This is a genomic window from Micromonospora sp. URMC 105 (assembly GCF_051386295.1).
Classification (GTDB): Bacteria; Actinomycetota; Actinomycetes; order Mycobacteriales; family Micromonosporaceae; genus Micromonospora.
This window is the reverse complement of sequence record NZ_JBPQTL010000003.1, coordinates 1-56,716: the sequence shown is the minus strand read 5'-3', so window position 1 is coordinate 56,716 and position 56,716 is coordinate 1. Positions and strand designations below refer to the sequence as shown.

The 56,716-nt window shown below is 71.6% G+C and carries 51 protein-coding genes and 1 pseudogene (1 of these 52 cut by a window edge); 23 read left to right on the top strand and 29 right to left on the bottom strand.

Features of this window, described 5'->3' with window-relative positions; genetic code table 11:
* The 5 genes from ACSNN7_RS01605 to ACSNN7_RS01585 form a co-directional block, all read right to left on the bottom strand.
* A protein-coding gene (locus ACSNN7_RS01605; RefSeq protein ID WP_436678688.1) for a DUF5682 family protein crosses the window boundary here: on the bottom strand, positions 1–321 show its beginning. 3,126 nt of this gene lie to the left of the window's left edge; the window shows 321 of its 3,447 coding nt (coding positions 1–321); its start codon is at positions 319–321; its stop codon lies off the left edge, out of view.
* On the bottom strand, positions 314–1,429 hold the full coding sequence (locus tag ACSNN7_RS01600; protein ID WP_436678687.1) for an ATP-binding protein: 1,116 nt from the start codon (positions 1,427–1,429) through the stop codon (positions 314–316). The genes ACSNN7_RS01605 and ACSNN7_RS01600 overlap by 8 nt, the downstream gene beginning before the upstream one ends.
* Positions 1,426–6,156 (bottom strand): hypothetical protein, encoded by a 4,731-nt coding sequence (locus tag ACSNN7_RS01595; RefSeq protein ID WP_436678686.1) that lies wholly within the window; start codon positions 6,154–6,156, stop codon positions 1,426–1,428. The genes ACSNN7_RS01600 and ACSNN7_RS01595 overlap by 4 nt, the downstream gene beginning before the upstream one ends.
* Complete coding sequence (locus tag ACSNN7_RS01590; RefSeq protein WP_436678685.1) at positions 6,153–7,028, bottom strand: DUF4132 domain-containing protein; 876 nt, start codon at positions 7,026–7,028, stop codon at positions 6,153–6,155. The genes ACSNN7_RS01595 and ACSNN7_RS01590 overlap by 4 nt, the downstream gene beginning before the upstream one ends.
* 224 nt (positions 7,029–7,252) lie before the next feature.
* A complete protein-coding gene (locus ACSNN7_RS01585) occupies positions 7,253–8,710 on the bottom strand; it encodes a hypothetical protein (RefSeq protein WP_436678684.1) in 1,458 nt (485 codons plus the stop codon).
* A 169-nt stretch (positions 8,711–8,879) separates the two neighbouring features.
* On the opposite strand from ACSNN7_RS01585, the gene ACSNN7_RS01580 reads away from it, so the two are divergent.
* Entirely contained in the window at positions 8,880–9,086 is a 207-nt protein-coding gene (locus ACSNN7_RS01580; RefSeq protein ID WP_436678683.1) for a hypothetical protein, read from the top strand.
* Complete coding sequence (locus tag ACSNN7_RS01575) at positions 9,083–10,078, top strand: DUF1152 domain-containing protein (RefSeq protein WP_436678682.1); 996 nt, start codon at positions 9,083–9,085, stop codon at positions 10,076–10,078. The genes ACSNN7_RS01580 and ACSNN7_RS01575 overlap by 4 nt, the downstream gene beginning before the upstream one ends.
* 279 nt (positions 10,079–10,357) lie before the next feature.
* Here the strand turns inward: ACSNN7_RS01575 and ACSNN7_RS01570 are convergent, their stop codons facing one another.
* Positions 10,358–11,056, bottom strand: coding sequence for a TetR/AcrR family transcriptional regulator (locus tag ACSNN7_RS01570; protein ID WP_436678681.1), 699 nt, complete (start codon positions 11,054–11,056; stop codon positions 10,358–10,360).
* 184 nt (positions 11,057–11,240) lie between these two features.
* Between ACSNN7_RS01570 and ACSNN7_RS01565 the strand changes: the two genes are divergently transcribed.
* On the top strand, positions 11,241–11,894 hold the full coding sequence (locus ACSNN7_RS01565; RefSeq protein WP_436678805.1) for a DUF2306 domain-containing protein: 654 nt from the start codon (positions 11,241–11,243) through the stop codon (positions 11,892–11,894).
* A gap of 129 nt (positions 11,895–12,023) precedes the next feature.
* Here the strand turns inward: ACSNN7_RS01565 and ACSNN7_RS01560 are convergent, their stop codons facing one another.
* Entirely contained in the window at positions 12,024–13,058 is a 1,035-nt protein-coding gene (locus ACSNN7_RS01560) for an NAD(P)-binding domain-containing protein (protein ID WP_436678804.1), read from the bottom strand.
* A gap of 223 nt (positions 13,059–13,281) precedes the next feature.
* On the opposite strand from ACSNN7_RS01560, the gene ACSNN7_RS01555 reads away from it, so the two are divergent.
* Positions 13,282–14,487, top strand: a complete 1,206-nt coding sequence (locus ACSNN7_RS01555) for an esterase-like activity of phytase family protein (RefSeq protein ID WP_436678680.1) — start codon at positions 13,282–13,284, stop codon at positions 14,485–14,487.
* A 112-nt stretch (positions 14,488–14,599) separates the two neighbouring features.
* Here the strand turns inward: ACSNN7_RS01555 and ACSNN7_RS01550 are convergent, their stop codons facing one another.
* A complete protein-coding gene (locus tag ACSNN7_RS01550; protein ID WP_436678679.1) occupies positions 14,600–15,163 on the bottom strand; it encodes a PadR family transcriptional regulator in 564 nt (187 codons plus the stop codon).
* A 77-nt stretch (positions 15,164–15,240) separates the two neighbouring features.
* Here ACSNN7_RS01550 and ACSNN7_RS01545 point away from each other — a divergent pair, with 77 nt between their 5' ends.
* The 3 genes from ACSNN7_RS01545 to ACSNN7_RS01535 all read left to right on the top strand — a co-directional run bounded on the left by ACSNN7_RS01545 (position 15,241) and on the right by ACSNN7_RS01535 (position 18,305).
* Positions 15,241–15,657, top strand: coding sequence for a nuclear transport factor 2 family protein (locus ACSNN7_RS01545; RefSeq protein WP_436678678.1), 417 nt, complete (start codon positions 15,241–15,243; stop codon positions 15,655–15,657).
* A 16-nt stretch (positions 15,658–15,673) separates the two neighbouring features.
* Positions 15,674–16,699 (top strand): LLM class F420-dependent oxidoreductase, encoded by a 1,026-nt coding sequence (locus ACSNN7_RS01540; RefSeq protein WP_436678677.1) that lies wholly within the window; start codon positions 15,674–15,676, stop codon positions 16,697–16,699.
* A 139-nt stretch (positions 16,700–16,838) separates the two neighbouring features.
* On the top strand, positions 16,839–18,305 hold the full coding sequence (locus tag ACSNN7_RS01535; protein WP_436678676.1) for a carboxyl transferase domain-containing protein: 1,467 nt from the start codon (positions 16,839–16,841) through the stop codon (positions 18,303–18,305).
* Positions 18,306–18,352: 47 nt separating this feature from the next.
* On the opposite strand, the gene ACSNN7_RS01530 is transcribed toward ACSNN7_RS01535, so the two are convergent.
* A complete protein-coding gene (locus ACSNN7_RS01530) occupies positions 18,353–19,144 on the bottom strand; it encodes a TIGR03943 family putative permease subunit (RefSeq protein ID WP_436678675.1) in 792 nt (263 codons plus the stop codon).
* Positions 19,141–20,106, bottom strand: a complete 966-nt coding sequence (locus ACSNN7_RS01525) for a permease (RefSeq protein ID WP_436678803.1) — start codon at positions 20,104–20,106, stop codon at positions 19,141–19,143. Before ACSNN7_RS01525 ends, ACSNN7_RS01530 begins: the two co-directional genes overlap by 4 nt.
* 155 nt (positions 20,107–20,261) lie before the next feature.
* Between ACSNN7_RS01525 and ACSNN7_RS01520 the strand changes: the two are divergent.
* Positions 20,262–20,336 (top strand): annotated as a pseudogene (locus ACSNN7_RS01520) (transcriptional repressor); the annotation flags it as partial.
* A gap of 88 nt (positions 20,337–20,424) precedes the next feature.
* Here ACSNN7_RS01520 and ACSNN7_RS01515 read toward each other — a convergent pair.
* The 5 genes from ACSNN7_RS01515 to ACSNN7_RS01495 form a co-directional block, all read right to left on the bottom strand.
* Complete coding sequence (locus tag ACSNN7_RS01515) at positions 20,425–21,402, bottom strand: ATP-binding protein (protein WP_436678674.1); 978 nt, start codon at positions 21,400–21,402, stop codon at positions 20,425–20,427.
* Positions 21,403–21,559: 157 nt separating this feature from the next.
* Positions 21,560–22,600, bottom strand: coding sequence for an LLM class flavin-dependent oxidoreductase (locus ACSNN7_RS01510; RefSeq protein ID WP_436678673.1), 1,041 nt, complete (start codon positions 22,598–22,600; stop codon positions 21,560–21,562).
* Positions 22,590–22,982, bottom strand: coding sequence for an SCO5389 family protein (locus ACSNN7_RS01505; protein ID WP_436678672.1), 393 nt, complete (start codon positions 22,980–22,982; stop codon positions 22,590–22,592). Before ACSNN7_RS01505 ends, ACSNN7_RS01510 begins: the two co-directional genes overlap by 11 nt.
* 500 nt (positions 22,983–23,482) lie before the next feature.
* Complete coding sequence (locus ACSNN7_RS01500; RefSeq protein WP_436678671.1) at positions 23,483–24,163, bottom strand: hemerythrin domain-containing protein; 681 nt, start codon at positions 24,161–24,163, stop codon at positions 23,483–23,485.
* Positions 24,164–24,264: 101 nt separating this feature from the next.
* On the bottom strand, positions 24,265–24,945 hold the full coding sequence (locus ACSNN7_RS01495; protein ID WP_436678670.1) for a hemerythrin domain-containing protein: 681 nt from the start codon (positions 24,943–24,945) through the stop codon (positions 24,265–24,267).
* Positions 24,946–25,041: 96 nt separating this feature from the next.
* On the opposite strand from ACSNN7_RS01495, the gene ACSNN7_RS01490 reads away from it, so the two are divergent.
* The 7 genes from ACSNN7_RS01490 to ACSNN7_RS01460 all read left to right on the top strand — a co-directional run bounded on the left by ACSNN7_RS01490 (position 25,042) and on the right by ACSNN7_RS01460 (position 31,935).
* On the top strand, positions 25,042–25,677 hold the full coding sequence (locus ACSNN7_RS01490) for a TetR family transcriptional regulator (RefSeq protein WP_436678669.1): 636 nt from the start codon (positions 25,042–25,044) through the stop codon (positions 25,675–25,677).
* A gap of 372 nt (positions 25,678–26,049) precedes the next feature.
* Positions 26,050–27,435: an MFS transporter gene (locus tag ACSNN7_RS01485; protein WP_436678668.1), complete on the top strand. Its 1,386-nt coding sequence runs from the start codon at positions 26,050–26,052 to the stop codon at positions 27,433–27,435.
* Between the two features lie 174 nt (positions 27,436–27,609).
* The gene (locus ACSNN7_RS01480; RefSeq protein WP_436678667.1) at positions 27,610–28,539 is read left to right on the top strand and encodes a LysR family transcriptional regulator; all 930 of its coding nucleotides are present in this window, start codon (positions 27,610–27,612) and stop codon (positions 28,537–28,539) included.
* Positions 28,536–29,450: a serine hydrolase gene (locus ACSNN7_RS01475; protein WP_436678666.1), complete on the top strand. Its 915-nt coding sequence runs from the start codon at positions 28,536–28,538 to the stop codon at positions 29,448–29,450. The genes ACSNN7_RS01480 and ACSNN7_RS01475 overlap by 4 nt, the downstream gene beginning before the upstream one ends.
* 35 nt (positions 29,451–29,485) lie before the next feature.
* Complete coding sequence (locus ACSNN7_RS01470; RefSeq protein WP_436678665.1) at positions 29,486–30,100, top strand: DUF6518 family protein; 615 nt, start codon at positions 29,486–29,488, stop codon at positions 30,098–30,100.
* A 543-nt stretch (positions 30,101–30,643) separates the two neighbouring features.
* Positions 30,644–31,063, top strand: coding sequence for a hypothetical protein (locus ACSNN7_RS01465; RefSeq protein ID WP_436678664.1), 420 nt, complete (start codon positions 30,644–30,646; stop codon positions 31,061–31,063).
* Positions 31,021–31,935, top strand: a complete 915-nt coding sequence (locus tag ACSNN7_RS01460) for a cysteine hydrolase family protein (protein ID WP_436678663.1) — start codon at positions 31,021–31,023, stop codon at positions 31,933–31,935. The genes ACSNN7_RS01465 and ACSNN7_RS01460 overlap by 43 nt, the downstream gene beginning before the upstream one ends.
* Before the next feature lie 27 nt (positions 31,936–31,962).
* On the opposite strand, the gene ACSNN7_RS01455 is transcribed toward ACSNN7_RS01460, so the two are convergent.
* Positions 31,963–32,721 carry an Fpg/Nei family DNA glycosylase gene (locus ACSNN7_RS01455; RefSeq protein WP_436678662.1) on the bottom strand — a complete coding sequence of 253 codons (759 nt, stop codon included), beginning with the start codon at positions 32,719–32,721 and terminating at the stop codon, positions 31,963–31,965.
* 112 nt (positions 32,722–32,833) lie between these two features.
* A complete protein-coding gene (locus ACSNN7_RS01450) occupies positions 32,834–33,622 on the bottom strand; it encodes a maleylpyruvate isomerase family mycothiol-dependent enzyme (RefSeq protein WP_436678661.1) in 789 nt (262 codons plus the stop codon).
* A 272-nt stretch (positions 33,623–33,894) separates the two neighbouring features.
* Between ACSNN7_RS01450 and ACSNN7_RS01445 the strand changes: the two genes are divergently transcribed.
* The 3 genes from ACSNN7_RS01445 to ACSNN7_RS01435 all read left to right on the top strand — a co-directional run bounded on the left by ACSNN7_RS01445 (position 33,895) and on the right by ACSNN7_RS01435 (position 36,103).
* Positions 33,895–34,740 carry an aminopeptidase gene (locus ACSNN7_RS01445; RefSeq protein WP_436678660.1) on the top strand — a complete coding sequence of 282 codons (846 nt, stop codon included), beginning with the start codon at positions 33,895–33,897 and terminating at the stop codon, positions 34,738–34,740.
* A 175-nt stretch (positions 34,741–34,915) separates the two neighbouring features.
* A complete protein-coding gene (locus tag ACSNN7_RS01440) occupies positions 34,916–35,608 on the top strand; it encodes an AAA family ATPase (RefSeq protein ID WP_436678659.1) in 693 nt (230 codons plus the stop codon).
* A gap of 51 nt (positions 35,609–35,659) precedes the next feature.
* Positions 35,660–36,103, top strand: coding sequence for an OsmC family protein (locus ACSNN7_RS01435; protein ID WP_436678658.1), 444 nt, complete (start codon positions 35,660–35,662; stop codon positions 36,101–36,103).
* Here ACSNN7_RS01435 and ACSNN7_RS01430 read toward each other — a convergent pair.
* The 7 genes from ACSNN7_RS01430 to ACSNN7_RS01400 form a co-directional block, all read right to left on the bottom strand.
* Positions 36,090–36,764 carry a 3-oxoacid CoA-transferase subunit B gene (locus tag ACSNN7_RS01430; protein WP_436678657.1) on the bottom strand — a complete coding sequence of 225 codons (675 nt, stop codon included), beginning with the start codon at positions 36,762–36,764 and terminating at the stop codon, positions 36,090–36,092. The genes ACSNN7_RS01435 and ACSNN7_RS01430 overlap by 14 nt on opposite strands.
* Positions 36,761–37,447 (bottom strand): 3-oxoacid CoA-transferase subunit A, encoded by a 687-nt coding sequence (locus tag ACSNN7_RS01425; RefSeq protein ID WP_436678656.1) that lies wholly within the window; start codon positions 37,445–37,447, stop codon positions 36,761–36,763. The genes ACSNN7_RS01430 and ACSNN7_RS01425 overlap by 4 nt, the downstream gene beginning before the upstream one ends.
* Before the next feature lie 3 nt (positions 37,448–37,450).
* On the bottom strand, positions 37,451–38,641 hold the full coding sequence (locus ACSNN7_RS01420) for a thiolase family protein (RefSeq protein ID WP_436678655.1): 1,191 nt from the start codon (positions 38,639–38,641) through the stop codon (positions 37,451–37,453).
* A 3-nt stretch (positions 38,642–38,644) separates the two neighbouring features.
* Positions 38,645–39,538: a dioxygenase gene (locus ACSNN7_RS01415; protein WP_436678654.1), complete on the bottom strand. Its 894-nt coding sequence runs from the start codon at positions 39,536–39,538 to the stop codon at positions 38,645–38,647.
* Positions 39,535–40,596: a maleylacetate reductase gene (locus tag ACSNN7_RS01410; protein WP_436678653.1), complete on the bottom strand. Its 1,062-nt coding sequence runs from the start codon at positions 40,594–40,596 to the stop codon at positions 39,535–39,537. Before ACSNN7_RS01410 ends, ACSNN7_RS01415 begins: the two co-directional genes overlap by 4 nt.
* Positions 40,593–42,395, bottom strand: coding sequence for an FAD-dependent oxidoreductase (locus tag ACSNN7_RS01405; protein WP_436678652.1), 1,803 nt, complete (start codon positions 42,393–42,395; stop codon positions 40,593–40,595). Before ACSNN7_RS01405 ends, ACSNN7_RS01410 begins: the two co-directional genes overlap by 4 nt.
* A gap of 134 nt (positions 42,396–42,529) precedes the next feature.
* Positions 42,530–43,486: a helix-turn-helix domain-containing protein gene (locus ACSNN7_RS01400; RefSeq protein WP_436678651.1), complete on the bottom strand. Its 957-nt coding sequence runs from the start codon at positions 43,484–43,486 to the stop codon at positions 42,530–42,532.
* 117 nt (positions 43,487–43,603) lie between these two features.
* Between ACSNN7_RS01400 and ACSNN7_RS01395 the strand changes: the two genes are divergently transcribed.
* From ACSNN7_RS01395 to ACSNN7_RS01385, 3 genes are read left to right on the top strand one after another with little or no spacing between them, the layout of a single operon-like run.
* Complete coding sequence (locus ACSNN7_RS01395) at positions 43,604–44,065, top strand: SRPBCC family protein (protein ID WP_436678650.1); 462 nt, start codon at positions 43,604–43,606, stop codon at positions 44,063–44,065.
* Complete coding sequence (locus ACSNN7_RS01390; protein WP_436678649.1) at positions 44,062–44,412, top strand: ArsR/SmtB family transcription factor; 351 nt, start codon at positions 44,062–44,064, stop codon at positions 44,410–44,412. The genes ACSNN7_RS01395 and ACSNN7_RS01390 overlap by 4 nt, the downstream gene beginning before the upstream one ends.
* Before the next feature lie 35 nt (positions 44,413–44,447).
* Positions 44,448–44,888: an SRPBCC family protein gene (locus ACSNN7_RS01385; protein WP_436678648.1), complete on the top strand. Its 441-nt coding sequence runs from the start codon at positions 44,448–44,450 to the stop codon at positions 44,886–44,888.
* Positions 44,889–45,008: 120 nt separating this feature from the next.
* Here the strand turns inward: ACSNN7_RS01385 and aceE are convergent, their stop codons facing one another.
* Positions 45,009–47,693 (bottom strand): pyruvate dehydrogenase (acetyl-transferring), homodimeric type, encoded by a 2,685-nt coding sequence (aceE, locus tag ACSNN7_RS01380; protein ID WP_436678647.1) that lies wholly within the window; start codon positions 47,691–47,693, stop codon positions 45,009–45,011.
* Between the two features lie 280 nt (positions 47,694–47,973).
* On the opposite strand from aceE, the gene ACSNN7_RS01375 reads away from it, so the two are divergent.
* On the top strand, positions 47,974–48,885 hold the full coding sequence (locus tag ACSNN7_RS01375) for an RNA polymerase sigma-70 factor (RefSeq protein ID WP_436678646.1): 912 nt from the start codon (positions 47,974–47,976) through the stop codon (positions 48,883–48,885).
* A gap of 62 nt (positions 48,886–48,947) precedes the next feature.
* Here ACSNN7_RS01375 and ACSNN7_RS01370 read toward each other — a convergent pair whose 3' ends face one another.
* Complete coding sequence (locus tag ACSNN7_RS01370; protein WP_436678645.1) at positions 48,948–49,967, bottom strand: aldo/keto reductase; 1,020 nt, start codon at positions 49,965–49,967, stop codon at positions 48,948–48,950.
* A 159-nt stretch (positions 49,968–50,126) separates the two neighbouring features.
* On the opposite strand from ACSNN7_RS01370, the gene ACSNN7_RS01365 reads away from it, so the two are divergent.
* Positions 50,127–50,714 carry a TetR/AcrR family transcriptional regulator gene (locus ACSNN7_RS01365; RefSeq protein ID WP_436678644.1) on the top strand — a complete coding sequence of 196 codons (588 nt, stop codon included), beginning with the start codon at positions 50,127–50,129 and terminating at the stop codon, positions 50,712–50,714.
* A gap of 24 nt (positions 50,715–50,738) precedes the next feature.
* Here the strand turns inward: ACSNN7_RS01365 and bla are convergent, their stop codons facing one another.
* The 3 genes from bla to ACSNN7_RS01350 all read right to left on the bottom strand — a co-directional run.
* Complete coding sequence (gene bla / locus ACSNN7_RS01360) at positions 50,739–51,650, bottom strand: class A beta-lactamase (RefSeq protein ID WP_436678643.1); 912 nt, start codon at positions 51,648–51,650, stop codon at positions 50,739–50,741.
* Positions 51,651–51,825: 175 nt separating this feature from the next.
* Positions 51,826–52,587, bottom strand: a complete 762-nt coding sequence (locus tag ACSNN7_RS01355) for a thioesterase II family protein (protein ID WP_436678642.1) — start codon at positions 52,585–52,587, stop codon at positions 51,826–51,828.
* A gap of 142 nt (positions 52,588–52,729) precedes the next feature.
* On the bottom strand, positions 52,730–56,716 hold a 3,987-nt coding region (locus ACSNN7_RS01350), incomplete at its 5' end, for a type I polyketide synthase (protein ID WP_436678641.1).

Here is a 56,716-nt window from a genome sequence, read left to right as displayed (position 1 = left end):
TTGCGCCCACCGCAGCGCGGCCAGCTCCGGGGAGAAGTCGGCGAACGGGTAGAAGGCGAGCGGACCCCCCTCGTCACCACCGGCGGCGGCGAGCGCGACCGGGGCCCGGGTGTCGGGGTGCGCCAGCCAGGTCAGCCACGGCTGCATGTCGGCGGGCAACTCGACCAGCACCGCCTCCGGGGCGGCCGCGTCCAGCAGCGCGGGGATCGCGGCGGCGAGTACCGGCGAGTGGTGCCGCACTCCGATCAGGGAGATGCGGCCGGTGTCGGTGAGACCCGCGACGGCGGCGCGCGGATCCTCCGCCGTGCTGTCGTCAGTCACGCAGGACATCGCGCTGTTCCCACAGCTGCCGCCACATCCGGCCGCCGGCTTCGGCCCGACGGCGCAGGGCGCCGTCCCAGTACGCCAGCAGTCGCGCGTGGTCGGCCGGGTCGTCCTTGCGCACGACGCCGACCAGATGCCCGGGCAGCAGCGACAGCGGGTCCGGGCCGGGCAGGTACGCGGTGGACAGGCCGATCGACGCGGCGACGGCGACCGCCTCGGCGGTGCTCATGACCGACGAGGGGCGTTCCACCTCCCAGCCCTCGACGGTCCTGCCGGTGCGCAGGTCCCGGAAGGCGGTCACCAGTGTCTCCAGCACCGCCTCGTCCACCGTGTACGCGGCGCCGACCCGTTCCACGGTGGCGCGGGCCTGGCGGGTCACCAGGGCGACCTCGGCGTCGAAGTCGCCGATCGGCGGCACCACCTCGAAGTTGAACCGACGTTTCAGCGCGGCGGACATCTCCGACACGCCCCGGTCGCGCAGGTTCGCCGTGGCGATGACGCAGAAGCCGGGCGCGGCGTAGGCGACGGGGTCGTCGGCGAGCTCGGGCAGGACCAACCGCCGGTCGGACAGGATCGACACCAGCGCGTCCTGCACCTCGGGCAGGCAGCGGGTGATCTCCTCGACCCGGGCCACGGCGCCGGTGGTCATCGCGGTGAGCACCGGGGAGGGCATCAGCGCCTCCCGGGACGGCCCCTTGGCCAGCAGGAGCGCGTAGTTCCAGCCGTAGCGCAGCTGTTCCTCGGTGGTGCCGGCGGTGCCCTGCACGGCCAGGGCGCTGGTGCCGCAGATCGCGGCGGCGAGAAGCTCGGACAGCATCGACTTGGCGGTGCCCGGTTCGCCGACGAGCAGCAGGCCCCGTTCACCGGCGAGGGTCACCACACAGCGCTCGACCAGTGCCCGCTCCCCCACGAACTTCGGGGCGATGGTGACCTGACGGTTGTCGGGACCCGGCACGGGGCGGCCGGCGGAGCCGGCGATGAAGGTGACCACGGCATGGGGGGTCAGCCGCCACCCGGGCGGGCGGGGACCGGGGTCGGCGGCGGCCAGGAACGCCAGTTCGTCGGCGTACAGGTGCTCCGGCGGGTCGATCTGACGGGCGTTCACGCCTTCTCCTGCAGGTCGAGGTAGCGGGGGTTGTCGCCGGCGGCCACGCGATCCCACGCGGCACGGAACAGCTGCGGCGTGGCGCGGTCGACGAGGGTAAGGCCGTCGAGGGACAGGTACAGCGGCTGCTTCCAGCTCTCCATGGGCGGGTTGGGGGTCTTCGCCGCGAGCCAGCCGCCGGGCAGGAAGACACCCCGGCCGGCACGTTCCCGCTTGCCCGCCACCACCAGCCCGGCGTCGAGGAGAGCCGCCTGGGCCCGCTTGAGGGTGACCGGCTTCCAGTCGTTCCAGGTCCGCACGTTGACGTCGGCGGGGTCGGGCAGGGCGAGCAGCTGCAGGTAGTAGCCGGCCGGATCCCGGTCGAGGCGGGTGTGGGCGGCGACGGCGTCGACCAGCTCGGGTGCGCTGACCCGCGGGTCGCGGTGATCACCGTGGGCGTCGTCGGGGGTGGACAGCACGGCATCGATGTCCGGTGCGAGGACGATCCGCAGCGCGTCCGCGACCGGCCCGGGGATGAACTTGATCGCCGGGTCGTGGGGTCCGGTGAGGCGGGCCGGGGCGAGGTGGTGCACGACCGTGTCCCGGAAGGCGTGCCCGGCCACCAGCGCCGGCCCCACCTGGGGCGGCTCGTCGATCTCGTGTCGCCCGGCGCCGATCAGCAGCCGCGGGTTGCGCAGCCGCTGCCGCAGCAGCTCCAGAGCCCGTGGCAGAGCGTCGCGCATCGGGTCGCCCCAGGGCAGCTGGTAGGCCAGCCACAGCAGCGCCACCGTGCATCCGTACAGGTGGTTGCCGTCGAACGAGGTTCCGCTGGTGGCGGTGGTGTCCAGGTGGCCCCAGTCGCCGGGGCGGCTTTCGCCGTCGGTGGTCAGCCAACCTCCCGGTACCGGGTCGGCGATTGTCTGCAGGATGTCGGCCGCCCGGTTGGTGGGCAGGATGCGGGTGGCGTCGGCGAGCAGTTGATCGCTGATGACGACGCGGGCGCCGCGCAGTGCCAGCCACGCGGTTGCGAGGCCGTCGACGTCCGGACCCCGCCGCCACAGATCGGCCGGGTCCTGCGGCATCGCCGCGTTCACCAGCGCGATGCGCTGCCCGTACGACAGGGACTTCAACGCGTCGCGGGCGGTGCGTGCCTGCGTGGTGTTGACCCCGAGGATGCGCCGCTGTTCGGCGGTGAGGAAGTTCGCCTGCCAGTCGTCGAGGCCGGGAAGACCGGCCAGCAGCAGGGCGGCCTCCGCCCGCGTCATGCCGGTGCGCTGCACCAGTTCGTCGACGCGTTCCGGGCGCCAGGGCGCCGGACCCTGCTCGGCGAGCAGCCGGCAGAACGCCTTGATGCGATCTGCGCCGCGCCAGCCCGCCGCGACGGTTTCCGCCTCGACGGTGGCGCCGGACGGCGGGGCGAACCGCCCGTCCGGGGACAGTTGCACGGCCGTGCGCCCCCACTGCTTGCGGTGCGCGCCGTACCAGGTGTGGCCGCGCTCCGGCAGCAGCACCGTGACCTGACCGGCGTCGCGCTGAACGGTCCGGTGGCCTTCCGGAGGTGCCTCGTCCCAGGTCACGTCGAGCACCCGTACGGACCGCGCCGGGTCGGACAGGACGGTGCCGGCCATGGTGGACAGCAACTGCGTCAGCGCGGACCGCTCGGGCTCACCGGTGACCGGTGCGGCGGCGCGCACGGCCAGGGCGCCGAGTCCGCCGAGGGCTTCCACCCACGTCGGGCTGACCTGCGGTACGTCCTCGACCGTGCCGGCCGTGAGGAGGTCGGCGACCGCGGTGACCTGCCGGAGGATCTCCCGCCGGGTGTGCGGGCTGCCGGAGTAGTAGGTGAACCTTTCCGCCGGCAGCAGCCCCGACCAGGCGATGGGCAGCTGCTCATCGGCGACGGTGTCGACGCTGGCCTCCTCGACCGGTTCGGTCGCCACCAGCTGTGGCAGCCCTTCCAGCCGCCGGCGCAGCCGTACCGCGCGCACCACCTTCTCCGCGACGGCGGTGCGCAGCACGGGGTCGGTCACCTCCGTCAGCACCTCGGTGACGATGGCCAGCGCGACCGCGTTGATCTCGGTGGACTTCGTGACGGAGTCGTCGATCGCCATCAGCCGGGACGCGTCGGCCAGGTCGAGCCGCCGCAACCGGGCCGAGCCCTGCCCGTCGCGCGGCTGCAGGGCGTGCCACCAGGCCAGCGGCGGAAGGTGCCGGGAGGCGCTGCACCGGTCCACCGGCTCGCGGCCGTCGGCGCTCCACACCGTGAGCTGCAGTTCAGAGCGGTGATGGGGCCGCCCGGTCACCGGAAGCACCACGTCGCTGCCCGGTAGCCGGAGACCGGCCATCAGCGCATCGCCGTGGAACGAGTTGCGGCTGGTCCGGACCGTGCGCGGATGCCAGGACACCCGCCGGCCGTCGATCCCCTCCCCCACCTGCGTGCCGTCCGGCAGGCGGCTCAACCGCCACCCGACCAGCCCGTCGCGCCAGCCCAGCGGTGACGAGGCGAACTGTGCCGGCGCCGGTCGCAACTCGCACAGGTGGGCGAGGAGGGTGGCGCCGGGCGGCAGGTCGGCGGCGAAAAAGGCGGGCAGGCTGCGGCGGCCGCCTTCGCCCGTCGCCGGGTCGTACTCGCGCCAGGGCCGCTCACGCGCCGTCGGATCGGTCGGCTGCTCGGACCGCCAGAACGACACGCCGTCACTGGCGATGGGGTAGGTCGCGCCCGGGCTGCGGGTGTCACCGGCGTGCCAGGGACGACCGCCCGTGGTCACCGCACCGTCAGGCAGTGGCAGCGGCAGCGAACGGCGGCCCCACAGCGCATGATCCGTCGGTTGTTCGGTCTCGACCAGCAGGTCCGGGTCGGCGGACCAGTAGCCGACCATCCGGCCGCTGGTGCCGTACCAGGTGACCAGGAGCTGCCCGCCGATCAACCGGCAGGTGGTGTCGGAGTAGGAGTTGCGTGCGTGCGGGCTGTCCGGTGGCGGATACCGGAAGACGTGCTCGGTCGTCGGGGCGCCGACGTCGACGACGTGCGCGGTCCGGTTGTCGTGCACCACCAGCTGCGGCCAGCCGACGCCGGATCGTCGGCCGAGTTTGTCCCCGGCGACCTGCTCGTACGCCGGCCAGGACAGCTCCGCGACCAGGCCGGCCCGCAACGACCGGGCGAGCACCGCCGGCACGTCGACCCTCGCCAGGGCGGTGAACGCCTCCGGTGCCAGCGCGACACCGGCGGGCGACCACACGGGCGTGAGCTGGGACAGCGCTTCGTCCAAGCCGAGCAGGGTGCCCTCCGGCACCCGGACGGCGCGTTCGGCGAGCAGTTCGGACAGCACCTCCCGCAGGCCGGCCGCACCCAGCGTCTCCGTGACCATCCGCGCCGGCAGCGGCCCCGATCCGTGCCTGTCGTGCAGCTCCGACAGAGCGTCGGCGGCCCCACGTGCCAGCAGCACCCGGCAGCTCGGGTCGGCGGCCACGGCACGGAGGTCACGCCGGCCGGGAGCGTCGTCCTGCACCCAGGGGGACACGTTGAACCTGCCGCTGTCGGTGTCGACCACCACCGGCACACCGCCGGCCAGGCACACGTCGAGCACGTCCAGGTCCGCCCGATGGGCGAAGTCGCTCCACAACCGCAGTGGGCGGCCCTCGGCCCGCAGCCGCGGGGTGAGCGTCTCCACCACGCGGAGGAGCCGCTCACAGCGGCGGCGGCTGCGTCGCTCCCGCAGCCTGATCAGCCGCTCCAGCCAACGCGCCGCCGACACCGAGGCCTCGCCGTCGCGTAGCAGGTCGAGTGCGCCGGCCGCGTCCAGCAGCTCCAGCCAGAAATCGGTGATCTCCGTGGACCAGCCCGGTGGCTCGGGGAGGATCTCCACCAGTCGCGCCCGCACCGCCGGATCCCGCTGGGCCAGCCGCACCAGGGGTTTGCGGTACGCCTTCCACACCGCCTCGTTCGAGCGGGTCATGGCGGGGAACGCCAGCAGCTGCCGGATCACCGCCTCGGCCTGCTCCTCGACATCCACATCGGCGGCCTTCGCCAGCCGGCGCAGGTCCTCCGCCATTCCCGCGTACGGGGGCAGCCCACCAGCGACGCGACGGACGGCAAGGGTCCGGACGAACTCGTACGCCTCGGACGCCGGCCGGCGAGCCGCTACCGCGCGGGAGTACTCGGTCAGCATCTTCGCCGTCAACGCACCGGCGAAGGCGAACTCCAGATGCACCTCCCGCAGCCGTTCCTCATCCACGACGAGCCCATGCACCTGTTCGGCGCGGCGGGCCTCGGTGAAGCATCCGCCGGCCATGCGCGGGTTGTCGGCGGCGAGGAACCCCCGCCCGGCCTGCTCCCAGAACGTCGGCAGGAAATGCGGCGCCGCCGCCCCGAGCCGGACGGCCAGTTGCTGGTAGCCCTCGCGGGCGTTGCCTGGTTTGGAGGCCGCGGTCCGGGCAAGGCGGGCCATGTCCTTGACCAGTGCCAGTGCGTGCCGGCCGTTCGCCGGGTCGTTCACCAGCGCCCAGGCCGGGAACCCGAGCGACCGCCGCCGGGCGGTGCCCACCGGGGTGGGCTCGGCGGTCCGGCTGAAACCGAGGAACTCCAGCGACAGGTCCTCGGCCTGGCCCAGGGTCGCCCCGGCCAGACGGACCACGGTACGGCCGGTGAGCGCCGGATGGGTGTAGTGGCGGGCGGTCACCACGTCGCGTCCCGCCTGCACCTCACTGCTCGGCAGGATCGCCCCCGCCTCCAGCAACGCCTCGCTCATGCCTGCCCACCGTCCTCGTCGACAACCCGGCCGGCGTACAGGGCCGCCGCCATCCGCATACCTTCCGACCACGCCACCGGCCCGACCGCCGTCAAGGCCACCGTCTCCCCGACCGGATCGGTGAAATACAGCGGTCCGGTCTCGGTCTCGTACAGCGGGTCGCCTTCGCCGATCCACACCGACGCGACGACCGGCGTGGCGTCCTCCCACACCCGCACCGACGCGGCGCCGCCCTGCACGCGGTAACCCGCCGACGTCGCCCGCGCCTGCACGTGCCGCAACTCCTTGAAGCGGCCCCCGGCGTACCGGGCGACCTCCCGCCGCCGTTCGTCCTCGGACTCCGGCCGCGCCCACACCTCCCGGAACAGCTGCAACGTCTCCTGCCGCACACCCAGGTCCGCGGCGAACTCCCGCAGATCCGCCAGATCAGGCAGGAGAACCGGGTGCGGCAGCACCACCTGCGCGGCGGTGAGCCGGCCGCTCTCGCCATCCAGGTCCACCACACCGAGGCCCTTCTCGGGGTCCGCGTCACGCAGCAACCCCGCGCGGTCGGTGTCCCACCGCCCGGCGTCGTCGACCGGCACCACGACCAGGTCACGCAAGGACGTCCGCCACGCCTCGTCGGCCCACACCTCGGAGATCACCGTGGTCGGCACCGGCAGCGAGCGGACCATCCACTGCTCGACCTCACGCCGGCAGGAGACCTCGTGCCGCTTCAACCACTCGGAGAGCTGCCGGAGGCCGACAACCACGTCAGCTTCACGCAATGCCTTCGGCAGGCTCTTGAGCAATCTGCCCTGACTGTTGCGCGCGATCACCTTGCCGCGCTCCAGGGTTACTTCGTAGTCGGCACCGGCCGCCAGCCAGCCCATGTTGATCTCCTCCCGCCGGGCAGTGAGCGGGATTGTGCCATCCGGCACCGACACTCGAAGATCACCGTCAGCGGGAGGTGCGGACCCAGCCGGGCGCAGAGCCTTCCCGGCGGCTGACGGTTCGTCCGCAGGCCGGCTCCGGCCGGCAGCTCAGGGCCGCCCGGCCCGCCTGCGCCGGCGGCGCGCCGCCGAGGTCTTCGACGGCTCACGTCCGGACGTACGCGTCACCGGGGCGGCAGGTACAGCGCCACACCGTGCGGGCTCGCCTGCTGCTGCACCGGGACGCGCTGCCAGTGCCGGGCCCACCCGGGTGGAGCGCCGTTCCTGCTCAGGTAGGCGAAGGACGTCGTGGCGGCGGTGCGCTGCAGCTCTTCGCTGGTGGCGTTGCGGTTGTTCCCCTGGTCCTCGAGGGCCCGGCAGCCGGCGTAGTAGGCGACGGGGATGGCCTCGTGTCCAGAGACGACGCAGGGCGGCCGCACTCCGTGGGAATGCAGCGTGCGGGCGACGCGGGCCCAGTGGTCGCGTCCGCGCGCCTGCTCGGACACCACGTGTCGAAGGATCACGACCTGGATGGCGACGTGACCGGCGAGTGCCACCACCACGGCGGCGGAGACCAGCACGCGTCGGTGAGCCGGTGCGGCCCGCAGGAGCACGAGCAGCCCGTACGCGGCGGGCACGACTGCGAGCGCGTAGCTGGGCAGCAGGAACCGGGGCGCCGAGTAGCCGATCAGGAACACATAGGGAAAGGCCATCGAGGCGCTCACCGCCAACACCAGCCACACCGCCGGTGCCGCACCCGCACGGCGCGCAGCCCGCAGGCCGATCACCACCAGCACGGCGACGGCCACCCACCACAGCGCCGCCGGCCACCGTAACGGGCTGTCGCAGGGCCGGCACAGGATGGGCCCGTCGAGCGTGCTCAGCACCTGCCAGAGGGCGAACCTGGGCGTCGTTCCACCCTGCACGGCGCTGGCCTGCCGGAGGCGTTCGGCGAGCCCACCGAAGCGCGATTCGGCCTCCACGATCCAGGGCACACCGCCGGCGGCGAGGCCCGCGACCGACGCCGCGGCGAGCGGCCACCGCCGGAACCGCCGTACCGCGAGGCTGGCCGCGAGGAGCGGGAGCCCGAGCCAGAAGGCGTCCGCCGGGCGCATCAGGGCGGCCGCCGCGAGGGACACCGCCAGCGCGAGGTACCCACCGGGTCCGGCGCGGCCGGAGGCGGCGATCAGGTACGACCCGACGGCCGCGACCGCCGCCATCGCCGTGTAGTGGTTGGGCATCGCCGCACTCGCGTAGAAGAGGGCTATCCACAGGCTCGCGTACAACCCTGCCGCCACCGAGGCGACGCCCGAGTGGGGCAGCAGGCGGTTCCACACCCAGAACGCCAGACCGAGCGACGCCGCTGCCGTCGTCAGGAGAAACAGCCGCAGTGCGACGATGGAATCCAGCCACGAGGCGACCGGCCACACCAGCAGGGTCACGCCGTCCGCGCGCGGGGCGCTCATGAACGCGGCCGGGCCGTGTGGCTCATGCTGGCTGACGTAGACCACCTCGTCCCAACCGAGACCGAGGGTCACCGGCACCATCACCGCCGAAGCGCCGGCGAACAGCACGCACGAGGCAACCACGCCCAGGTTGCCCGCACGACTGCTCACCACTCCCCCTTCGTCCGCCGTCGTCACTCGCCCATATCTGTCATCTTTCGAGTTGGGAATCCCCAATTGGACGTCGTATCGACATCCACTGATCGCGCGCTGCGCACGGAGCACCGGCCATCACGATCGGGTGCGGAGCCGGCATCGACGCTCATGCCCTGCGCTGACGGCGACAAACCTGACCGAGCGGGAACTCATGCTGGTCAACGAGCGTGGAAGCACCTCGTCGGTGACCTGTTCAGGCAAGCCGAAGAAATCCTGGTCCGGCGACGACAATGCCCACCACATTCGAAGCAGCTCGCTCGAAAGGCGAGGATCCACAACGACCACCGGAAATCCGGTAGCCGACTGCGGCCGCCACGGTGGCTTGGACGGCAGCGCGTGGCTGATCATGGAGCGGTGACGAACCGTGTTGCCCTGCCGGCCGAGCCCGGTGCGTTCTCGTTGGCCGTTCCGCCGCTGTTCGCCGCGCTGGCTCCGGCGCGGAGCATCCTCATCGCCGGAGCTGGCGGAGGTTTCGACCTGTACGCCGGCCTGCCCTTGGCGTTCGCCCTGTGGCGCGGCGGCGCACAGGTGCACCTGGCCAGCCTCTCCTTCTCCGAACTCGAACTGATCGACCAGGACGCGTGGGTGGCGGAGCACGTCGCGGCGGTGCAGCCGGACACCACCAGCCCGGACTGGTACTTCCCCGAACGGACACTCGCCCGGTGGCTGGCGGCTCAGGAGCTGCCGTCGACCGTGTACGCCTTTCCGCCGCTCGGCGTCCAGCCGTTACGGGCGGCGTACCGGCACCTGGTCGAACAACTGGACATCGACGCGGTGGTGCTGGTCGACGGCGGCACCGATGTCCTGCTGCGCGGCGACGAGAGCGATCTCGGCACCCCGGTGGAGGACATCACCAGCCTGGCCGCCGTGGCCGCGCTGGACGTGCCGGTCAAGCTGGTGACCAGTCTCGGCTTCGGCATCGACGCCTACGACGGCGTCAACCACGTCGAGGTGCTGGAGAACCTCGCCGCACTCGACCGCGACGGCGGCTACCTCGGCGCCCTGTCCATCCCCGGCTCCAGCCGGGAGGCGGCGCTGTACCGCGACGCCGTCGCCGACGCCCAGGCCGCCACCCCGGACCGGCCGAGCATCGTCCAGGGACAGATCGCCGCTGCCACCAGCGGCGCGTTCGGAGACGTCCGGTTCACCCGGCGCACCGGCGGCGGCGACCTGTTCGTCAACCCGCTGATGGCGATCTACTTCACCGTCGACCTCGACAAACTCGCCGCCCGCTGCCTGTACCTCGACCGCATCGAGAACACCATCGGCAGGCGACAGGTCATCACCCGCATCCAAGCGTTCCGCGACGAACTCCGCACCGCACGCATCCCCCGCGCGTATCCCCACTGAACTCCCGGACGGCGGCATGGGCGGCACTCAATGACGGGGGGTGTCCTTCGCCGAGAACAGGCCCACGAGCGCCACGTCGGTGCCCGCCAGCACGGAGGCCGGTGGCTCGGTCGGAGATCGCCGCACGGGGCCATGGTGCCAGATGCCATACGGGCAGCCGCTTGTCGGCACGACAGCGCAGTGGCCGGCCGGACCCAAGGCGCGGACAGCGGCATGCCCGGACGACTGTCCCCTGACCGTTGATCATTTGCAGTACAAAGACCAGGCGCTGTCGTCGCGTCAGGACCGGTTGGCGGATGTCCACCCCTGCTGGTGGAGCCTTTCGAACCCGTCGAGCAGCAGGTCGACCGCGAACTCGAACTCGAACTGGTCGTCGCAGCCGTGGCCGACGACCGACGCGTCGTCGTGGGCGGCGGCCATGGCTATCTCCGCGATGTGGGGATACCTGCCGGCCATCTCGTGGAACGCGGCTTTCTGCTTCTCCGGATCGGCGGGTAGCGGTGAGGCGGGAAAGAGTTCCTGGGTGAATCCCCACACGCGGCTTCCCAGAGCGTGCATCACATGGTGGGTGAGGTCGACGGAGAGACCGCCGGCCCGGAACATCCCGACGATCGAGTTCAGGTAGTCCAGCACGACCGGGGTGGGCTGGGGACGGGACTCGATGACGCGCGACGCCCAGGGGTGCTGCAGCAGAACTTTTCGGGCCGAGAGGATGCGCCGGCGGATCCCGGCCTTCCAGTCGGTGCCGGGGACCGGGGGATCGATCTCGCCGACGACGACATCGACCATCCCGTCCAGGAGCTGTTCCTTGTTGGCCACGTGCTTGTAGAGCGCCATCGGCACCACACCCAGCTCCTGAGCGAGGTTGCGCATGCTGAGCGACTCGATCCCGGCGGCGTCGGCGAGCGCGACGGCGGCGCGCAGCACGCGGTCCCGGTTGAGGGGGGCCCGGCGCGCCTCGTCCACCTGCTGGGTCATCTCGACCGCCTTCCTTTCGGACAGGCGCGGACCGACACCCTGCCCTTGACGGTGTACGACGTACACCCTACTCTAATCGCCAGGTGTACGCCGTACACCTGAATGTGGTGTCCAACCGGCCGACCTGTCGATGGCCGGAATGAAGAAGGGACTCGTGGTGACCCCCTCTGCCCGAAAGTGGCTGGTGCCCGTAGGGCTGATCATGCTCAGCGCCGTTCCGGTGGTCGCCGGCGCCGCCAGGTTCGCGGAGCTCACCGGTGGTGCGACGGTCACGCCGGACAACGCTCGCTTTGTCGCCTCGCCGGTACCCGTGCTGGTGCACATCGTCGGCGCCAGCCTCTACTGCCTGCTGGGCGCGCTCCAGTTCGCCCGCGGCTTCCGCCGGCGCAGACCCGGGTGGCACCGCATGGCCGGGCGGCTGCTGATCCCCCTCGGGCTCGCCGCGGCGCTGTCGGGCCTGTGGATGACGCTGTTCTATCCCCGCCCTGCCAGCGACATCGCGCTCCTGACCGGCTTCCGGCTCGTATTCGGCTCGGCCATGGTGGGCTGTATCGTCCTCGGCTTCGCCGCCGTCCGGCGTCGGGACATCGCTGGTCACCGCGCCTGGATGGCCCGCGGCTACGCGATCGGCCTCGGGGCGGGTACTCAGGTCCTGACCCATCTGCCCTGGATACTGCTGGTCGGTCAACCGGGTGGGCTCGGCCGGGCGCTGCTGATGCTCGCGGGCTGGGTGATCAACCTTGCCGTGGTCGAATGGGCGCTCCGTAGGCGCCCGGCCAAGCCGACCCGGACCGCGAAGGCTTCGCCGACTCGCGTGAGCGTTCCTGCCAACGCGTGAAGAAGAGCACCGACCCCGCATGGTCAGTCGGTAGACAGGTGCAAGCCGAGCAGGTCACGCCGCGGCGACCCTGCGGCGCCTCGGCGGATGCCGAACCTGACCACAGACGGATCCACCGTCGCCGCCCGGTCAGGCGGGGGCGGGCGCCGCCAGAAGCGCGCGCAGCTCGCGGACCGCTGCCCGCCCGGCTCGGTTCGCGCCGACCGTGCTCGCAGACGGCCCGTAGCCGACCAGGTGGATCCGGGGATCGGCGACCACCCGGGTGCCGTCCACGACGATACCGCCGCGGGGCCCGCGCAGCCGCAGCGGGGCCAAATGGTCGAGCGCCGGCCGGAAGCCGGTGCACCAGAGGATGACGTCGACGTGCTGTGACGTGCCGTCGCGCCATTGGACGCCGTCGGGGACGATCCGGTCGAACATCGGCTCGCGTCGCAGAAGGCCGCGTTCCCGAGCTTCGCGCAACTGTGGTGTCCACGCCAGCTCGGTCGCGCTGGCGATGCTTCCCGGGGGCAGGCCGGCGCGTACGCGTGCCTCCACCTTGGCGACCACCTCGCGTCCGTACGCCGGCGTGAACGGCCCGTCCCGAAACACCGGCGGGCGGCGGGTGACCCAGGTGGTCGTCGCCGCGACGTCGGCGATCTCGACCAGGAGCTGCACGGCCGACGTTCCGCCCCCGACGACGACCACCCGTTTCCCGGCGAATTCCGCCGGTCCCCGGTAGTGGGCGGTGTGCAGCTGCCGCCCGTGGAACGTTTCCTGTCCCGGGTAGTACGGCACGAAGGGCCTCGTCCACGTTCCCGTCGCGTTGATCAATGCCCGGGTGGCCCAGGTGCCCTTGTCGGTTTCGATGAGAAGTCCTCCGTCACCGGCGTTCCGCACGGCCGTGACGGCGACCGGCCGCTGCACGTCGATGCCGAATTCACTTTCGTAGGCCGCGAAATAGGCCGGCACCGCCTCGGCGGCCGGTTCATCCGGCGGCGGAGGCATGAAGCGCATTCCGGGCAGGTCGAAGATGCCGTGCACGGTCGCCATGCGCAGCGTGGGCCACCGGTGCTGCCACGCCCCGCCGGGCGCCGCGTCGGCGTCCAGGACAGCGAAGTCAAGACCGGAGGAGCGCAAGTGGTACGCACCGGCCAGCCCCGCCTGCCCGGCCCCGACAACCACCACATCCGTATCCGGCACGCCTCGGACAACATCTCGGGCTCGCCCGGGCCTTCCCACGGGCGATCGACCTCACACCGCCGCAGGTAACCCCCCGAACCAGGCCGTCACCGCACGATTTGGACGCGCATCCCCTGCCGGTTAATCCGAATTCACCGCGTCGCTCTACCTTGCCTTCGGATCACGACCGAGAAACACCTGGTCATACGCGAAGAAATGAGGATCGATGGCAAGAAGCAAGCGGGTGGGCCTGGGTGCGGCGGTGGCCGCCCTGACCCTGACGCTGCCGGGCGCCGCGTCCGCAGCCGAGCGGAGCACGTGGGACCGGGCCGAGTTGCTGAAGTTCGCCGCACTGCCGGCAACGACCTTCGTTCCCGGCAGTGAGCCGTCCGGCTCGGCGCTCGGCGCAGCCCCCGTCAACGGCATCACCCCGCCGTTCGCCGACCAACCGATCCAGGGGTTCAGCGGCATCCTCCGCAACCCGGACGGCACCTTCGACGTCCTGTCCGACAACGGCTTCGGCAACAGGGCCAACAGTGCCGATTTCCTGCTGCGTGTCCAGCGGGTCGCGCCCGACTTCGCCATCGGCGCCGTCGACGTGGTCGGTGGCATCAACCTGACCGACCCGTACGGCAAGGTGCCGTTCCCGCTCACCCGCGCCGACCGCGTGCTGACCGGCGCCGACTTCGACGTCGAGTCGATCACCCGGACGGCCGACGGCACGTACTGGATCGGTGATGAATTCGGCCCGTACCTGCTGCACTTCGACCGGGCGGGCCGGCTGCTGCAGGCGCCGGTGCCGCTGCCGGGGGTCTTCGCTCCCGAGAACCCGACCCGCGGTACGACCCCGGCCAACCTCGCCGGCAGCAAGGGCTTCGAGGGGATGGCCCAGTCGCCCGACGGTGGCACGCTCTACCCGCTGCTGGAGGGCACGGTCGTCGGCGACCCGGCGGGCACCCTGCGGCTCAACGAGTTCGACGTCGAGACGAACGCGTACACCGGTCGGCGCTGGACCTATGCGCTGGACGCTCCCGGGCACGCGATCGGTGACGCGATCATGGTCGACCGCGACCGTTTCCTGATCATCGAGCGGGACAACGGCCAGGGCCCCACGGCGAAGGTCAAGCGGATCTATCTCGCCGACAAGCGCGACCGGGATCGGGACGGCCGCCTCGACAAGACCCTGGTAGCCGACCTGATGAACATCGCCGACCCGCGGCATGTCGGCGGGTTCGGTGGCACCTTCACGTTCCCGTTCCAGACGATCGAGGACGTGGTGATTCTCGACGACCGCACGCTCGCTGTCGTCAACGACAACAACTTCCCGTTCTCCGCGGGCCGCACCGCTGGGCAGCCGGACAACAACGAGTTCATCGTGATCAGGCTGGACCGCGGCCTGGACGCGGACAAGCGCATTCTGCGTCGCTACTGACCCGGTGCCTGGGGTGGGCGGCCCGATCCGCCGCCCACCCCGTACCGGGCGCCGCCGTGGTCACCTTGTTCGTAGCGCCCCACCCTGCGCCGACAGCACTGACAGCCGGGGGTCAGCTCGGCAGCGGCGCCCGGGCGCGCAGCAGCGCCGCGACCTGCTCGCACCACTCGCGGTTCTCCTGCTCGAACCGGCGGCCGCGCAGACACGTCAGGTACGGCCCGATGCGGTCGCCCTCGCGCAGGAACGTCTCCTCGTCCAGGTCGCCACGCAGCCGCTGGAGCATCCGGTCGAAGATCTCCACCTTCGCCGCCGCCGTGACCGCACGCTCCTCGAGCTGAGCGATGACCGGGGCCGGGTCCAGCCGGTCGACGGCCTGGACCATGACGAGCAGATCCTCCCGGATGGCCGACGGCTTCGACGGCGTCGCGGCGAACGCGGCCAGCTCCGCGAGGCCGGCGTCGGTGACCGTGAACAGTCGCTTGTTGGGCCGGTCTCGCTGGATGACCTGCCGGCCGGCGATCAGCCCCTCGCGCTCCAGCTTGGCCAGCTCGGCGTAGAGCTGCTGCGGCACTGCGTACCAGAAGTTGGACAGCGACACATCGAAAGCCTTGGCCAGCTGGTACCCGCTGTACTCGCCGTCGAGCAGTGCCGCCAGCACCGCGTGGCGCAGCGCCATCGGCCGCACCTCCCACTTCCCTCGTTGCATAGTCAGTGATATGACTACTCCTATTGTTGACTATAAGGGAGGCCGCCGTGACGATCGTCGAGCGGTTCCGTGCCGCCGTCGAGGCCCGGGACCTGGACGCCTTCGACGGGATGTTCAGCCCGGACGTCCGCTTCTTCAGCCCGGTGAAGTTCACGCCGTTCGAGGGGGCGCCGGCCGTCCACGGGCTGCTCCGCGTGCTCCTCCGCACGTTCGAGGATTTCCGGTACGTCGGGCAGCTGGCCGGCGAGGCCGAGATCGGCCCGGCGGGCCGGCCGGTCGAGTCGCACATCCTCATCTTCCGCGCGACCGTGCGCGGCAAGCAGATCCACGGCCTCGACCTGCTCCAGCTCGGCGACGACGGTCTGATCGAGGAGTTCACGGTCATGGTCCGCCCCCTGTCCGCCGTCACCACCTTGAGCGAGGCGGTCGTCGCCGGTCTCGCCGCCGACGGCATCGCCCCGTGAGACGGAAGGTCCCGCGATGAAACTCGGATACACCACCGGCTACTGGTCCTCCGGCCCGCCCGCGGGCGTCGCGGAGGCCATCGCGGAGGCCGACCGCCTCGGCTTCGACTCGGTCTGGGCCGCCGAGGCGTACGGGTCGGACTGCCTGACCCCGCTCGCCTGGTGGGGCGCCGGCACCTCCCGCGTGCGGCTGGGCACCAACATCATGCAGATCTCGGCCCGCACGCCGACCGCCGCCGCGATGGCGGCGCTCACCCTCGACCACCTGTCCGGCGGTCGGTTCATCCTCGGGCTCGGCGCCTCCGGCCCGCAGGTCGTGGAGGGCTGGTACGGCCAGCCGTACCCCCGGCCGCTGGCCCGCACTCGGGAGTACATCGACATCATCCGCGCCGTCCTAGCCCGCAGCGGCCCGGTGGAGTACGACGGCGACTTCTACCAGCTGCCGCACCCCGGCGGCACCGGCCTGGGTAAGCCGCTGAAGTCCACCGTCCACCCGCTGCGCACCGACATCCCCATCTTCCTCGCCGCCGAGGGGCCGAAGAACGTGGCGCTGGCCGCCGAGATCGCCGACGGCTGGCTGCCGCTGTTCTTCTCCCCCAAGGCGGACGGCTTCTACCGGGCCGCACTGGCCGAGGGCTTCGCCCGACCGGGCTCCCGCCGCGGCCCGGACGAGTTCGAGATCGCCGCGACGGTGCCGATCGTCGTAGACGACGACGTGGAGCGCGCGGCCGACCGGATCCGGCCGTTCGTCGCGCTGTACGTCGGCGGCATGGGTGCCAAGTCGGCCAACTTCCACCGGGACGTCATCGCCCGCCTCGGATACGAGCGAGAGTGTGACCTCATCACCGAGGCGTACCTGGCGGGCAACAAGCAGGAGGCCATCGCCGCCGTGCCGACCGCGCTGGTGGAGGACATCGCGCTGATCGGGTCGGCCGCGAAGATCAAGGACGAGCTGCAGCGGTGGCGCGAGAGCGTGATCACCACCCTGCTGGTGTCGGGCGGCCCGCGGCAGCTGCGCCAGATCGCCGAGCTGGTCGGATGACGCGAGGGCTCCTGCTCTCTCCGTCGCCGGGGCCCCGCGACGGCTATGGTGTGATCATGGCTGGCGACCAGGTTGACGGCACCGCCTCACACGCACTCCGCGCGACGCTGCGCTGCCCGTACGGGAAGGTCGACCGGGTGTGAGGAGATCAGCTCAGGACCTGGTCGACCTGGTCATCGACTCCGGAAGCTGGATGTCCTGGGACGAGCCGGTTGCCGATCCGGCCCCGCTCGACGCCGACTATGCGGCTGCCCTGGCCGCCGCGCGCCGAACCACCGGCCTCGACGAGGCGGTCATCACCGGCGCGGGCCGGATCGGCGGACGGCGGGTCGCCGTCATCGCCGGCGAGTTCGCATTTCTCGGCGGCTCGATCGGCGTCGCGGCGGCCGAGCGGCTCACCCGGGCCGTCGAGCGGGCGACCACCGAGCGGATTCCGTTGCTCGCCGCGCCGGCGAGCGGCGGCACCCGGATGCAGGAGGGCTCGATCGCGTTCCTGCAGATGGTGAAGATCAGCCAGGCGATCACCGCGCACAAGGCCGCGGGACTGCCGTACCTCGTATATCTGCGGCACCCGACGACCGGCGGCGTGTACGCGTCGTGGGGGTCCCTCGGGCACCTGACCGTCGCCGAGCCGGGCGCGCTGATCGGCTTCCTCGGGCCGAAGGTGTACGAGGCGCTGACCGGCTCGCCGTTCCCGGCCGGCGTGCAGGTCGCCGAGAACCTCCACAAACACGGTCTGATCGACGCGGTCGTCGCGCCGGAGCAGGTGGCGCCGCTGGCCGAACGAGCGCTGTCCACTCTCAGCGCGCCGCGCCGTGTCCCCCGTACGCCGGTCCCGGTGGAAGACCCGCCCGGCGATCGCACCGCCTGGGACGCCGTCCGGCGATCCCGCCGGGCGGACCGTCCCGGAATCCGCCGGCTGCTCAGGCACGCCGGCCGCGACGTCGTGCCGTTGCACGGCACGCAGAGCGGCGAGACCGGAGCCGGCGTGATCGTGGCGCTGGCCCGCTTCGGGGATGCCCCCGCCGTGGTCGTCGGGCACGACCGGCGCGACGCCCCGCCCGATCCCGCCGGCCTGCGGGCCGTCCGGCGAGGATTCAAGCTCGCCGCCGAGTTGGGCCTGCCCGTCGTCACCGTCGTCGACACACCGGGCGCCGCGCTCTCCCCACAGGCCGAGGAGGGTGGCCTGGCCGGTGAGATCGCCAACTGCCTTGCCGATCTCGTCACCCTGCCGGTGCCGACCCTGTGCGTGTTGCTGGGTCAGGGCAGTGGCGGCGCCGCCCTGGCTCTGCTGCCGGCCGACCGCGTCATCGCCGCGGCGCACGGCTGGCTCTCGCCGCTGCCGCCGGAGGGCGCGTCGGCGATCCTCCATCGCACCGTCGAGCGGGCGCCGCAGGTCGCCGCCGCGCAGGGCATCCGCGCGCAGGACCTGCGGGCGAGGGGCATCGTGGACCGGATCGTGGCCGAGCAACCCGACGCCGCCGACGAGCCCGCGGCGTTCCTCGACCGGCTGGGGGCGGTGCTGGAGCACGAACTGGCCGCCCTGCTCGACGCCGACCCTGCGGACCGCCTCCAGACCCGCCGGGCCCGCTACCGTCACCTCTGACCGTCGCTCCAAGCCGGACGGGGCGGGCGCGTGTCGTTCCGGCCGGGCTACTCGTAGGGGTTGGCCGGGGCCGGGACCTGTTGCCACGACTCGACGTGGATGTACGGGATTTCCTCGTCGTTGACGGGGTCACGCCCGAGCCGGTCGGTGTATCGGCCGGTGACCTGCACCCACGTGTCGTTGCCGAGACCGGTGGGAACCTCGCCGGCCATTCCGAGTTTGACGGGCCGCCCGTCGGCGGCGCAGCACGACAGGATCATGCGGGCGAGGATGGGTTGTCCGTCGGGGCCGGGGGCGATGAAGCCGGTGAGCTGGACTCGACGATCGCCGATCGACCGACCGTTGTCGAACAGCGCCCGGGCCGCGTAGTCGAAGAGAGTGGTTGTCGCGGGATCTCCGTCGGGCAGCGGCGGGTAGTCGGATTCCTGCCGGGTGCTCAACGCGGTACCGGCCTGGCCGGCGGCGTACGCGCCGAGGGCGGGCGGGGTGACCAGCAGGAGCCCGAGGGCGGGAAGGATCAGCAGCCAGGCGACCCACGGCTCGTGGTGCCCGTGGTCGTGGTGCGGGCGTACGGTCGGCGTGCACGACCCGACCTGCCCGTCGTGCTGGGCGGTGCCGGCTCGACCCGATTCGGCCGGTGTGTCCGCCACTGCGGTAGCGGCAGGCCGCAGCTCGTACCAGAGGGTCATCACGGCGGTGATGATCAGTAGCAGGCTGGCGGCGATGAGGAAGGGCCGCAGTCCTTCCTTGACGTAACGCAGGTAGAGGTCGGTGACGCTGGCCCGCAGGACCGCGCCGCCGAAGAGGATCATGACGCAGGCCTGAGCTTGACGGTTCACAGCAGCACCATTCCGACGATGACGGCGAACACGACCGCGACCGCGAAGGTCGCCGGCGCGAAGCGGACGGCGAAGCGGCGGCCGAAGATCCCGGCCTGCATCGAGATGAGCTTGAGGTCCACCATGGGGCCCACCACCAGGAAGGCCAGTCGAGAGGTGAGGGAGAACTGCGACAGCGACGCGGCGACGAAGGCGTCGGCCTCGGAGCAGATGGACAGCAGCACGGCGAGGGCGGCCAGGGCGAGCACCGAGAGCACCGGCTGATCGGCGAGGGTCTGCAGCCACCGCTCCGGCACCAGGACGTTGATGCCGGCCGCGGCCATCGCGCCGACGACGAGGAAACCGCCGGCGTGGACCAGGTCGTGACGCACGGCGGACCAGAACGCCTGACCCCGCCGGAGTCCGTCCAGGTCGGGCCGGTGCGGGAGCCGGAGCCAGTCGGCGCGGCCCAGCCGCAGCCAGAGCCAGCCCATCACGACGGCGACGGCCAGGCCGGCCACGGCGCGCCCGAGGACCATCTCGGGGTTGCCGGGAAAGGCGACCGCGGTGGCGGTGAGCACGATCGGGTTGACCGCCGGCGCGGCGAGCAGGAACGCCAGCGCGGCGGCAGGGGTGACGCCCCGGCGGATCAGGGAACCGGCGATCGGTACGGCACCGCACTCGCAGCCGGGAAGCACGACGCCGGCGGCGCTCGCCACGGGCACGGCGAGGGCGGGGTGACGGGGCAGGGCGCGGGCCCAGAACGACGGGGGTACGTAGACGGCGATGACGGCCGAGAGCGTGACGCCGAAGACCAGGAAGGGCACGGCCTGCACCATCACGGAGACGAAGACCGTCGTCCAGGTCGCCAGGGCCGGCGCGGAGAGCAAGCCGGCCACCTGTTCGCGCAGCACGATCAGCAGGACCAGCAGCGCGGCCAGCACCTCGACGGATCCGATCCGCTCGGCGATCCCCGCCCGCATCTCGGGCGCCCGACCAGGAGGGGGCGGCGACGACGAGCCGAGCTGCGCCTCGACGGCCGACTGAGGCGGCCCGGCGGACTCGTCACCGGTCGTGGAGGTGCGCTCTGCTGCCGTCACAGCGGCTCCCTTCCTGTCCGTCGGTGCTGTCGTCAGGCCTCGGCTGCCGCAACTGCGGACGCACCGTGGAGGTGGCCGGAGCCGCCGTGCAGCGGTGGGCGGACCAGCTCGCCACGCATCTTTGGCACCTGCGCGAAGTGCACCCGCTGATCGGGCGCCGGTCGAGCGAGGTACGCCGAACGACCATCGCCCTTCGGCGGCTCATCCGAGCGCGCGCGCCGGGTGGGCCAGCGCCGCCGGTCCCATCCGGAAGTCCGGGTCGATCTGGGCGGTGAGGTCGGCTCCGACCCGTTCGTTGGCCCACGCCGCCGCGTTGCGCCGGTGGAACTCGTGTGCGTGCCGGGTGAACAGCTCCCAGTCCTGCACGCTGGCGTCGGCCGCGGCGGTGAGCTGCGCCAGCACGGCCCGGTTGGCGGCCTCGAGGTCGTCGAGAGGGCCGATGGCACCGCGTTCGGCCCGCCGCACGTACGGCGAGCGGCTCACCCAGGCGAGCAGGTCCGGGCCCGCGTGCTCGCGAAGGAAGTCCACGTCCGACGCGTCCTCGATCTTGTTGCCGACGACCGAGAGCGCCACGCCGTAGTCGCGGGCGTAGCCGGCGTACTGGCGGTAGACGCCGACGCTGCGTAGCGTCGGCTCGCAGACCAGGAAGGTTCGGTCGAAGCGGGTGAACAGTCCGGAGGCGAAAGAGTCCGCACCGGCGGTCATGTCGACCACGACGTACTCCTCGGGCCCGTCGACCAGGTGGTTGAGGAGCAGTTCCACCGCGCCGACCTTGGAGTGGTAGCAGGCCACCCCCAGGTCCTGCTCGCTGAACGCCCCGGTCACCGCGAGGCGCACGCCGCCGATCTCCCGCAGGCAGGCGGCGTAGACCGGGTTCTCCTCCACCACCCTGAGCAGACGCGAACCGGCGCCCGGCGGGGTGGTTTTGACCATCTCCGCAGCCGAGCGGATACGGGGGTTGTCGCCGCGCAGGTATTCCTTCATCTGCGGCAGGACGTCGCCCAGCGGTGGGAGGCGCGCCGCCGCCTCGGCCGTGGCGCCGAGCGCCACCGCGAGGTGCTGGTTGATGTCCGCGTCGACAGCCAGCACCGGCCGGCCGAGGCCGGCGAGGTGGCGGGTGAACAAGGCCGCCAGTGTGGTCTTGCCGCTGCCGCCCTTGCCGACGAACGCGATCTTCATGGGTTGCTCCATCAGCGCCTAATTGGAAACGGTTTCCACTGTCGTGAGTGTAGTGGTCGTACCGGCGGCGGCCGGTGCAAATGAGGGGAAGCGCGTGCCACGTGTCGGATCTGGCTCGACGGCCTGCGACCGGCCTGCCGGCTCGTCTGGGGCGGACTCACTCCGCCGGCGGCAGGCCGAGCACCTCGTCGGCGACCCTGGCGATGGTGGCCAGGGTCGCGGCCCGCCCACCGGCCCCTTCGACCATGAGGAGCAGGTGACCCACGCCGGGCAGTTCGGCCGCCCGGTCGAGCCGCTCCCGGCAGCGCGCCACGGCACCCACGGGCTGATGGGCCAGCAGATGCTCCACGTACTGATGATGGGAACGGTGGCCGCGGCTGCCGTCGTTACGGACGTAGTCGTCGGTACGAGCGAGGAGCCTGGGCAGGGCCGACCGGATCACCGCCTCGGCCGCGGCGTCGCTGTCCTCGACGTGGATCAGGTGGGTGCTGGCGTGCCGGACGGCCGCCGGATCGTGGCCGTGCTGGGCCGCGACAACGGCGTACCGGTCGAGCAGCTCTGCCTTCTCCGCCCACGTGGCCTGCATGCCGAGCAGCAGGGGCACACCACGGGCGGCGGCCAGGTCGACCGTCGCCGGTGACGTCGCCGCGATCCACACCGGAACGCGTCGGCGGGGGCGGGGCTTGACCTGCACCGGGCGAAACGGAAACCGGCCGCGCCCGGCGACGGTGTCGGCGCCGGACAGCCAGGCGTCGAGCAGGTCGACCGATTCGGCGAAGCCGGTCGCGAAGCGGTCCAGGCCGGTGCCGAAGACCTCGAGGTCCACCCATGGCCCGCCACGCGCCACGCCCAGGTGGAAGCGCCCGCCCGACAGCTCGTCGAGCAGAACGGCTTCTTCCGCCAGTGCGACGGGGTGCCGGTTGGAGAGAATGCAGGCAGCGGTGCCGACGGTGATCCGGCGAGTAGCCCCGAGCAGGTGACCGGCGAAGGCGATCGCCGACGGGCACAACCCGTAGGAGATGAAATGGTGCTCGGCCATCCACACCCCGCGGTAACCGGCCCGCTCGGCCGCCAATCCGTAGGCATGGGCGTCCGCCAGCACCCGGGCGTCAGGGACGCCCGGGTGCTGGGCGGCGAGCAGGAACAGATGGGCGTCGACGCCCATCAGCCGCCCCCGGGTGGACGAATCAGCAGTCACGCAGCTCGGGCGACTGGTTGAGCAGCTGGCCGCGTACCGAGATGAACCGGCGGTAGGAGTCCGAGTCCACCGCGGCCGGGCGGAAGGCGGCCACCCGGTGGCAGTTCTGGAACGCCAGCTTCACCCCGAAGTGCCGCTCAAGGCCGCCCCTGATGGCGTCGCTGGCCAGCGCCCGCAGCAGTTGCCCTCGCTCGGTCTCGGTCGGCGGCGGGACGACGTTGTCGGCGAAGTCCCCAGTGGAGGCGTCCAGGTCGTCGACGACGCGGCTGATGGTCTGCCAGGCGTAGGGCAGCGACTCGCGGATGCAGGAGACGAACTCGGCGTCATCCACAGGTCCGCGTTCGGCGGCTTCGAGCAGGGCGGGCGGGACGGTGAGGGACATGGTCCTCCTAACGAAAACGATGACGGTTGTCGTTTACGTACGGTGGTCAGCACATCACGAATCGTGCAGCCCGTCAATATCCGTCCGCGACGCCTCGCGGATCTGCCGCCTTCGCCGGCGACGTGCTGAAGACCGACCCGTAAGCCGGAGCCGACCTGCCGGCGGCGCAGCGGTTCCCACCCGGTGATGCCCGCGCACATCAGCGGCGCCACACCGGCCGGGTTGAGGTTCTCCAGCGCAAACGCTCACGACCGGCGGCTCGTCGGGGTCTACCGGGTCAGTGCGTACGCCCGGCCGGTTCTCCGGCGATCACCGTGACATCCGTCGGGGCGAAAAGCCCATCCACCAGGCCGGGGATCTGGAGTACGTCGGCGGCGCGAGCGCGGCGCAGCGACGGTGCCGCCCCCGTCGGCTCCGGGTCGGCGGGCGCCGTCCCGGAGCCGATCGTGGTCGCGCCGAAACGTTGCGGGCGGTGTGCGCCCCGTCCGGCGTCTGGTGATTCAGGCAGGCACGGCGCGGGCCGGGGCGGCAGTGCCATGGATGCGCTTCGCGTAACCGGCGTACGCGCGGGGACCGAGGATGGGCAGCAGCAGCCGGGGCACCAGTGGCACGTCGGCGAGGATCACCTTGATCACCTCCGGGTCGGCCTCGTACATCGACATCCCGAAGATCACCGGAAGCTTCTTCTTGTCGACGGTGCCGAGGGTGTGCTGACCCAGCAGCTGCCACTCCTGGGCGGTGACGTACTTCGCCGCGAGCGGCAGGATGTGTTCCTCCTCCATCGCGGTGTGCTCGACCAGCACCGGTAGGAGTCGGTCCAGGGCGTCGGCCAGGGCGTTTCGCTGGTCGTCGGCGGCGGTACGTCGCCACGTCGCCAGGTTGCTCGTCACCTGCTCGTTGATCTCGTCCAGCCGCTCGTGTTGGCCCTCCATGGCCCGCACGGCGGGAAGCACCTCCGTGGCGCCCCGCTCGAGCAGCTTCGGCCACAGCAGGTCGTCTTCGCCCTCGTGGTGAGCGTGCAGGAGGTCGGACATGAGCTGGATGTGCTCACCGAGCAGCTGGGACCGGGTGCGGTCGCCGTCGGCCACGCTGCGGACCAGTGGCGGCAGGAGCCGGAACTCTCGCCGCAGGAGTGTGTGGATGACGTACATGTCACGGACGTCGGCCATCTTGCCGGTCACGATCGGTGTCCTTCGAACTGAGGGGGAATGCGGGACGTTGCGGCGTTCGTACCGAAGCAAGCCGCTTCGGTGGAGGGTGCGGAGCCGTGCGGGCGGTCGCCTCATGCGGCGGCGGCTCGGGTCCGCCGTACGTGGCGGCGGTAGAGGCGGTGGCCGAGCAGGCCCCACATCAGCCGCGCCGGCGGAGGAAGTTCGTGCAGGAACCACCGCTGTTCGGCGGCGGTGGCGTCCTCCAGCACCACCCCGGCCAACAGCAGCCCCGCCTTCGGGTTCTTCGGCAGGTGCGTGGCGGCGTCCTGGACGGTGGCGTTCCACTCGGCGACCGTGAGATGTTCCTGGATCAGTGGCAGCACCTCGGCCTCCTCCAGATCCAGGTGCTCCTCGAGCGCGGGGTGCAACTCCTCGAGCAGGGCCACCACCCGCTGTCGCTCGGCCGGGTCGGCCGTCCGCGCCCAGGGCGGAAGTGCTGCCCGTAGCTGCGTGACGAGGCGATCCACGGTCTCGTGCTGGCGGTGCATGAGCTCGACCATCGAGGCGGTGGCGGCGCTGCGCCGGGTCAGGATCGGCCAGATCAGCCGGTCCTCGCTGTCGTGGTGCGCGTGCAGGAACAGCAACTGCAGGTCGGCGTGGGCCGCCACCTGCTGGGCGGCCCGGCGGTCCCCCGAGCCCACCGCGGCCACGGCGGCCGGCAGGAGGCGGAACTCCCGGCGCAGCGCCTTGTGGATGACCGTCATCTGCGCCACTTCGGGCTTGTCCCGGGGAGCGTTCTCGTCGATCTGCACCCTGTCGTCCTCCGCTCGGCGTCGCGACCATTCGGCGACATGCTACCTGCATTCAATTCTGGTTACCACCACTGAATTCGGAGTACGGTACGCGGCATGCCGGAACGACGTAGCTATGTCTCTCCCCACCGCGACAAGGCCGCGGCGGCCACCCGTGAGGCCGTGCTGCGGTGCGCGACCGTGCTCTTCGCCGAGCGCGGCTACGCGCACATCACGGTGGCCGACATCGCCGCCGCCGCGGGCGTCGCAGTCCGCACCGTGTACGCCAGCGTGGGGAACAAGGCGGAGATCCTCGACCGGATCGTCGACGACGCGGTGCAGTCGTCCGGGTACCGCGACTACGTGGACCTGATCCGGCAAGGTGACAGCCGGGACGCGATTCTGCGCACCCTCGCCCACGGCACGCGCGTCGGCAACCAGAGCCAGGCATCGGTCCTGACGGCGGTGCGCAAGGCCCTCCCGGTCCACGAGGCGGGCGAGCGGCTCTGGAGGCGGGCCACCGACGCCTACCGCACGGCACTGCACGAGACCGTCGAGCACCTTGCCGAGTTGGGGCAGCTGCCGAGCTCGCTGAGCACCCGGCAAGCCGCCGACCTGCTGTGGCTACTGTTCGGACCGGCGAGCTGGCACAGCCTCGTGACGGAGAGCGGCTGGGACTGGGAGACAGCCGAGCAGCACCTGTACCGCATCGCGACCGTGGCCCTCGCTCCGCCGGACACCAGCCCCTCCTGACGGCGTCCGACCGGGCGTTGCCGCAGTCACCAGCATGGCGCCCATGATCGAACCTGGGGCATTCAGCCGGCGGGCACACGGTTACGGGTCACGCTCGGCGTGATCGCCGCCGGTGTGAGCCTGGCGGCGGCAGTCGCCCTGCCCGAACTCCTGGACCGGTACCCGGTCGCCCGAGCCTGGGAGCAGGCGTGGGGAGACACCGGCTACCCGGATCAGAACCAGTCCGGTATGGCGACGGGGACACGCCCGCTCGGCTAGCCTCGCAACGGGGGGACGACACACCGAGTCGCCCTTTCGCACCCCGTGGCTGCCGCCGACACCGTGAGCCGGCTGCCGCGGCACCCGATTCCTCGGCTGGTGCGAAGGGCACAGATGACCACACCACGGCAGGACGGGCCCTGGCGGTCCGGGGACTTCCGGCTCCTGGTCGCCGGGCAGACGGTGACCCAACTGGGCACGGACGTCACCGCGCTCGCCTTCCCGCTGATCGCCGTACTGCTCCTGGACGCCACGCCGTGGCAGCTGGGCGTGCTCGTGGCCGTGCAGAACAGCGCGTTCCTGCTGCTCGGAGTGCCGGCCGGGGTGTGGCTGGACCGGCGACGGCTACGACCGGTCCTGATCGCCACCGACCTCGTCCGCTGCGCCACGCTGGTGACCGTCACCGTGGCGGCCGCGTTGTCCTGGCTCAGCCTGCCGCTGCTGACGGCGGCGGCCGCGGTCATGGCCGTCATGCGGGTGCTGTTCGACATCGGCCACCAGTCCTACCTGCCGACGGTGCTGGGCCGCCGGCACCTGCTGCGGGGCAACTCGGCCGTGGAGACGGTCCGCTCCTGCGGGCAGGTCGCCGGTCCCGGCCTCGGCGGATGGCTCACCCAACTGGTGGGCGCCACGAACACCCTGCTGGTCGACGCGGCCAGCTTCCTGCTCAGCGCCGCTTGCCTGGCGCGCATCAGAACCCGCGAGCCGACGCCACGGCGGACCGGACGCTCCGGACTGGTGCGGGACGCTCGCGAGGGGCTGCACTTCGTGCTGACCCGGCCCGTGCTGCGCGCGATCGCCGCCACCAGCGCACTGTCGAACATCTTCTTCACCGCCGCCACGGCGCTGCTCGTCCTCTTCCTGGTCGACACCGTGGGCTTCGCGCCCGGCACCACCGGCATGTTGCTCTCCGCCGCCCCGGCCGCCGCGCTGCTCGGCGCCGCCACGGCCACCCGGCTGGCCCGCCGCTTCGGGTCCGCCCGGATCATCTGGCTGTCCCTGGCGGTGACCAGCCCGGCGAACCTGCTGGTCCCGCTGACCGGCCCCGGCTGGGGCGCGGTCTTCCTCCTGGCCGGGCTGGCCGGCGGCGGGATCGGCCAGGTGGTGTACGGGATCACCCAGGTCACCTACCGGCAGACGATCGTGCCCGCCCGGCTCCTGTGCCGGGTCAACGCCAGCATGCGTTTCCTGGTCATGGGCGCGGTGCCGCTCGGGGGCCTGCTCGGCGGCGTACTCGGGGAGGCGCTCGGCGTCCGCGCCGCCCTCGTCGTCATCGGGGCCGGGCTCACCCTCGCGCCGGTTCCGCTGCTGCTGTCGCCCCTTCGTCACGCGCGTGAGCTGGAGGAACTGGCGGCTCGGCCGGTGGGCGACGAGGTTCCGGCGGCAACCATCCGGGCACACGCCGGACGTCGGCGGGCCGACTCCACCCGACCCGGCGGTCCCCGCCGTCGCGCACCAGTCAGCCGGCGCGCCATGCGGCGCATGTCGACGAGACATTGACGGTTCGGTACGCGGGATCCAGCCGGCACGAGGAGCAGGATCAGGGCGCGAGCATGGCTCCATGAGCCGGCACCAGGGCGATCGGTTGACCTTGGCGTCGCCCGAGCCGGCCCCGGCTATGCGCAGACCGGCGGGCACCGGCTGGTCCATCCGCTTTCGCCATAGGATGGGCCGGTGGACGTGGTGGCGGCCTGCCGGGCATTCGTGGCCGTCAGCGGGCACGGCAGCTTCACCGCCGGTGCTTCGGCGGCGGGTATCCCCCAGTCGGTCGCCAGCCGCCGCATCGCCGCTCTGGAGGAACACTTCGGCGCCCGCCTCTTCGACCGTTCGTCCCGGGCGGTCCGGTTGACCCCGTTCGGCCGGGACATGCTGCCGACGGCGCGGCGCCTGGTCGACCTCGCCGACGCCATGGCGCACGACGCCGAGCGGGCACAGCTACGTCCGCTGCGGATGGCCGTACCCGACATCTGCGCTCCCCGTCGGCTCGCCGCGCTGGTGGCGGCCGGCCGACGACAGCGGATCCACCTGGAGCTACGGCCGGCCGGCCCGGAGGAGCGGGCCCGGCTCTGTCGTACCCTCGAAGTCCGCGCCGGGATCGTGGCGGTGCCCGCGGCGACGGCGTCCTGGCGAGTGCCCCTGGGGCTGGCCGGGAAGAGCCCTTCTCCGGCGTCGACGGTGTTCCTCGAGACGCTGCGCACCGGCCGGTCCGGTGCGCGGACACGTCGCCGGGTTCTGATTCAGCCCGAGGACGACGTGCCACACCTGCGGGACCCGCTGGCCCGTTCCGGTCACTCAGTCGGGCTGCATCCGGCCCAGGTGGCCGTCACGCCGTCGCTGGTCGAAGCCGCCGCCGAGGCCCTCACCTCTGCCGATTTGCTGCTCTGCTCCCGTCACCAGGCCGAGGAGTTCGGACTGCACTGGTGCCCCCTCGCCGGGCCCGCCCTCGAGCGGGGGTACGACATCAGCGCGGGAGCGCGCGAGGACCTCGACCAGCTGGAGCCGCTCCACTCGGAGATCGGCCGGTCTCTCGGCGCTCCGGCCCGCGGCGCCCGGGCGACGAGCAGCGAAGCGGCCGATCTGCGGCGGACGGGCAGCGCGTCGTGACCGTGACGGCCGTGGTGCGCAGTGCGCGCGACCTGCTGGCCGAGGCAGGGCTGCAGGGATCCTTCCTGGTCCGGGACCTCGACTCCGGGGCGGAGATCGGCTTCGACGCGGATCTCGAGTACCCGGTCGCCTCGCTGGTGAAGGTACCGCTGGCGGTGGCCGTCCTGGAACGGGTCGTGCGCGGGGAACTCGATGCGGCGATGCAGGTCGACGTGGCGCCCGGCCGGATCAGCACACCGGGGCCGGCCGGGCTGAGCCGCTTCCGCCACCCGGCCCGGGTCGCCGTGGAGGACCTGCTCTACCTGAGCACCTCCATCAGCGACAACGTCGCCGCCGACGCGCTCTTCGACCTCACTCCGCCCGCCGCGGTCGCCACCGAACTGCGACGACTCGGCGTCAGCGGCATCGCGGTGCGGCACCGCATGCGGGAACTCACCGAGACGCCCGCGGAACGGCTTGGCCCCGGCGACGGGCACCTGGCACACTCCCTCGCCATCGGCGCCGCCACCCCGGGACAGGGCCACGCCGTGGCCCAGCTCGACGTCACGCGGGCCAACACCGGGTCGGCCGGCGCCTTCGTCGACCTGCTGCACGCGCTCTGGCGGCCCTCGGGGATCCACCCCGACACCGCCGCACGGGTACGCGCCCTGATGGGCGACAACCTGCTCCGGCACCGGCTCGCACCGGACTTCACCTCCGACGCCTCACGCTGGTCCTCGAAGACCGGCACCTTGCTGCACCTGCGGCACGAGGTCGGCGTCGTGGACCACGCCGACGGACAGTCGTACGCCGTCGCCGCACTCACCGCGTCCCGCGTACCCGCGGTCGCGCAACCCGCCAGCGAGGCGACGATGGCGCAGGTTGCCCGGATGCTGCACGACCACTTGAGGACGGGTCACCTGCCCTGGTGAGGGACGGCCACACATACTCAGTATGCTTCGGCGCCATGCGAACTCCCCTCGGGCGACTGGCTCGAACCGCATTGCCGGCCGGCGTCCTGCTCGGCTTCCTCGACTTCGTGTGGATCAAATACCTGCCACCCCTCCTCGGTGACCTGGGGAACTCCAGTGCCGTGTGGGCCGTGGCCGCCTTCCTCTACGCCTTCTGGCTTCGGGCCAGCTGGTGGTGGGCGGCGGCCGGCGCCGCCGCCGGTCTGGTCGTCGCGGTACCCAGCTACTACCTCGCCGCGACCCTCATCCAGCACGACGACCTGGCCGTGCTGTGGGCGCCGACGTCCATCCTCTGGATGTGCTTCGGCGTCCTGGCCGGAGTGGTCTTCGGCGTCGGCGGAACGTGGGCGCGAGAGCAGGGCCGGCGGCAGGTCGTCGGGGTCGCACTTCCAAGCGCGGTGCTGTTCGCCGAGGCGGCGCTCCTCGCCCGCCGGATCGGGCACCCGGACTACGGCTCCGAACCGCTGGCGCACGCCGCGATCCGGGTCGCGCTCGGCGTCCTGATCATCGTGCTGGCCGGCCGGACGAACCGCCATCGGCTCCTCGCCCTGGCCACGGCCCTGCCGCTGACCCTGGCCGGTTTCGGGGCGTTCCTGATCGGCTTCCGCTGAGCACCGGCCCGGACGCCCGCCGCCCTCCGGGGCAGCGACGGCTAGTGGTCGGCCTGAACAGGGTGGACGGAGGCGACGGCGCGCAGCTTGTCGGGGTTGGCGATGTTGTGGATCGCGGCGATCCGGCCACCCTCGTCCAGTTCGAGGGTAAGCGTGGCGATGACCCGGCCCGCGCCGCTGAAGACGATGCCCGGCCGTTGAGCTCGACCAGCTCGACCTGATCCAGACGGTCGCGGGTCTCGGACAGCCCACGGATCTGGGCCGCTGCGCGCTCCCGTTCGGCCACGAGCCGGGCGACCATGTCGGGGATCGCGACGCCGTTGCGTACGCACGGCAGCAGCCCGACGATCACCTTGCTGCTCAGCCCGGCCGAGTACAGCGCCTGGATCCACCGCACCCGCTCGACGGCGTCGGTGGTGCCGCTGACCGCCGGCGCTGCGTGCGGCATTGAGCAGACCCTGCTCCTCGTAGTACAGGCATCCGGCTGCGGCTGTAGCACCCGTCGCTTACCGACCTGGAGAGCTGGATCGCTAACCGCTCGCGGTGATCCGTAAACTCGCCGCTCTCTCGCTGCTACTCGTCTCCGCCTGCGCCCCCACCGAGCCGCCCGGCTCCCCTGAGGCCAGCCCGACCGCCCCCTCGGACCAGTACGCCGCCGGGGCCTGCACCATGGTCGCCCGAGCGATCGAGGAGCAGGACGTCCGCTTCACCTCTAACTCGGGGATCGCAAGGCGTGCCGTCGAGGCGGTGGACCCCGGCGTCCGGGAGGCGGGCCAGCGCCTGGCACTGGCTACGAAGGATGCCGGGGACCTGTTCGTGAAGAATGACCCGAGCGTTGACCCCGGTCCAACCAACGCGCGCATGGCCGAGGCACAGCGCGGCCTACTCACGGCATGTACCGAACTGTTTGGCGCCCAGCCGTGGCCATTCGCCAAGAAGCCGTCGCCGAAAACCACCACCTGATCTACTGCGCGCGTGCTGATCTTGTCCGGGATGGCTTGTCGGAGCGGCGGAAATGGCGAGCAATCGATCATCGGCGCGACCACATCGCCACCGCGACGTCATACCCGACGGCGGCCTCGATGGCGGCCGGCCAGGAGGCGGCCTGTGAAGCTGGACGCTCAGACCTGTCGAAAAAGGGCACCAGCAGGAAAGCCGCGGGCTACGTTGAGGTCGGTCACCAGCCCTTTCGGGGAGGAGTCGTCGTGTCCGCCAACGCGTACGAGACCGGGCGCATCGGCCTGCTTCTCATCGACACGGTCAACGAAATTTTCTCTGCGAACGGCAAGAGCTACCCGATCTTCAAGGACGAGTTCGACCGGATCGGCACGTTCGCCAACATCAAGCGCCTTCTCGCCGGAGTGCGGGCACACGGATTTCCCGTCTTCTTCTCCCCCATGGCCTACACCGAAAGCGACTACACCACCTGGAAGCATCTGTCCGGCATTCACCGGGAGATGTACGACAACCGGATGTTCGAGGCCGGAAGCTGGGGTGCGGAATTCCACCCGGAGCTGGCGCCCCAGCCGAATGAGGTGGTCATCGCACCGCACAAGAACATCGACGTCATGGCCAACACCGACCTGGACGTCCAGCTACGGCAGCACAACGTCGAGTACCTGGCGATCGGCGGCATGATCGGGACGATGTGCGTCGAGTCGACCGCGCGCAGCGCGATGGAACGCGGTTACCACGTCACGACGTTCACCGACGCCACCGCCGCTCAGGGCGGCAGAGCGGCCTACGACGAAATGATCGAACGGTACAAAATGATTTCGCACGCGACACTTTCGGTGGATGAATTCCTGGCAGCAACCAGCGCAGCCAAGAGATAGCCTCCGCGTTGGCGCTCATCTCGTGGCTCAGCGCTCGGCGACCGCCGGTTGGTCGACCGGGCAGGCGTACGCGGTGCGGCCACCGAGCTGCCAGGTCCGTATCGGGCTGCCGCACCGCCGGCAGCGCTCCCGCTTGTAGACCCACCGTTCGTCCGGCGCGGTCGGGTCGCTGACCACCTGGCCCGCGTCCCGCCCCAGCGCCAGATACTCAACGGCCAGCTGCCACAACCGCCTCGCCCTGGCATCCCCGACGCTGACAGCGTCGGGAGTGAGCTCCGCCAGGAAGAGCAGCTCGGCTCGCCAGGCGTTGCCGATCCCGGCCCAGATCCTCTGGTCCAGCAGCGCCGTCCCCACCGGTACGGCGGCCGCCGTGAGCCGGCGGACGGCCTCCACCGGATCGGCGTCGTCGCGCAACGGGTCCACCCCGAGCGAGGCCCGCAGGGCGCGTTCCGCGTCCGGTGGCAGCGGCTCGCAGCGAATCGGCGCTATCAGGTCGTACGCCACCTCCGGTCCGGCCAGCCGCAGCCGGGTCCCGCGCCGAGGCGGCACGGTCGGGTCGGCGAACCGCAGGAACAGCCCACGCATGCCGAGGTGCACGTGCAGCACCGGCGCGTCGATGAAGTGATAGAGCAGATGCTTGCCGTACGCCTCGACCGCCGTCAGAGACTTGTCGGCGTAGGGGCTCGGGTCGAACCGGCCCTGCGGGCTCGACAGCTGTACTGGCTGACCGGCGAGGGCGGCGTGCTGCTCGCGGGCGTGTCGGTGGATGAGGTGCCCCTCGGGCATGGCCGACACCTACCCGGCCTGCTGGTGCGAAAACCAGTCCGCCGGTCCCACCGGCACGTGTGCCGAGCCAGTCGTGCCCCTGTCGGCCTGGGGTGCAGCAGGTGGCGGGTCCTCACTCCGGTTCCCAGGCTATGAGCAGGTCGAAGAGACGTCGGTCGCCGTCGAGCTTCAGGGCGTCGACCGGAAGACGCCCGTAGAAGGCCAGGACCAGCTCACTGGCCGTGCCTCGGGCGGAGGCGTCGGCCGCGTCCGGCTCCGCACCGGCCGCGGTGGCGGGCACTGTGCCGGGCAGGCGGGCGGCCCGGGCGCCGGCTGCGGAGAGCCAGAGGCGCCAGGAGCGGCCCTCGGTGGCGTGGTAATCGACGACAGCCGGCTCATGCGGCCAGGTGGCCGTCGTTGCGCAGCAGGTGGAGAGGAAATCCTCGACACCGTCGAGTGCCACCTCGTCCGGCAGCGGCTGCGGGGTACCCAGGGTGACCTGAGCGTCGTAGGTGTGCACCGTGATCTCCTGGAGCTGGTGCCGGGCGACGGCACCGCAGGTCTGCGGCGACTGCGACCTACCCCACCACGTCCGGCAGCCGCGATCCGGTCCGGCCTCCCGCAGTGCGTCCAACAGCTGCTGGGTCGACTCGGCCGACCAGGCCAGCAGGGCCTCGCGCTCCCGAGGCGCAGCCGGGCCCACCGCCGCGGACTTGGCCGAGGCCGCAGGCCCTGCGGCGACGGTGGCGGCCCACGAGCGGCGCCCCTGACCCAGGTGCTGCACCAGGTCGAACAGCGTCCACTCGGGACAGGTCGGTACCTGCACGTCGAGGTTGGGCGCGGCGGCGACCGCGGCCCGGTACGCGGTCGACCGTTCGTCGATCAGCCGCAGCAGATCGGGGAACTCCAGAGTCTTTTCCACTCCGGCTGTCTAGCACCGCGCTCCGGCAACCGAACATCGAATTTCCACAGCCGATGCGGCGGGCGCGCAGCGGATCCAGAGCTGAAGCCGGCCATAGCCGCGCGATGACCTGGCTCGACGGTTCCGTCGCACTGTAGCCGGACACGCTCGCACTCCCCGGCTTGCGAAGATCAAGACGCCGGTCGGCCGGTGTCGGCTACCCAACTGACCCGGCGCCCGCGCCATATTTCGGCGCCACTCGCGCCTCCGCAGCCTGTGTAACGATCTTGCCCATGCGTCTCTCGCTCGGGCTGCTCGTTGCATCCGTCGCCGCCGGTCTGCTCTCGGTTGCGGCGGCACTGCTCGCCATGCCTGCCGCGTCGCTGCAGTTCGGCCTCGTCATGCTGCTCGCACTGCTCGGATACGTGCTGCCGGACCGGAGTGTGCGGCGCGTGAGGTGGGCCGTCGCCGCCGGTATCGGGTTCCTTGCCGTGGTGGCGGCGATGAGACTGCTCTGGTACCAGGAGCAGGTCGACGAGGCAGGCGGGCTGACATCCGGTCAAGGGGTAGCGAAGACGGCCATGTTGGCCGGTGTGCAGGAGGTGATCGACCGGGAGAGGGTCGCCGCGCTGGGTCTGACGCTCGGCGTCCTCTGTCTCGCGGCCGGTGTGTCGGCGTCACCGTCGCACGGCAGGCGGCGGGGTGTGGCGACGAGTATCCTCGCGCTGCTGCTAGTCGCCTGGTTGGGGCTGCGCCTCGCGGGGGACTTCGGCCGTCATCCGCTGCTCGACCTGCTCGGGACGGTGTGGCCGGCGCTGCTCGCTGCATTCGTGACCGTGGGAGCACTCGCGCTGTCAGGGTGGCAGGCCGACCGGCGTTGGCTGCTTCCGCTGGGGTTGTTCCTGCTGTCAGTCGCCGCGGCTCGCGCCTACTCGGATCTCGCCGCGGCATGGTCAGCCTGGTGGATCATGACCGCACCTCCCGACGGCGCCTTCTTGCAGCCAGCAGTAATGGTGGGCACGTCGACGGGAGGCTTCCCTCAGGTGTCGCGGGCCATCGAGGCGGCGATCGCGCTCGCCGGTGCGGGGCTGGTGGCCGTCGGCGCATTGCGCAGCTCCCGTGAGGCTGACGCTGCATAGGTCGAGGCCGGACAAGGTACGTCCCTCGGGGAGACTCCTTGTCGGACGGTGGCAGACCGTCCAGCTTCGCTAGCGCGGGGACCGGGCGGAGCGCCCTACACGGAGGAGGCTGGTAGCCCTCGTGGCGGGACCGGGCAGATCGACAGTGGGTCTGCGAATCTGCCAAGATCGACGGATGCTGGTGACGGAACGGCCGGTGGTGATCGCCGTATGCGGGTGTCCGGGGGCGGGGAAGACCACCATTGCCTCTGCAACGGCCGGTCGACTCGGTATCCCGTTCCTGACCCGCGACGAGATCAAGACGGGTCTCGGGCTCTCCTCGGCCTTCGTCGCCGGGGACGGGAGTGTCTGGCTCGACCAGGACTTCCACGTTGCCGGTGGTCCCGTCAGCCGCCGGGCCGAAGCCGTGATGGTCGAGGCGATCCGGCTGCTCGCGGCCTCCGGGGTGAGCCTCGTCGTGGAGTCCTCGGTGTTGTCCCGCGAGCTGCTGGGCGCACTGCTCGCGGGTGGCGCCCGGGTGCTGGCTGTGCACGTCGTCGCCCAGGAGGCGGTCATCGGCCGGCGACTTGCTGCTCGGGCGGCCGAGGGCGGAGCCATCGACCGGCAGCTCCTGTCCCTGTTTCAGCGCGGTGAGATGAACAGGTCGATCTTCGAACCGCCGGAGAGCGTCGACGCCGTCGTCGAGATCGACACCTCAGACCGTGGAGCCCCGGCCATCGAGTCGATCGTGGCAGCGGTCGTCGCCCTGCTCGGGCCGGCACGAACGGGAGGCGGTTCGTTACCGGTCGAGCCGGCAACGAATCGTCGGCCAGGCCCGGCAGGTGGCTGGCGTCCGGGCCAGTCGGTGGAATCGCTCCGTCGGAGTTGAACGGGCAGAAGCAACTCATGCGCCTACCACGGGCTGGGTAGCGTGCCTGTCATGAGTGAGGACACCTTGCGCTCGGTAGAGATCGAGCGCACCAGTGTGGGGAACTACGTCGTGCGGAACGTCCGCGGCGGATCGATGTCGGTGGGCACGGGCGAGGACGGCAGCTTCACGCCGGTGGAACTGCTTCTGGCTGCCATCGGCGGCTGCACCGCGATAGACGTGGACCACATCACCAGCCGCCGCGCCGAGCCGACCCGGTTCTCCGTCGAGGTCACCGGCGACAAGATCCGCGACGAGGCCGGCGGAAACCGGATGCGGAACCTCAGGGTCGAGTTCACCGTGACGTTCCCGGAGGGCGCGGACGGCGACCGGGCGCGCGAGGCGCTGCCCCGGTCGCTGCAGCAGTCGCACGAACGGCTCTGCACCGTCTCCCGTACCGTCGAACTCGGCACTCCGGTCTCGATCGTCGAGGCTGCCGGCGCTACGGAGGACTGAGTTCCCCGTCATCCGTCCGGTCCAGCAGCGGCACCTCGAGCAGACCACTCAGCTCGTCGAAGGTGCAGTCGAACAGCTCCCGTACGGCCACCGTCTTCTCCTCGATGACGAACACCGCGAGGTCGGTGTAGACGCGGCTGACGCAACCGACACCGGTCAGCGGGTACGTGCATTCCGGCACGAGCTTCGGAATCCCGTCGCGCGACAGCAGATCCATCATCACGAACGTCTCCTTGGCCCCGATGGCAAGGTCCATCGCGCCGCCGACGGCGGGGATGTCGTCGGGCCGGCCGGTGTGCCAGTTCGCGAGGTCACCGCGGGCCGACACCTGATAGGCGCCGAGCACGCAGACGTCCAGGTGGCCGCCGCGCATCATGGCGAAGGAGTCGGCGTGGTGGAAGTAGGAGGCGCCGGGCAGCTCGGTCACAGGCACCTTGCCGGCGTTGATGAGGTCGAGGTCGACCGCCTCCCCCTGCGCCTCGGGTCCCATGCCCAGCATGCCGTTCTCCGTGTGCAGCACGACGCCGCTGCCCGGGGAGAGGTGGTTGCTGATCCGGGTCGGCAGCCCGATGCCGAGGTTCACGAAGGCTCCGCGCGGGATGTCCCGCGCGACGCGGGCGGCGAGTTCGTCCTTGCCGAGGCCGCGCCGGACGCCGGTCACTGACCCGCTCCGACCGGCTCGGGCGCCGGCACGCGGACGACGCGGTCGACGTAGATGGACGGCGTGACGATGTTCTCCGGGTCGAGCGCGCCGACCGGCACCACCTCCTCCACCTGGACGACGGTCGTCGTCGCGGCCGCCGCCATGATCGGCCCGAAGTTGCGCGCGGTCTTGCGGTAGACCAGGTTGCCCAGTTCGTCGGCGCGGTGCGCCTTCACGAGGGCGTAGTCCGCCCGCAGCGGGTACTCCAGCACGTAGTGCCTCCCGTCGATCTCCCGGACCTCCTTGCCCTCGGCCAGGGATGTCCCGTAGCCGGTGGGCGTGTAGAAGGCCCCGATGCCGGCGCCGGCGGCGCGGATGCGCTCGGCGAGGTTGCCCTGCGGAACGAGCTCCAGCTCGATCTCGCCGGCCCGGTACTTCTGGTCGAAGTGCCAGGAGTCCCGCTGCCGGGGGAAGGAGCACACGATCTTGCGGACCCGGCCGGCGCGGATCAGCGCCGCCAGGCCCACGTCCCCGTTTCCGGCGTTGTTGTTCACCACGGTGAGATCCGTGGCACCGCAGGCGATGAGCGCCTCGATGAGCTCGACCGGCTGACCGGCGGTGCCGAATCCCCCGATCATCACCGTGGCGCCGTCGGGGATCCCCGCCACCGCGTCGCTCGGGTTGTCCAGGATGCTGGCCATGGCTCAGGCCTCCAGGTTCTCGAGGACCATGGCGAGCCCCTGCCCGACACCGATGCAGATCGCGGCGACCCCCCACCGCTTGCCCGACGCGCGCAGCGAGCGGGCCAGCGTGCCGAGCAGGCGGGTGCCGGATGCTCCCAACGGGTGACCGATGGCGGTGGCACCGCCGTGTGCGTTGACGATGCCGGGGTCGACGCCCCAGGCGTTGACGCACGCCACGGTCTGGGCGGCGAACGCCTCGTTCAGCTCGACCGCACCGACGTCACCCCAGCCGATGCCGGCGCGCTCGAGGGCCATGTTGGCGGCCTCCACCGGCGCGAACCCGAAGTACTGCGGGTCGTTCGCGGCAGCCCCGCGACCGGCGATGCGGGCCAGCGGTGGCCGGCCGAGGAGCTGTTCGGCGGACGGGGCTCCCAGCAGGACCGCCGACGCGCCGTCGTTGAGGGGCGAGGCGTTCCCGGCGGTCACGGTGCCGTCCTGCGTGCGGAACACCGGCTTGAGCGCGGCGAGCTTCGCCAGGCTGGTGTCGGACCGGATGGACTCGTCGCGGGCGAGGTCCACTCCGGGTACGCCGACCACGAGGTCGTCGTAGAACCCCTCGTCCCAGGCGCGGGCGGCCGACTGGTGCGAGCGCAGCGCGAAGGCGTCCTGCGCGTCGCGGCTGACCTGCTCACGGGTGGCGAGCAGCTCGGTGGCCTCGCCCAGCGAGACCGTCCATTCCGGGTTCATCCGCGGGTTCACCAGCCGCCAGCCCAGCGTGGTGGACACCAGCGCCGCGTCGCCGGCCGGGTACGCCTTCTCCGGCTTGGGGAGCACCCAGGGTGCCCGGCTCATCGACTCCACTCCCCCGGCCAGCACCACGTCGGCCTCGCCGAGGGCGATCTGCCGGGAGGCGACGATGGCGGCGTCCAGGCTGGAGCCGCAGAGCCGGTTCACGGTCGTGGCCGGTACCGACGTCGGCAGGCCGGCCAGCAGCCCGGCCATCCGGGCGACGTTGCGGTTGTCCTCCCCGGCGCCGTTGGCGTTGCCCAGCACGATCTCGTCGACGCGGCCGGGTTCCAGCGCGGGCGCGCGCTCGATGAGCGTCCGCAGCACGTGCGCCGCCAGGTCGTCCGGCCGCACACCGGCCAACGCACCGCCGTACCTCCCGAACGGGGTGCGTACGGCGTCGTACAGATACACCTCGGTGGACATGCGTCAAACCTCCTCGTGGCCTGCGGCTGCGGGCGCCAGGACGATGTCGAACCGCACCCGGGACCACGCGCGGTCGCCCAGGTCGCGGCCGTCGGGGGTGACGGCGCCGGCCGGCTGGGGCGCGAAGTCCATCACCAGCGAGTCCCGTACGCCGAACACGCTGTCGCGGTCCAGCAGCTCGTCGCCGCGGACGAAGATGTGCGTCACCAGGGTCCGCAGTCCCTCCGCCCGGACCAGGAAGTGCAGGTGGGAGGCCCGCATCGGGGACCGGCCGGTGGCGGCCAGCAGCCGGCCGACCGGGCCGTCGTGCGGGATGGGGTACGGCGTCGGGGTGATCCCCCAGAAGCGGTAGTTGCCGTCCGCGTCGGTGTGCAGGTGACCGCGGCCGGCCACCCGGTCGTCGCCGTACTGGACGTCGTAGAAGCCGTCCTCGTCGGCCCCCCAGACCTCGATGCGCGCGTGCGGCACCGGGTTGCCGTGCGTGTCGGTGACCCTGCCCTCGACCCAGCACGGCTGCCCGGACGCTCCGGCCATCAGGTCACCACCGAGTTCGATCTCCGGCGAGCCATCGACGAAGAACGGGCCGAAGACCGTGGCCTCGGTGGCGTTTCCGTACGCCTCGTTGTTGACGGTGACGGTCTGCATCGAGGCACCGAGGACGTCGGAGAGCAGGATGAACTCCTGCCGCCGATCGTCGGTGAGGTGCCCGACGGCGGTGAGGAACTCGATGGCGCGCTGCCACTCCTCTTCGGTCAGCCGCACCTCCCGCACGAAGGCGTGCAGGTGCCGGGTGAGCGCCTGCATCAGCTCCCTGAGCCGCGGATCCGGCGTGTCGTCGAACGACGCGACCACCCGTTCGACGAGCTGTGACTCGCGGTGCTGCTGCTCCGGACTCATCGCGGCTCCCCTCCGTTCCATGCTCGGCGTAGCAGATCCTCAAGGTCGGCGCGGGTGACCGGCGTCGGGTTGTGCGGCGGTACGGCCGCCAGGACCGCGTCGACGGCGGCCGGGAGGTCGCTCTCGCGCAGCCCGTAGTCCCGCAGGGCACGAGGTGCCTGGACCTGCTCCCGCAGGCGCTGCAGTCCCTCCAGTGCGGATGCCGCGCCGAACGCCGCCGCCATCCGCTGCTCGCTGTCGGGGACCGACGGCGCGTTGAGGGCGAGGACGTACGGCAGCACCACGGCGTGGGTCTGCGCGTGCGGGAGGTTGTACATCCCGCCGAGCACGTGGCAGATCTTGTGGTGCAGCCCGGAACCGGCCGAGGCGAACGCCACCGCGGCCAGGTAGGCCCCGTACAGCGTCTGCTCGCGCCCCTCGATGCCCTGCGGATCGCGCACGACCTCGGGGAGTCCCTGGCGAAGGGCGCGGATGCCCTCCAGCGCAAGTGCCTGGTCGATCGGATCGACCCGGGGCGCCCACATCGAGTCGACGCAGTGCGCCAGCGCGTTCAGCCCGGAGGCCACGCTCAGCGGCACCGGCAGGGACAGCAGCAGGCTGGCGTCGTAGACGACGGACCGCGGCAGCACGCGGGCGTCGACCCCGGTGGTCTTGCGGCCGTCCTCGGTCAGCCCCCAGACGTTGGTGGCCTCGGAGCCCGCGTACGTGGTCGGCACGGCGACGATGGGCAGCCCGGTGGTCAGCGCCACCGCCTTGGCCAGGCCGGTGGTGGAGCCGCCGCCGACGCTGACGAGGACGTCGGCGTCGTGCCGCTTTGCGGCGGCACGGGCCCGCTCGGCGACGTCGGCGGGCACGTGCATCACCACCTCGGTGTGGCGCACCGCGGCCGGCAGGGCGGCCACCAGCGGGTCGGCCAGCGCGCTGTCGGCCTCCGCGGCGATCACCATCGGGCGGGCGGCGCCGAGCCGAGCCACCTCGTCGGCCACGTGGCCCGCCGCCTCGTACGAGGCGAACACCACCCGCTGCGGCAGCGTCTCGTGGGTGAAGTCGACTCTCACGCCGCACCGTCCCGGCCGAGGATCGCCGACATCGCCTCGCGCAGCGCCTGCTCCGGGTCGGCGGGCAGCCGCATCGACCGCCAGCCGATGTGCTTGTCCGGGCGCACCAGGAGCACGCCGTCCTCCTCGACCTCCCGCACCCGCGCCCAGTCGTAGTACAGGTCGGTCACCGCGCGCCCGGGGCCGATCACCACGGCCTCCAGCGGCACGCCGAGTTCCTGGCCGACCTTCTCGGCGGCCGCCACCCACGGCTCCCCCGCGATGCCGGTGAGCACCGTGAACCGGGTCATCGGCGCCAGGTCGAGCGTGGAGACCTTGTGCCGGGCATCGCCCACCCAGGCGTGCGGCAGCCGGGACCCCGGGACCGTCGACGGCTCGTAGTACAGCTCCGGGTCGCGGCTCGGTTCGGGGCGCCGGGTGCCGTCGGAGACCACCGCCTCGGACTCGTAGAACTGCCCGAGTTCGACGCCGTGGGCGTTGAACTCGTAGTGCTTCAGCTCCATGGCCGACATCAGCGCGGCCCGCTTGGCCGCCCCCTCGGGGGTGTTGGCCTTGCGCTCCTCGATCCGCGCGGCCATCTCGGCCTCGTCGGCGGCGTCGAGCAGGCCGAGCGCCTCGAAGAACTGGACGAACTCGCGGCTGGACCTGTTCGCGCGCTGGACGATCTGCCGGGCCACCGGCGCCCGTTCCGCCGAGTAGGTCTCCAGCAGCGACGGCTCGGCCTGCCGGCGGACGACGGCCGCCAGCTTCCAGGCGAGGTTGTAGGAGTCCTGGATGGAGGTGTTCGACCCGAGTCCGTTGCTCGGCGGGTGGCGGTGGACGGCGTCCCCGACACAGAACACCCGCCCCGACTGCAGGTGGGTCGCGTACATCTCGTTGTTGCCCCACAGCGACGTGCCGGTGATCTCCACCTCGATGTCCGGCAGCCCGAGCAGGTTGCGCACGATCTGGACGGCGGCGGCCTCGTCGACGACTGGTGGGGGTTGGCTGATGTCGTAGCCCCAGACGATGAGCCACTCGTTCCAGGGCCGCACCATCCGCACCAGGCCGGCCCCGATGCCGCCGACGTTCGAGCCGGGCTGGATCACCCAGTAGAGCACCGACGGCCGGTGCCCGACGTACGCCGAGATGTCGGCCTTGAAGGTGATGTTCATCGAGCCGGCGATGTCCATCGCGCCTTCCATCGGCAGGCCGAGGTCGGCGGCGACCTTGGAACGGGCGCCGTCGGCACCGATGAGGTACTTGGCCCGGATCGTGTATTCCTCGCCGGTGAGGCGGTCCCGGACCTCGACGTGGACGCCGTCGGCGTCCTGCCGGTGCCGCAGGTACTCGGTGGAGAACCGGGCCTGGGTCCCCCGCATCACGGCGTTGCGCAGCAGGATCGGTTCCAGGTGGGTCTGGGGGATGTCGACCGGCAGGCACGGTGACGCGAGGCGGTAGTCGGCCTGCCGGGCGGGATGGGTACCCCAGGTGAGGATCCGCCCGATCTCCTCCCCGGCGATCGAGGTGCAGAAGACGGTGTCGCCCATCAGCTCGTGCGGAGTGGCGTCGGCGAGCACCTGGTCTTCGATGCCCAGGTCCCGGAAGACCTCCATCGCGCGCTGGTTGGTGATGTGCGCGCGCGGCGTGTTCGCCGTCCACCGGTACTTCGTGATCATGATGTTCGGGATTCCGAGCGTGGACAGGAACAAGGCCGCTCCCGCCCCCGCCGGGCCCGAGCCGATGACCACGACGTCGGTCGTCACCATCGATCCCTGGGGTAGCGGCGTCTCGGCCATCCCGTCGCTGAACACTGCCATCAGCTCACCCACTCCACTGGTCGGCGTGTGGTCCTGGCCACTCGCTGGACAAGTGTGCGGCGGTGCTCCGCCACCCCAGCAAGGGCTGAGGCCGGAACACGGCGGAAAGGCGAAGCTGTGGCGGAATCCGAGAACTAGCTGGGCCGGCCGGCCCGGGCCTGCCGGCGCAGGTCGGTGGCGCGCATGCCGAAGCGCGCCCGGAACGCCTGCGAGAAGTGGGTGGCCGAGCCGAAGCCGCAGCGCGCCGCGACCTCACCGACCGGGGTCTGCGGCGAGGACACCAGCAGCGTGCGTGCGCGTTCCAGCCGCCGCGCCAGCACGTACTGGGGAACGGTGGTGCCGGCGGTGGCGAACGCCCGGGACAGGTGGCGTTCGCTGATACCGATCCCGGCCGCGACCCGGGCAGCGGTCAGGCGCGGGTCGGTCAGGTGGTCCTCGATGAACGTCCGCGCGTTGGCCAGGTGCACCGTGCCGAGGTTGGCCGGATGGCCACCTGCCATGCTCACGAGCAGGTCGAGCGCCATTCGTTCGTCGACGGGCGCGCCTTCCCCGGGACGCAGGGCCCGGTCGATCAGCTTGGCCAGCGTCCGGGCCGGCACGTCGCCCCCGGCGAAGTCGCGCACCAGCGGGGTGTCGAGCGAGTCGAGGCCGGTCAGCTCCCGGAACAGCGCCCGCGGCACCTTGATCGCGAGTTCCTCCAGGCCACGCGAGAAGCCGCGCATGAACGGACGATCGGCGTCGCAGATCAGGGCCTGTCCCGGTCGCAGGGTGAACACGCCGTCGTTGTGGTAGAAGAACGCCTCCCCGACGAGCGTCAGGTAGACCGCGACAGCGTCCGCCGGATGCCTGCGGATCACTTCGGCCGGACGTTCGACGACGTGCGCGTTGCCGCGGACGCGGGCCAGGTGCATCTGGTGGAGCTGGAGGTTGAGCTCGGCCCCCTCGAACGGCGCCTCACCGAGCGTGTGACAACGCAGGCCGATCAATGCGTGCGCGTTGTGATGCTCCCACAAGGCGATCCGCTGGGCCTCCGGGAGCCCGGTGGTGCTGAAGCTCATCGGCCGCGGGGCGGTCGCCGAACCCGTCGTCACGTCACCCCCCAGTGTGTCGGACCCACGATACTCCGGCCGGCGATCCGCAACCATCGGTTGCACTGGGCCGAGCTCCCGGCTAGCGTGATGCGCAACCAAACGTTGCAGGAGGGTGTCATGGAGTTCGGGACCATCGAGCGCGAGATCTTCGTCGAGGCGTCACCCGAGGTCGTCTTCGAGGTGGTGAGCAGTCCCGAGCACCTCAAGCAGTGGTGGCCTGACGACGCCCGCTACGACCCGACGCCCGGGTCGACGGGAGAGATCGTCTTCGGTGACCGCGACGCCGACGGGACGGTGGTGGCCTTCACCGTCGTCGACGCGCGACCGCCGCGGACGTTCTCGTTCCGGTGGACGCACCCGGCCGGCGAGGTCGCGGCCGAGGGCAACTCGCTGCTGGTCACCTTCGACCTGACCCCGTCCGGCGGCGGGACGCTGCTGAGGATGACCGAGACCGGCTTCCGCGAGATGGGCTGGGAGGTCGCCGTCCTGGAGCAGCAGTACCAGGAGCACATCAGCGGCTGGGGCTTCTACCTGCCGCGGCTGGCGACGTACGCCACCACGCTGCGGGTGCGGCCATGAGCACCGCGGTGGCCGGGGAGGTCGACGACGACCTCTGGTCCGCGATCGGGGACCCGACCCGGCGCCGGCTGCTCGACCTGCTGCTCATCGAGGGCGATGCCACCGCGACCACGCTCAGTCAGCAGCTGCCGGTCACCCGTCAGGCGGTGGCCAAGCACCTCGGCGTCCTCGACCGGGTCGGCCTGGTCCGGGCGACGCCCGCGGGCCGGGAGAAGCGGTACCGGGTCGACGACGCCCAGCTCGCCCGCGCGGTGGCCCAACTGGCATCGGTCGGCGCGACGTGGGATGCCCGACTGCAGCGGATCAAGCGGATCGCCGAGGCGATCCAGCGCACCCGACAGGACTGACAACCAGACCGACGAGATCAGGGAGAGCCGGAAAGATGGACATTCTGCACCGGGTCGGGGTCAGGACCCCGACGCCCGAGAAGGTGTACGCCGCGCTGACGACCGTCGACGGCCTCGCCGGCTGGTGGACCGAGGACACGAAGGGCAGCGCCGACCTCGGCGGCGTCCTCGAGTTCCGCTTCCTGCCCGGCGGCTTCGACATGGAGGTCGTCGAGCTGCGGCCGTCCGAGCGGGTGACGTGGCGGGTGGCCGACGGCCCCGAGGAGTGGATCGGCACCACCGTCGACTGGCACCTCCGGCAGGACGGCGACTACACGATCGTGCTCTTCACGCACCGCGGCTGGAAGGAGCCGGTGGAGTTCATGCACCACTGCAGCACCAAGTGGGCCTCGTACCTGCTCAGCCTCAAGTCGCTGGTGGAGACCGGCGAGGGCGCACCGTCGCCGCGGGACGTGCAGATCAGCGACTGGCACTGAGCCGGACCAGGATCACGCAGCCGGGCGTGGTGAGCCCCACCGGCTGATGCAGCGGCCGGTGCCCGACGGCACCGGCCGCTGCGCTCCGGGGCCACCACACCCGAGGAGACAGGAGGCCCTTCAGGCGATTCCGTACCGCTTGCGGGCCTCCTGAACGGTCTCGGGCTTGACCTCGCCGCGCCGGGCCAGGGCTGCCAGCGCAGCGACCACGACCGACTGCGGGTCGACCCCGAAGTGGCGACGGACGGCCGCACGGGTGTCGGAGAGGCCGAAACCGTCCGTGCCGATCGAGTGCCAGTCCTGCGGCACCCACTGGCTGATCTGGTCCGGAACCGCCCGCATCCAGTCGCTGACGGCGAGCACCGGGCCGGGAGCGCCGTTGAGCACCCGGGTCACGTACGGGATCCGGTCCTCACCCTCGAGCCGCGCCGCGTCACAGTCCAGCGCGTCGCGGCGCAGCTCGCTGAAGGAGGTGGCCGACCACACGTCGGCCGCCACGCCCCAGTCGCCGGCGAGAAGCCGCTGGGCCTCCAGGGCCCAGTGGATCGCGGTGCCGGAGGCGAGCAGTTGCAGGCGCGGGGCATCCGCCGCCAGCTCGGTGGCATCGGCTTCCTGGTACCGGTAGAGGCCCTTGACGATGCCCTCCTCGATGCCCGCGCCGGACGGCATGGGCGGCTGGACCTTCGCCTCGTTGTAGACCGTCAGGTAGTAGAAGACGTCCTCGGCGTCCGGGCCGTACATCCGGCGCAGCCCGTCGCGGACGATCACGGCGACCTCGTAGGCGAAGGCCGGGTCGTAGGCGATCGCCGCCGGGTTGGTCGAGGCGATCAGGTGGGAGTGGCCGTCGGCGTGCTGCAGGCCCTCGCCGGTCATCGTCGTACGACCCGCGGTGGCACCGATGAGGAAGCCGCGGCCGAGCTGGTCGGCGAGCGCCCACATCTGGTCGGCCGTCCGCTGCCAGCCGAACATCGAGTAAAAGATGTAGAACGGGATCATCGGCTCGCCGTGGGTGGCGTACGACGTGGCGGCGGCCGTGAAGTCGGCCATCGCCCCGGCCTCGGTGATGCCCTCGTTGAGGATCTGACCGTTCGTGGCCTCCTTGTAGTACAGGAGCGTGTCGCGGTCCACCGGGTCGTAGGTCTGGCCGTGCGGCGAGTAGATGCCGGCGCTGGGAAAGAGCGACTCCATGCCGAAGGTACGCGCCTCGTCCGGAACGATCGGCACCCAACGCCGCCCGGTCTCCGGGTCCCGCATCAGGTCCTTGACCAGGCGGACGAAGGCCATGGTCGTCGCGATCTCCTGACTACCGGACCCCTTGGCCAGCGTGTCGAAGGGCTTGGCCGACGGCGCGGGCAGCGCCACCGGGTGCACCCGGCGAGCCGGGGCGGGGCCGCCCAGCGCGGCCCGGCGCTCGTGCAGGTAACGGACCTCCGGCGAGTCGGCGCCGGGGTGGGCGTAGGGCACCACGTCACCGGTGAGCCTGCTGTCGGGGATGGGAAGTTCGAGCAGGTCGCGCAGGGCGCGGAACTCGTCGCCGGTCAGCTTCTTCATCTGGTGGTTGGCGTTGCGCGACTCGAAGGCGGGGCCGAGCGTGTAGCCCTTGACCGTCTGGGCGAGGATCACCGTCGGCGCGCCCCGGTGCTCGACGGCGGCCCGGTACGCGGCGTACACCTTGCGGGGTTCGTGGCCCGCCCGCGACGCGTGGAAGCACTCGGCGATCTTGGCGTCGGTCAGCACCTTCGCCATCTCGACGAGCGCCGGGTCGGCGCCGAAGAAGTGCTCGCGGATGTAGCGGACATCGCGGGCCGCGTACGTCTGGAACTGCCCGTCGGGGACCTCGCGCAGCCGGCGGACGAGCGCGCCCGTGGTGTCGAGCGCGAAGAGGTCGTCCCAGGCTGAGCCCCACAGCGACTTGACGACGTTCCAGCCCGCCGCGAGGAACCGCGCCTCCAGCTCCTGGACGATCTTGAAGTTGGCGCGTACCGGCCCGTCGAGCCGCTGCAGGTTGCAGTTGACCACGAAGGTGAGATTGTCCAGGCCTTCGCGACCGGCAAGGGCGAGCGCGGCGGTCGACTCGGGCTCGTCCATCTCGCCGTCGCCGAGGAACGCCCACACCCGCGAGGCGGAGGTGTCCTTGATGCCACGGTGCTGCAGGTAGCGGTTGAACCGCGCCTGGTAGATCGCCGACAGCGGGCCCAGGCCCATCGACACGGTGGGGAACTCCCACAGCCACGGCAGCCGGCGCGGGTGCGGGTAGGAGGGCAGGCCGTCGCCGCCGGCCTCCTGCCGGAACCGGTCGAGGTGGCCCTCGGTGAGCCGACCGTCGAGGAAGGCGCGGGCGTAGATGCCGGGGGCGGCATGGCCCTGGAGGTAGAGCTGGTCGCCGGAGCCGTCGGCCTCCTTGCCCCGGAAGAAGTGCTGGAAGCCGGTCTCGTAGAGCCAGGCCGCGGAGGCGTACGTGGCGATGTGGCCGCCCAGGCCGTAACGGCTGCCGCGGGTGACCATCGCGGCGGCGTTCCAGCGGTTCCAGGCGGTGATGCGCCGTTCCATCTCCTCGTCACCGGGGAACGCCGGCTCGGCGGCGGTCGGGATGGTGTTGAGGTATTCGGTCTCGAGCAGCTTCGGCAGCGCGAGGCCGGCGCCCTCGGCGTGTTCGAGGGTGCGGCGCAGGAGGTACGAGGCGCGCTGCGGCCCGACTGCCGCGGTGACGGCGTCCAGGGAGGCCGCCCACTCGGCGGTCTCCTCGGGGTCGCGGTCCGGGATCTGATCGAGTGCGCCTGGGGTGTTTCGCCCGATGTCAGTCATGGTGGCCGCCTTCCGACGGTTCCGGACCTCTCGTCCGCGGGGCGGGAGGTCGACACGGTGAGACCGGAAGCTGCTTCCGGTTACGTCGGCGAGCCGCCTCGCCGATGCATCAGCAAGGACCAGGTGGGGCAGGGATTCGTGACACCCGCCTGCGCCGACGCGGGCAGCGATTCGCGGCACGGAACGGGTATGCCGGCACCCGACGCGAGGCGCTGGACCAGGTGGGCAACAGACCTCGGCAAAGGCGACAGGCGGCCAGCAACGAGAGGAACGAGACGTCATGCCCGACCGCCAGGTCCCGACGGATGCCGTGCGGACCTTCGACGCGGTCCGGCCCCGACTGTTCGGCATCGCCTACCGGATGCTCGGCACCGTTCACGACGCCGAGGACATCGTGCAGGAGACGTGGCTACGGTGGCAGCGCACCGACCGCAGTGCGGTACGGGACCCGACCGCGTTCCTCGTCACCGCGACGACCCGGCTCGCCCTGAACGCGGCCACCTCGGCACGCGCCCGCCGGGAGACGTACGTCGGCCCCTGGCTGCCCGAGCCGGTCCAGACGTCGGTCGACCCGGCGACCCGAGCCGAGCAGGGCGAAGCTCTCGAACTCGCGTTGCTCCTCCTGCTGCAACGACTGACCCCGCACGAGCGGGCCGTGTACGTGCTCCGCGAGGCCTTCGACTACCCGTTCCGGCAGATCGCCGAGGTCCTCGACATCAGCGAGGCGAACGCGCGGCAGCTCGGGCGCCGGGCGCGCGCCCACCTTGCCGAGAAACGGCACGCCCCGGTCGCCCCCGCCGAGCACGGCCGGCTGCTCCACGCCTTCCTCGCCGCCGCCCGCTCCGGTGACGTCGGTCAGTTGGAGGAACTGCTCGCCAACGACGTCGTCTCGTACGCCGACGGCGGCGGCATGGTCAGCGCGGCGCGCGTACCGGTCACCGGCCGGGCCGACGTCGCCCGCTACCTCGCCGGGCTCATGAGAAAGTTCGGCGCGCTCGTCTCGCTGGACGTCGTCGAGGCAAACGGGCAGGAAGCCGTCCTGGTCCGCCGGGCCGGAGCCGTGGTCGCCCTGTGCGCGATCGACGCCTCTCCCGAGGGGATCGCCCGCGTGCTGATCACCCTCAACCCAGCCAAGATCGCCCGGTTCGGTCCACCTGCCGCCGAACCGCAGGGCGCTCGCCGATCGGCCTGAGGGGTGCCCTCGATCGTCACGCGACGGCCGGCTCGCCGCGGGACGATCGAGGCGGGCGCGGGTCAGCGCCGCCGCAGCGCCTTGTCGAGCAGCGCCGGCGGGGTGTCGTTCTTCTCCCCCGGCGCCAGGTCGACGCCCGGAGCGACGATCGCGTCGATGGCGTCGAGCACGTCGGCGGAGAGCACGGTGTCCGCAGCGGCGAGCTGTGACTGCAGGTGAGCCGGGGTACGGGGACCGATGATCGCGCTGGTCACGCCGGGGTGGGCGGTGACGAAGCCGAGTGCGAGCTGGATCAGGCTCAGCCCCGCCTGGTCGGCGACCCCGGCCAGCTGCTCGACGGCGTCGAGCCGGGCCTGGTTGGCGGGAATCGTGAGATCGAAGCGCTGCGGCATGAACGCCGAGCGGTTGGTGCTGATCTCCCGGCCCGCGCGGACCGCGCCGGAGAGCCACCCCGAGGCGAGCGGGCTCCACACCAGCACGCCGAGGCCGTACTCCTGCGTGACCGGCAGGACGTCCCGCTCGATGCCACGCTGCAAGATCGAGTAGCTGGGCTGCTCGGTGACGTAGCGGCTCAGGCGGTGCTCGCGGGCGGCCCCCTGGGCCTGCACGATGCGGTACGCCGGATAGGTCGAGGACCCGAAGTAGCGGATCTTCCCGGCGCGCTGCAGGTCGGTCAGCGCCGACAGGGTCTCCTCGTCGCTGGTGGCCGGGTCCCAGCGGTGGATCTGGTACAGGTCGACGTGGTCGACGCCGAGGCGGCGCAGGCTGTTGTCCAGCTCGGTGACCAGCCAGCGGCGCGAGCCGCCCCGGTGGTTGCGCTCCTCGCCCATCGGCAGGGAACCCTTGGTCGCCAGCACGATGTCGTCGCGGCGGCCGGCGATGGCCTTGCCGACCATCTCCTCGGACTGGCCGGCGCCGTACGCGTCGGCGGTGTCGATGAGGTTGACACCCGCCTCCAGGGCGGCGTCGACGATGGCGGTGACCTCGTCCTGGGTGGTGTTGCCGATCTTCCCGAAGTTCATCGCGCCGAGCACGAGGGTGCTGACCTGCACACCCGTACGGCCCAAGGTGCGGTACTGCATGGCTGTTCTCCTTCTTCCGATGGCCGGGCGGATCCGTGATCGGTGGCGTGGCGCGGGCGCACCCCGGCCAGCTATGCTCACAAGCGGATCGCCGTTCCGGTAACCACGATACGGAACAGCGTTCCGCCTAGCCAGGGATGTGACGGAGGTAACGACGCGATGGTGGGTATCGGCGACGGCTCGGATTCGCCGGCCGTACGCAAGCGGGCCGACGCCCGCCGCAACGAGCGCACCCTGCTGGATGCGGCCGCCGCGGCTTTCGTCTCGTCCGGCGTCCACGTGCCGGTGCGCGACATCGCCGCCCGGGCCGGCGTCGGCGTCGGCACGATCTACCGCCACTTCCCCACCCGGGCCGACCTCGTCGTCGCCGTCTACCGGCACCAGGTCGACGAGTGCGCCAAGGCCGGCCCGGAGCTGCTGGCGGACAGCACGTCACCGCACGCCGCGCTGGCGAGGTGGATCGACCTCTTCGTCGACTTCCTCGTCACCAAGCACGGCCTTGCCGAAGCGCTGCAGTCCGACGATCCGACCTTCCAGACCCTGCACACGTCCTTCATCGACCGCCTGCTGCCCGTGTGCGCCCAACTGCTCGACGCCGCCGCGGAGGCGGGACAGATCATCCCCGACATCGATCCCTACGCGTTGCTGCGAGGCGTCGGCAACCTCTGCATCGGCGCGGGCAACGATTCCCGCTACGACGCCCGTCGCATGGTCGGAATCCTGATCGCAGGGCTGCGCCCCGAGTAGCCCCGGCCCGTCATCGCTACGGGGTCACAGGTGGGCGATGACCACCTTCGTGGCCTCGGCGACGAGGGCGTTGTCGTAGGCGGCGTCCTTCTCGTCGCGGCTGGACAGCACCGCGAGCACGATGGGGGCCCGGTCGGGCGGCCAGATCACGGCGATGTCGTTGCGGGTGCCGTACCCGGCGGCCCCGGTCTTGTCCCCGACGACCCAGCCGTCGGGGACCCCGGCGCGGATCAACGCGCCGCCGGTGGTGTTGCCGCGCAACCAGCCGTTGAGGATGTCACGGTCCGCCGGCGGCAGGGCATCCCCGACGGTGTACGTCCGCAGGTCGTCCGCCAGAGCCCGCGCAGTGCTGGTGTCCCGCTTGTCGCCCGGCGTCGCCTCGTTGAGCTCGGTCTCGTAGCGGGCCGCGTCGGTGGTCTTGTCGCCCACCTCGCGCAGCTCCTTCTCGAACCGCTGCGGCCCACCGAGGTGCCGCAGCAGCAGGTTCCCGGCGGTGTTGTCGCTGTAGCGCACCGCCGCGTCGGCGAGGGCGCGCAGCGTCATGCCGTCGGCGACGTGCTGCTCGGTGATCGGCGAGTAGGTCACAAGGTCGTCCGCCGAGTACCGCACCACCCGGTCCAGCTGGGCGTCCGTGGTCTCGTCGAGGACCTCGGCGGCGGCGAGCGCCTTGTACGTCGAGGCGTACGCGAACCGCTCGTCGGCCCGGTACTGCACCGTGCGGCCCGTGCCGGTGTCGACGGCGTGGACGCCCAGCCGCGCGTCGAACATCTCCTCCAGTCGCTGGAACCCTGGATCCGCAGTGGTCGCCGGTACGGCCGCCCCGGAAACCGTCGGCGCCTGCACCGTCGCGCCGGCGGTGCCGCACCCGGTGAGGAGAACCAGGACCGCAGATGCCACCGCCGCCCCCGTCGTCACACGTCGTGCCCGAAAAGCCATCGTCACTCCTACGCCAGGCGGTACCCGCCGGCAGGAAGAGCGCCGGACGGTGGATCTCCAGCCTGGCAAGGGTTCCGCATGCTGTCCAAGACAGAAGTGGCAGCCTTGATGCCGATTCGGCATTCGGCTGGGCCTACCGCCGCAGCACCCTGTCTGCTCACGTCCGCGGCCGCCGTCAACCCGCCACCGTGGCGGTCAGCGACCGGGCCAGCAGCTCGGTGACCGCCGGAGCGTGGTCCACCAGGAAGAAGTGACCGCCGGGAAAGGTATGGACATCGATCTCCCCGGTGGTGTGCCGCCGCCAGTCGGCAGCCTCGTCGGCTGACACGACCGGGTCATCAGCGCCGGTGAGAACGGTCACCGGGCAGTCCAGTACCGCCTCGGGTCGGTGACGGTATGTCTCGATGGCACGGTAGTCGCTGCGGACGGCGGGCAGGATCAGCTGGATCAGGTCAGGATCGGCCAGGGTGTCGGCATGCGTGCCGCTGAGCCGGCGTAGCTGCTCGATGATGTCCGCGTCACCGAGTCGGTGGACCCGTTCGTCCCGGTAGCGCGACGGTGCTCGCCGGGCCGAAGCGAACAGGCGTACCGGATCCGGCAGGCCCGCCTCGCGCATCCGCAACGCCACTTCATATGCGAGCACGGCGCCCAGGCTGTGGCCGAACAACGCCAGCGGGCGCTGTGGCGTCGCGGCCAGCGCGGCGAACACCTGGTCGGCCAGGAGGTGCAGATCGGCGACGTTGTCCTCGCGGCGCCGGTCCTGCCGGCCCGGATACTGCACGGCGAGCACCTGCACGCGGGGAGCGAGCGCCCTGGACATGGGGAAGAAGAAGCTGGCCGACCCACCCGCGTGCGGCAGGCAGACCAACCGTACGGCGTCCTCCGCGGCGGGATGGAAGCGGCGCAGCCAGAGCGCAGGGTCGGCTGACGGGGTCATGGACAGGACTCCTCTCAGGAAGGGGGCCACCGGCCGGCGTGCGGGCCCGGAAAAGGCCCGGGCGGCGGGGCTCATCGGAACGGCATCCGGCCGGGGCCAGGCGGTCGCCGGACGCATCCCGGGCGACCGCCTGCCACGTCGTTCAGGGCGCTATCCGGCCGAGCTCGTTGTCGATGAGATCGAAGATCTCGGCCGCCGAGGCGGACTTGATCCGGTTGCTGATGTCCGCCTCCCCCGTCACGGGCGCTACGTCCGACCAGCGGGAGGCGATGTCGCGCAGGCGCGCGGCGACGGCCATGCGTTCCCGATCGTCCGGGCCGAGCGCGGCGAGGACCGCCTCCAGCCGGTCGAGTTCGGCCATCGGCGAATCCGGTGCCGCCGTCGCGGTGAACCGGGACAGCAGGTGATCGGTGAGAGCTGCCAGAGTCGGGTGGTCGAAGATCACGGTCGTGGACAGCCGGACGCCGGTCACCGCGTTCAGCCGGTTACGCAGTTCCAACGCGGTCATCGAGTCGAAACCCAGATCCTGGAACGAGCGTTCTGCCTCGATCGTAGTTGCCGCCGAATGCCCCAGGACCGTGCCGACCTCGGTTCGCAGGAGGTCCAGCACGGCTTGGCGCCGCTCGTCGCCGGGGAGGCCTGCGAGGCGCTGACCCAACGACGACCCCCCGTCCTGGACGACGGCTCTGACCGGCCTGCGGACGGGTTCACCGCTGACGGACGGATCGACCGCCGGGTCGCCGACCGGAGTGAACCGGTCCACCGGCACCTCGTGGAACTCGATCGACCCGGCGGTCGCCACCGGCTGTCCCGTTGCGTCGGACAACACCAGCGCGGCGGTTTCCCCGTCGAGGGGAGCCAGCCGCGCCTGGACGCTGACGGCGCGCGTCGCGTACAGGCGGACGTCACGCCAGACGACCGGTACCCGGACGGTGTCCCGCGACGGGGACTGCCGGTCGAACACGCTCGGGTCGAGCAGCAGCGGATGCAGCCCGAAGTCCGCCACCTCATGGCGGAACTGCTCCGGCACCTGCAGGGTCACGGGTTGACCGGACGGCGGTAGCGCGAACGTCGCCTCCGCCAGGTCCGCGTCCACGCCGAGCCGGCCGTGCGCGTAGCGGAGCCACGTGCCGCCGGGCCGGTCGGGCCGGGCGTGCACGTGCACCTCACGGCTGTCGCTGTCATCGGGACCGGTGAGGCGGACCTGGACGAGCATGGGAGTGTCCTCGGTCAGGACCATCGGAACGGTCAGGGTCAGGTCCCGCAGCACCGGGTGCCCGACCTCGTCACCGGCGCGCAGCACCGCCTCGACCAGCGCACCGGCCGGTACGACCACCGTGCCGGCGACGTGACCGGGGGTCAGCCAGGACAGCGACCCGGCCGAGAGCCGGTTGGTGAACAGCACCTCGTCGCCCCCGGCCACCGGCACCATCGAGCCCAGCAGCGGATGCCCGATGCCGGGCGTCCCGGCGTCCGACTCGCGGGAGGAGACCAGCCAGTACCGCTCCCGCTGGAACGCATACGTCGGCAGCGGAACCCACCGGCCACCGGACACCACCGGTGCCCACTGCACCGACTGCCCGCCCACGTGCAGCGCGGCGACCGCCGTCAGCAGGGAGGGCGCCTCGGCGCGACCCGAGCGCAGCGCCGGCACCAGCACCTGCGGATCCGACGCGAGGCCCTCCCCCACCAGCGCGCTCAGCACCGCGTCGGGACCGACCTCCAGGAACCGGGTGACCCCCTGACTCTCCAGGAACCGCACGCCGTCGAGGAACCGGACCGCATGGCGTACCTGCCGTACCCAGTAGTCCGGTGAACACAGCTGCTCGGCGGTGGCCAGGGCACCGGTCAGGTTGGACACGACCGGGATGCGCGGCTCACGGAACGTCAGCCCCGCCAGAACAGCGCCGAACTCGTCGAGCGCCTCGTCCATGTGCGGGGAGTGGAAGGCGTGACTGACGGGCAACCGCTTGGTCTTGCGGCCCTGGTTGCGCCACTGCCGCGCCACCTGCTCGACCGCGTCGGCGTCACCGGAGACCACCACCGAGCGCGGCCCGTTCACCGCCGCGACCACGACCCGGTCCCCGTACTCGGCCAGGGACGGGAGCACCTCGTCCTCGCCGGCCTGGACCGCCGCCATTGCGCCGCCCTCCCGAGCGGCCTGCATCAGCCGGCCTCGCGCGGCGACGAGCGTGCAGGCGTCCGCCAGGTCCCACACCCCGGCCACGTGCGCGGCGGCGACCTCACCGATGGAGTGCCCCAGCATCAGGTCAGGCGTCACGCCGAACGACTCCAGCAGACGGAACAGCGCAACCTCTACCGCGAACAAGGCCGTCTGTGTGTAGACGGTCTGATCCAGTAACGCCGAATCGGCCGAGTCAGCCGGACCGAACAGCACGTCCCGCAACGGCCGCTCCAGCACGGGGTCGAACCGGGCACACAGCTCGTCGAAGGCGGCGGCGAAGACGGGATAGGTCTCGTAGAGTTCGTGGCCCATGCCGAGTCGTTGGCTGCCCTGCCCGGTGAACAGGAAAGCTGTCCGTCCCTGGCCGGTGGCACCACTGCCGGTGATCACCGAGGACGACGGCTGTCCCTGAGCCAACGCCGCCAATCCCGCCAGCAGCTCCTCCGACCCTGAACCCAGCACCACCGCCCGGTGCTCCAGCGACGCCCGCCCCGTCACCAACGAGAACGCCACGTCCAGCGGATCCACCTCCGGGCGCCGCGCCACGAACTCGCGCAACCGCCGCGCCTGCGCCCGCAGCCCCGCCACACCACGGCCCGACACCACCCACGGCACCACCGCACCCGACCCGGACGCGGGCCCGGGCTCCGAGGCGTGGCCGGCACCGGAGCCGGCAGCAGGCCTGGTGTCGGCGTCTGAGCCGGCGGCGGGCTCGGTCTCGGGTGCCTGCTCGAGAATCACATGCGCATTGGTCCCACTGATCCCGAACGACGACACCCCCACCCGCCGCGGACCCGGCACCTCAGGCCACGGCCGCTCCTCGGTCAGCAACCGCACCGCCCCCGACGACCAATCCACGTGCGGAGTCGGCTCGTCCACATGCAACGTCTGCGGCAGGATCCCCTGCCGCATCGCCATCACCATCTTGATCACACCACCGACACCCGCCGCCGCCTGAGCGTGCCCGATGTTCGACTTCAACGACCCCAACCACAGAGGCCGATCAACCGGCCGGCCCTGCCCGTAGGTGGCCAGCAACGCCTGCGCCTCGATCGGATCACCCAACCGGGTGCCCGTCCCATGCGCCTCCACAGCGTCGACCTCGGCCGGAGTGAGACCCGCGACCTCCAGAGCCCGCCTAATCACCCGCTCCTGCGACGGCCCGTTCGGCGCGGTCAGACCATTCGACGCCCCGTCCTGATTCACCGCCGAACCCCGCACCACCGCCAACACCCGACGCCCCTCACGCAACGCATCCGACAACCGCTGCACCAACAACAAACCCACACCCTCGGACCAACCCGTCCCACCCGCCGACGCCGCAAACGACCGACACCGACCATCCGCCGACAAACCCCGCTGCCGCGAGAACTCCACGAACGTCTGGGGCGTGGCCATCACGGTGGCACCGCCGGCCAGGGCGAGATCGCACTCGCCGGAGCGCAGGGCGGTGACGGCCAGGTGCAGCGCCACCAGCGACGACGAACACGCGGTGTCGACGGTCACCGCCGGGCCCTCCAGACCGAGGGTGTACGCGACCCGGCCCGAGGCCACACTGCCGGCCGTGCCGCTGGCCAGGTAGCCCTCCAATTCAGCGGGTATCCGGGCGAGCCCGGTGCCGTAGTCGTGGTACATGACGCCGGCGTACACGCCCGTGCGGCTGCCACGCAGCCGGGCGGGGTCGACCCCGGCGTCTTCGAGCGCTTCCCACGCGGTCTCCAACAACAACCGCTGCTGCGGATCCGTCGCCAACGCCTCCCGCGGCGACATCCCGAAGAACTCCGCATCGAAACCATCAGCCCCGTGCAGGAAACCACCCTCCCGCGCATACGACGTCCCCACCCGCTCCGGATCCGGGTCGTACAACCCCTCCAGATCCCACCCCCGATTCGTCGGAAAACCACCCACCGCATCCACACCATCAGCCACCAACCGCCACAACTG

Bases quoted from the DNA above. Each gene is read 5' to 3' on its own strand.
- ACSNN7_RS01515 (WP_436678674.1), bottom strand. From the start codon at position 21,402: ATGAAGATCGCGTTCGTCGGCAAGGGCGGCAGCGGCAAGACCACACTG.
- ACSNN7_RS01365 (WP_436678644.1), top strand. From the start codon at position 50,127: ATGGTGGGTATCGGCGACGGCTCGGATTCGCCGGCCGTACGCAAGCGG.
- ACSNN7_RS01390 (WP_436678649.1), top strand. From the start codon at position 44,062: ATGAGCACCGCGGTGGCCGGGGAGGTCGACGACGACCTCTGGTCCGCG.
- ACSNN7_RS01525 (WP_436678803.1), bottom strand. From the start codon at position 20,106: ATGCGGGCGGGGATCGCCGAGCGGATCGGATCCGTCGAGGTGCTGGCC.
- ACSNN7_RS01445 (WP_436678660.1), top strand. From the start codon at position 33,895: ATGCGTCTCTCGCTCGGGCTGCTCGTTGCATCCGTCGCCGCCGGTCTG.
- ACSNN7_RS01420 (WP_436678655.1), bottom strand. From the start codon at position 38,641: ATGTCCACCGAGGTGTATCTGTACGACGCCGTACGCACCCCGTTCGGG.
- ACSNN7_RS01540 (WP_436678677.1), top strand. From the start codon at position 15,674: ATGAAACTCGGATACACCACCGGCTACTGGTCCTCCGGCCCGCCCGCG.
- ACSNN7_RS01370 (WP_436678645.1), bottom strand. From the start codon at position 49,967: ATGCAGTACCGCACCTTGGGCCGTACGGGTGTGCAGGTCAGCACCCTC.
- ACSNN7_RS01455 (WP_436678662.1), bottom strand. From the start codon at position 32,721: ATGCCCGAGGGGCACCTCATCCACCGACACGCCCGCGAGCAGCACGCC.
- ACSNN7_RS01385 (WP_436678648.1), top strand. From the start codon at position 44,448: ATGGACATTCTGCACCGGGTCGGGGTCAGGACCCCGACGCCCGAGAAG.
- ACSNN7_RS01555 (WP_436678680.1), top strand. From the start codon at position 13,282: ATGGCAAGAAGCAAGCGGGTGGGCCTGGGTGCGGCGGTGGCCGCCCTG.
- ACSNN7_RS01570 (WP_436678681.1), bottom strand. From the start codon at position 11,056: ATGACCCAGCAGGTGGACGAGGCGCGCCGGGCCCCCCTCAACCGGGAC.
- ACSNN7_RS01505 (WP_436678672.1), bottom strand. From the start codon at position 22,982: ATGTCCCTCACCGTCCCGCCCGCCCTGCTCGAAGCCGCCGAACGCGGA.
- ACSNN7_RS01425 (WP_436678656.1), bottom strand. From the start codon at position 37,447: ATGGCCAGCATCCTGGACAACCCGAGCGACGCGGTGGCGGGGATCCCC.
- ACSNN7_RS01440 (WP_436678659.1), top strand. From the start codon at position 34,916: ATGCTGGTGACGGAACGGCCGGTGGTGATCGCCGTATGCGGGTGTCCG.
- ACSNN7_RS01415 (WP_436678654.1), bottom strand. From the start codon at position 39,538: ATGAGTCCGGAGCAGCAGCACCGCGAGTCACAGCTCGTCGAACGGGTG.
- ACSNN7_RS01590 (WP_436678685.1), bottom strand. From the start codon at position 7,028: ATGGGCTGGCTGGCGGCCGGTGCCGACTACGAAGTAACCCTGGAGCGC.
- ACSNN7_RS01595 (WP_436678686.1), bottom strand. From the start codon at position 6,156: ATGAGCGAGGCGTTGCTGGAGGCGGGGGCGATCCTGCCGAGCAGTGAG.
- ACSNN7_RS01490 (WP_436678669.1), top strand. From the start codon at position 25,042: ATGCCGGAACGACGTAGCTATGTCTCTCCCCACCGCGACAAGGCCGCG.
- ACSNN7_RS01580 (WP_436678683.1), top strand. From the start codon at position 8,880: ATGCTGGTCAACGAGCGTGGAAGCACCTCGTCGGTGACCTGTTCAGGC.
- ACSNN7_RS01470 (WP_436678665.1), top strand. From the start codon at position 29,486: ATGCGAACTCCCCTCGGGCGACTGGCTCGAACCGCATTGCCGGCCGGC.
- ACSNN7_RS01395 (WP_436678650.1), top strand. From the start codon at position 43,604: ATGGAGTTCGGGACCATCGAGCGCGAGATCTTCGTCGAGGCGTCACCC.
- ACSNN7_RS01375 (WP_436678646.1), top strand. From the start codon at position 47,974: ATGCCCGACCGCCAGGTCCCGACGGATGCCGTGCGGACCTTCGACGCG.
- ACSNN7_RS01485 (WP_436678668.1), top strand. From the start codon at position 26,050: ATGACCACACCACGGCAGGACGGGCCCTGGCGGTCCGGGGACTTCCGG.
- bla (WP_436678643.1), bottom strand. From the start codon at position 51,650: ATGGCTTTTCGGGCACGACGTGTGACGACGGGGGCGGCGGTGGCATCT.
- ACSNN7_RS01405 (WP_436678652.1), bottom strand. From the start codon at position 42,395: ATGGCAGTGTTCAGCGACGGGATGGCCGAGACGCCGCTACCCCAGGGA.
- ACSNN7_RS01435 (WP_436678658.1), top strand. From the start codon at position 35,660: ATGAGTGAGGACACCTTGCGCTCGGTAGAGATCGAGCGCACCAGTGTG.
- ACSNN7_RS01550 (WP_436678679.1), bottom strand. From the start codon at position 15,163: ATGGCGCTGCGCCACGCGGTGCTGGCGGCACTGCTCGACGGCGAGTAC.
- ACSNN7_RS01355 (WP_436678642.1), bottom strand. From the start codon at position 52,587: ATGACCCCGTCAGCCGACCCTGCGCTCTGGCTGCGCCGCTTCCATCCC.
- aceE (WP_436678647.1), bottom strand. From the start codon at position 47,693: ATGACTGACATCGGGCGAAACACCCCAGGCGCACTCGATCAGATCCCG.